Origin of the sequence: Pseudovibrio denitrificans JCM 12308 (genome assembly GCF_001310815.1) — a bacterium.
GTDB classification, from domain to species: Bacteria; Pseudomonadota; Alphaproteobacteria; order Rhizobiales; family Stappiaceae; genus Pseudovibrio; species Pseudovibrio denitrificans.
The window spans coordinates 288,358-346,028 of the sequence record NZ_BAZK01000002.1 but is presented as its reverse complement, the minus strand read 5'-3'; the positions used below and the strand labels follow the sequence as shown (position 1 = coordinate 346,028).

Annotated in this window: 52 protein-coding genes, 1 tRNA gene and 2 pseudogenes (2 of these 55 only partly in view); 33 read left to right on the top strand and 22 right to left on the bottom strand. The window is 51.0% G+C overall.

Annotated elements, in window-relative coordinates:
- Positions 1-2,694, top strand: the 3' portion of a protein-coding gene (locus tag JCM12308_RS03225) for a YobI family P-loop NTPase (protein WP_244271821.1). Its footprint begins 942 nt before the window's first position; the window shows 2,694 of its 3,636 coding nt (coding positions 943-3,636); the start codon falls outside the window, past its left edge; its stop codon occupies positions 2,692-2,694.
- A gap of 198 nt (positions 2,695-2,892) precedes the next feature.
- On the opposite strand, the gene JCM12308_RS03220 is transcribed toward JCM12308_RS03225, so the two are convergent.
- The gene (locus JCM12308_RS03220; RefSeq protein ID WP_054782825.1) at positions 2,893-3,315 is read right to left on the bottom strand and encodes a hypothetical protein; all 423 of its coding nucleotides are present in this window, start codon (positions 3,313-3,315) and stop codon (positions 2,893-2,895) included.
- A gap of 552 nt (positions 3,316-3,867) precedes the next feature.
- Between JCM12308_RS03220 and JCM12308_RS31285 the strand changes: the two genes are divergently transcribed.
- The 3 genes from JCM12308_RS31285 to JCM12308_RS03210 are packed head-to-tail and all read left to right on the top strand — an operon-like array spanning position 3,868 to position 7,432.
- A complete protein-coding gene (locus tag JCM12308_RS31285; RefSeq protein WP_244271820.1) occupies positions 3,868-4,866 on the top strand; it encodes an AAA family ATPase in 999 nt (332 codons plus the stop codon).
- A 20-nt stretch (positions 4,867-4,886) separates the two neighbouring features.
- The gene (locus tag JCM12308_RS31280; RefSeq protein ID WP_244271819.1) at positions 4,887-5,672 is read left to right on the top strand and encodes an ATP-dependent nuclease; all 786 of its coding nucleotides are present in this window, start codon (positions 4,887-4,889) and stop codon (positions 5,670-5,672) included.
- The gene (locus JCM12308_RS03210; protein WP_054782824.1) at positions 5,669-7,432 is read left to right on the top strand and encodes an ATP-dependent helicase; all 1,764 of its coding nucleotides are present in this window, start codon (positions 5,669-5,671) and stop codon (positions 7,430-7,432) included. Before JCM12308_RS31280 ends, JCM12308_RS03210 begins: the two co-directional genes overlap by 4 nt.
- Positions 7,433-7,638: 206 nt before the next feature.
- Here JCM12308_RS03210 and JCM12308_RS03205 read toward each other — a convergent pair whose 3' ends face one another.
- Together JCM12308_RS03205 and JCM12308_RS03200 are read right to left on the bottom strand one after the other, a co-directional pair.
- Complete coding sequence (locus JCM12308_RS03205; RefSeq protein WP_041768685.1) at positions 7,639-8,889, bottom strand: tyrosine-type recombinase/integrase; 1,251 nt, start codon at positions 8,887-8,889, stop codon at positions 7,639-7,641.
- A gap of 480 nt (positions 8,890-9,369) precedes the next feature.
- Entirely contained in the window at positions 9,370-9,864 is a 495-nt protein-coding gene (locus JCM12308_RS03200; protein ID WP_208978217.1) for a hypothetical protein, read from the bottom strand.
- A 458-nt stretch (positions 9,865-10,322) separates the two neighbouring features.
- Between JCM12308_RS03200 and JCM12308_RS03195 the strand changes: the two genes are divergently transcribed.
- Together JCM12308_RS03195 and JCM12308_RS03190 are read left to right on the top strand one after the other, a co-directional pair.
- Positions 10,323-10,661, top strand: a complete 339-nt coding sequence (locus tag JCM12308_RS03195) for a hypothetical protein (protein WP_054782823.1) — start codon at positions 10,323-10,325, stop codon at positions 10,659-10,661.
- Between the two features lie 111 nt (positions 10,662-10,772).
- Positions 10,773-13,157: an ATP-binding protein gene (locus JCM12308_RS03190; RefSeq protein ID WP_054782822.1), complete on the top strand. Its 2,385-nt coding sequence runs from the start codon at positions 10,773-10,775 to the stop codon at positions 13,155-13,157.
- A gap of 8 nt (positions 13,158-13,165) precedes the next feature.
- On the opposite strand, the gene JCM12308_RS03185 is transcribed toward JCM12308_RS03190, so the two are convergent.
- Positions 13,166-13,873, bottom strand: coding sequence for a response regulator (locus JCM12308_RS03185; protein ID WP_054782821.1), 708 nt, complete (start codon positions 13,871-13,873; stop codon positions 13,166-13,168).
- A gap of 147 nt (positions 13,874-14,020) precedes the next feature.
- Here JCM12308_RS03185 and JCM12308_RS28185 point away from each other — a divergent pair, with 147 nt between their 5' ends.
- From JCM12308_RS28185 to JCM12308_RS03160, 6 genes are all read left to right on the top strand, one after another.
- The gene (locus JCM12308_RS28185; RefSeq protein WP_164845250.1) at positions 14,021-14,719 is read left to right on the top strand and encodes a NapC/NirT family cytochrome c; all 699 of its coding nucleotides are present in this window, start codon (positions 14,021-14,023) and stop codon (positions 14,717-14,719) included.
- Positions 14,650-15,192 carry a hypothetical protein gene (locus JCM12308_RS28180; protein ID WP_506344895.1) on the top strand — a complete coding sequence of 181 codons (543 nt, stop codon included), beginning with the start codon at positions 14,650-14,652 and terminating at the stop codon, positions 15,190-15,192. The genes JCM12308_RS28185 and JCM12308_RS28180 overlap by 70 nt, the downstream gene beginning before the upstream one ends.
- A complete protein-coding gene (torD, locus tag JCM12308_RS03170; protein ID WP_208978216.1) occupies positions 15,155-15,868 on the top strand; it encodes a molecular chaperone TorD in 714 nt (237 codons plus the stop codon). The genes JCM12308_RS28180 and torD overlap by 38 nt, the downstream gene beginning before the upstream one ends.
- Positions 15,869-16,036: 168 nt before the next feature.
- Positions 16,037-18,472, top strand: a complete 2,436-nt coding sequence (gene torA, locus JCM12308_RS03165) for a trimethylamine-N-oxide reductase TorA (protein WP_054782818.1) — start codon at positions 16,037-16,039, stop codon at positions 18,470-18,472.
- Positions 18,473-18,678: 206 nt separating this feature from the next.
- Positions 18,679-19,233 carry an energy transducer TonB family protein gene (locus tag JCM12308_RS32935; RefSeq protein ID WP_128647317.1) on the top strand — a complete coding sequence of 185 codons (555 nt, stop codon included), beginning with the start codon at positions 18,679-18,681 and terminating at the stop codon, positions 19,231-19,233.
- A 111-nt stretch (positions 19,234-19,344) separates the two neighbouring features.
- Positions 19,345-19,623, top strand: coding sequence for a hypothetical protein (locus tag JCM12308_RS03160; protein ID WP_008547867.1), 279 nt, complete (start codon positions 19,345-19,347; stop codon positions 19,621-19,623).
- Positions 19,624-19,724: 101 nt separating this feature from the next.
- On the opposite strand, the gene JCM12308_RS03155 is transcribed toward JCM12308_RS03160, so the two are convergent.
- From JCM12308_RS03155 to JCM12308_RS03135, 5 genes are all read right to left on the bottom strand, one after another.
- Positions 19,725-21,059 carry a sodium-dependent transporter gene (locus JCM12308_RS03155; RefSeq protein ID WP_054782817.1) on the bottom strand — a complete coding sequence of 445 codons (1,335 nt, stop codon included), beginning with the start codon at positions 21,057-21,059 and terminating at the stop codon, positions 19,725-19,727.
- 725 nt (positions 21,060-21,784) lie between these two features.
- Positions 21,785-23,044: a sodium-dependent transporter gene (locus JCM12308_RS03150; RefSeq protein WP_244271826.1), complete on the bottom strand. Its 1,260-nt coding sequence runs from the start codon at positions 23,042-23,044 to the stop codon at positions 21,785-21,787.
- A gap of 342 nt (positions 23,045-23,386) precedes the next feature.
- Positions 23,387-23,764 carry a hypothetical protein gene (locus JCM12308_RS03145; RefSeq protein ID WP_014286351.1) on the bottom strand — a complete coding sequence of 126 codons (378 nt, stop codon included), beginning with the start codon at positions 23,762-23,764 and terminating at the stop codon, positions 23,387-23,389.
- A 147-nt stretch (positions 23,765-23,911) separates the two neighbouring features.
- Positions 23,912-24,880: an NAD(P)H-dependent flavin oxidoreductase gene (locus tag JCM12308_RS03140; protein WP_244271818.1), complete on the bottom strand. Its 969-nt coding sequence runs from the start codon at positions 24,878-24,880 to the stop codon at positions 23,912-23,914.
- A 67-nt stretch (positions 24,881-24,947) separates the two neighbouring features.
- Complete coding sequence (locus JCM12308_RS03135) at positions 24,948-25,460, bottom strand: winged helix-turn-helix transcriptional regulator (protein WP_014286353.1); 513 nt, start codon at positions 25,458-25,460, stop codon at positions 24,948-24,950.
- Positions 25,461-25,832: 372 nt separating this feature from the next.
- Here JCM12308_RS03135 and JCM12308_RS03125 point away from each other — a divergent pair, with 372 nt between their 5' ends.
- The 7 genes from JCM12308_RS03125 to JCM12308_RS03100 all read left to right on the top strand — a co-directional run bounded on the left by JCM12308_RS03125 (position 25,833) and on the right by JCM12308_RS03100 (position 33,398).
- Positions 25,833-26,960, top strand: coding sequence for a substrate-binding domain-containing protein (locus JCM12308_RS03125; protein ID WP_128647316.1), 1,128 nt, complete (start codon positions 25,833-25,835; stop codon positions 26,958-26,960).
- A gap of 11 nt (positions 26,961-26,971) precedes the next feature.
- Positions 26,972-27,340: an extracellular solute-binding protein gene (locus JCM12308_RS32100; RefSeq protein WP_208978215.1), complete on the top strand. Its 369-nt coding sequence runs from the start codon at positions 26,972-26,974 to the stop codon at positions 27,338-27,340.
- A 2-nt stretch (positions 27,341-27,342) separates the two neighbouring features.
- Positions 27,343-28,320, top strand: a complete 978-nt coding sequence (locus JCM12308_RS03120) for an ABC transporter substrate-binding protein (protein WP_208978214.1) — start codon at positions 27,343-27,345, stop codon at positions 28,318-28,320.
- Between the two features lie 91 nt (positions 28,321-28,411).
- Positions 28,412-29,743: a carbohydrate ABC transporter permease gene (locus JCM12308_RS03115; RefSeq protein WP_054782814.1), complete on the top strand. Its 1,332-nt coding sequence runs from the start codon at positions 28,412-28,414 to the stop codon at positions 29,741-29,743.
- A complete protein-coding gene (locus JCM12308_RS03110; RefSeq protein ID WP_054782813.1) occupies positions 29,740-30,969 on the top strand; it encodes a carbohydrate ABC transporter permease in 1,230 nt (409 codons plus the stop codon). Before JCM12308_RS03115 ends, JCM12308_RS03110 begins: the two co-directional genes overlap by 4 nt.
- Before the next feature lie 39 nt (positions 30,970-31,008).
- A complete protein-coding gene (locus JCM12308_RS03105; protein ID WP_054782812.1) occupies positions 31,009-32,295 on the top strand; it encodes an MGH1-like glycoside hydrolase domain-containing protein in 1,287 nt (428 codons plus the stop codon).
- Positions 32,296-32,309: 14 nt separating this feature from the next.
- Positions 32,310-33,398, top strand: a complete 1,089-nt coding sequence (locus JCM12308_RS03100) for an ABC transporter ATP-binding protein (RefSeq protein ID WP_054782811.1) — start codon at positions 32,310-32,312, stop codon at positions 33,396-33,398.
- Between the two features lie 81 nt (positions 33,399-33,479).
- On the opposite strand, the gene JCM12308_RS03095 is transcribed toward JCM12308_RS03100, so the two are convergent.
- Positions 33,480-34,160, bottom strand: a complete 681-nt coding sequence (locus tag JCM12308_RS03095) for an OmpW/AlkL family protein (RefSeq protein ID WP_054782890.1) — start codon at positions 34,158-34,160, stop codon at positions 33,480-33,482.
- Between the two features lie 466 nt (positions 34,161-34,626).
- Here JCM12308_RS03095 and JCM12308_RS03090 point away from each other — a divergent pair.
- The 3 genes and pseudogenes from JCM12308_RS03090 to JCM12308_RS03080 all read left to right on the top strand — a co-directional run bounded on the left by JCM12308_RS03090 (position 34,627) and on the right by JCM12308_RS03080 (position 37,653).
- Positions 34,627-35,768: pseudogene (locus tag JCM12308_RS03090) on the top strand (anhydro-N-acetylmuramic acid kinase).
- A 445-nt stretch (positions 35,769-36,213) separates the two neighbouring features.
- Positions 36,214-36,990: an NAD kinase gene (locus JCM12308_RS03085; RefSeq protein WP_014286364.1), complete on the top strand. Its 777-nt coding sequence runs from the start codon at positions 36,214-36,216 to the stop codon at positions 36,988-36,990.
- 147 nt (positions 36,991-37,137) lie between these two features.
- Complete coding sequence (locus JCM12308_RS03080; protein WP_008547517.1) at positions 37,138-37,653, top strand: Hpt domain-containing protein; 516 nt, start codon at positions 37,138-37,140, stop codon at positions 37,651-37,653.
- A 21-nt stretch (positions 37,654-37,674) separates the two neighbouring features.
- Here the strand turns inward: JCM12308_RS03080 and JCM12308_RS03075 are convergent, their stop codons facing one another.
- Both JCM12308_RS03075 and JCM12308_RS03070 read right to left on the bottom strand, forming a co-directional pair.
- Entirely contained in the window at positions 37,675-38,814 is a 1,140-nt protein-coding gene (locus tag JCM12308_RS03075) for a DUF2336 domain-containing protein (protein WP_054782809.1), read from the bottom strand.
- Between the two features lie 146 nt (positions 38,815-38,960).
- Positions 38,961-39,923: a transglycosylase SLT domain-containing protein gene (locus JCM12308_RS03070; RefSeq protein ID WP_054782808.1), complete on the bottom strand. Its 963-nt coding sequence runs from the start codon at positions 39,921-39,923 to the stop codon at positions 38,961-38,963.
- Between the two features lie 184 nt (positions 39,924-40,107).
- Here JCM12308_RS03070 and JCM12308_RS28875 point away from each other — a divergent pair, with 184 nt between their 5' ends.
- A complete protein-coding gene (locus JCM12308_RS28875; RefSeq protein WP_208978213.1) occupies positions 40,108-40,557 on the top strand; it encodes a hypothetical protein in 450 nt (149 codons plus the stop codon).
- A gap of 282 nt (positions 40,558-40,839) precedes the next feature.
- Here the strand turns inward: JCM12308_RS28875 and JCM12308_RS03060 are convergent, their stop codons facing one another.
- Positions 40,840-41,451 (bottom strand): flavin reductase family protein, encoded by a 612-nt coding sequence (locus tag JCM12308_RS03060; RefSeq protein ID WP_054782807.1) that lies wholly within the window; start codon positions 41,449-41,451, stop codon positions 40,840-40,842.
- Between the two features lie 16 nt (positions 41,452-41,467).
- On the bottom strand, positions 41,468-42,073 hold the full coding sequence (locus tag JCM12308_RS03055) for a nitroreductase family protein (protein WP_054782806.1): 606 nt from the start codon (positions 42,071-42,073) through the stop codon (positions 41,468-41,470).
- Between the two features lie 259 nt (positions 42,074-42,332).
- Between JCM12308_RS03055 and JCM12308_RS03050 the strand changes: the two genes are divergently transcribed.
- Positions 42,333-43,418 (top strand): RgsD C-terminal domain-containing protein, encoded by a 1,086-nt coding sequence (locus tag JCM12308_RS03050; RefSeq protein ID WP_008548002.1) that lies wholly within the window; start codon positions 42,333-42,335, stop codon positions 43,416-43,418.
- Between the two features lie 66 nt (positions 43,419-43,484).
- Here JCM12308_RS03050 and JCM12308_RS03045 read toward each other — a convergent pair whose 3' ends face one another.
- Together JCM12308_RS03045 and thrS are read right to left on the bottom strand one after the other, a co-directional pair.
- Positions 43,485-44,336 (bottom strand): lysophospholipid acyltransferase family protein, encoded by an 852-nt coding sequence (locus JCM12308_RS03045; protein ID WP_054782805.1) that lies wholly within the window; start codon positions 44,334-44,336, stop codon positions 43,485-43,487.
- 155 nt (positions 44,337-44,491) lie between these two features.
- A complete protein-coding gene (thrS, locus tag JCM12308_RS03040) occupies positions 44,492-46,438 on the bottom strand; it encodes a threonine--tRNA ligase (protein ID WP_054782804.1) in 1,947 nt (648 codons plus the stop codon).
- Positions 46,439-47,413: 975 nt separating this feature from the next.
- Between thrS and JCM12308_RS28870 the strand changes: the two genes are divergently transcribed.
- Positions 47,414-48,076 (top strand): glycosyltransferase, encoded by a 663-nt coding sequence (locus JCM12308_RS28870; RefSeq protein ID WP_373282323.1) that lies wholly within the window; start codon positions 47,414-47,416, stop codon positions 48,074-48,076.
- Here the strand turns inward: JCM12308_RS28870 and JCM12308_RS03030 are convergent.
- Both JCM12308_RS03030 and JCM12308_RS03025 read right to left on the bottom strand, forming a co-directional pair.
- Positions 48,073-48,501 carry an ASCH domain-containing protein gene (locus JCM12308_RS03030; RefSeq protein ID WP_054782803.1) on the bottom strand — a complete coding sequence of 143 codons (429 nt, stop codon included), beginning with the start codon at positions 48,499-48,501 and terminating at the stop codon, positions 48,073-48,075. The two genes, JCM12308_RS28870 and JCM12308_RS03030, sit on opposite strands and share 4 nt — an antisense overlap.
- A 44-nt stretch (positions 48,502-48,545) precedes the next feature.
- Positions 48,546-48,630, bottom strand: a tRNA-Tyr gene (locus JCM12308_RS03025).
- 299 nt (positions 48,631-48,929) lie between these two features.
- On the opposite strand from JCM12308_RS03025, the gene JCM12308_RS03020 reads away from it, so the two are divergent.
- Entirely contained in the window at positions 48,930-49,262 is a 333-nt protein-coding gene (locus JCM12308_RS03020) for a hypothetical protein (RefSeq protein WP_208978211.1), read from the top strand.
- A gap of 45 nt (positions 49,263-49,307) precedes the next feature.
- A complete protein-coding gene (locus JCM12308_RS03015; RefSeq protein ID WP_054782801.1) occupies positions 49,308-49,859 on the top strand; it encodes a hypothetical protein in 552 nt (183 codons plus the stop codon).
- Positions 49,860-49,873: 14 nt separating this feature from the next.
- Here JCM12308_RS03015 and yidD read toward each other — a convergent pair whose 3' ends face one another.
- Entirely contained in the window at positions 49,874-50,182 is a 309-nt protein-coding gene (gene yidD / locus JCM12308_RS27640) for a membrane protein insertion efficiency factor YidD (protein WP_208978210.1), read from the bottom strand.
- A gap of 56 nt (positions 50,183-50,238) precedes the next feature.
- The gene (locus JCM12308_RS03010) at positions 50,239-50,673 is read right to left on the bottom strand and encodes an iron-sulfur cluster assembly scaffold protein (RefSeq protein ID WP_014286379.1); all 435 of its coding nucleotides are present in this window, start codon (positions 50,671-50,673) and stop codon (positions 50,239-50,241) included.
- 416 nt (positions 50,674-51,089) lie between these two features.
- On the opposite strand from JCM12308_RS03010, the gene folE reads away from it, so the two are divergent.
- The 3 genes from folE to JCM12308_RS02995 all read left to right on the top strand — a co-directional run bounded on the left by folE (position 51,090) and on the right by JCM12308_RS02995 (position 53,340).
- A complete protein-coding gene (folE, locus tag JCM12308_RS03005; RefSeq protein ID WP_008547794.1) occupies positions 51,090-51,722 on the top strand; it encodes a GTP cyclohydrolase I FolE in 633 nt (210 codons plus the stop codon).
- A gap of 34 nt (positions 51,723-51,756) precedes the next feature.
- Complete coding sequence (hisI, locus tag JCM12308_RS03000; protein ID WP_054782800.1) at positions 51,757-52,227, top strand: phosphoribosyl-AMP cyclohydrolase; 471 nt, start codon at positions 51,757-51,759, stop codon at positions 52,225-52,227.
- A 99-nt stretch (positions 52,228-52,326) separates the two neighbouring features.
- On the top strand, positions 52,327-53,340 hold the full coding sequence (locus JCM12308_RS02995; RefSeq protein WP_008547784.1) for a patatin-like phospholipase family protein: 1,014 nt from the start codon (positions 52,327-52,329) through the stop codon (positions 53,338-53,340).
- Between the two features lie 96 nt (positions 53,341-53,436).
- Here the strand turns inward: JCM12308_RS02995 and JCM12308_RS02990 are convergent, their stop codons facing one another.
- Complete coding sequence (locus JCM12308_RS02990; RefSeq protein WP_008547558.1) at positions 53,437-53,868, bottom strand: CBS domain-containing protein; 432 nt, start codon at positions 53,866-53,868, stop codon at positions 53,437-53,439.
- A gap of 158 nt (positions 53,869-54,026) precedes the next feature.
- Entirely contained in the window at positions 54,027-54,803 is a 777-nt protein-coding gene (locus JCM12308_RS02985; protein WP_054782799.1) for a rhomboid family intramembrane serine protease, read from the bottom strand.
- Between the two features lie 468 nt (positions 54,804-55,271).
- Here JCM12308_RS02985 and JCM12308_RS02980 point away from each other — a divergent pair, with 468 nt between their 5' ends.
- From JCM12308_RS02980 to JCM12308_RS02970, 3 genes and pseudogenes are all read left to right on the top strand, one after another.
- Positions 55,272-55,961 (top strand): PAS domain-containing protein, encoded by a 690-nt coding sequence (locus tag JCM12308_RS02980; protein ID WP_008547925.1) that lies wholly within the window; start codon positions 55,272-55,274, stop codon positions 55,959-55,961.
- 105 nt (positions 55,962-56,066) lie between these two features.
- Positions 56,067-56,701, top strand: a pseudogene (locus tag JCM12308_RS02975) (PilZ domain-containing protein).
- Positions 56,702-57,070: 369 nt separating this feature from the next.
- A protein-coding gene (locus JCM12308_RS02970; RefSeq protein WP_054782798.1) for a transglutaminase-like cysteine peptidase crosses the window boundary here: on the top strand, positions 57,071-57,671 show its 5' portion. The gene runs 20 nt beyond the window's last position; 601 of the gene's 621 nt are visible here — the first part of the coding sequence; its start codon is at positions 57,071-57,073; its stop codon lies beyond the right edge, outside the window.

Here is a 57,671-nt window from a genome sequence, read left to right as displayed (position 1 = left end):
CCCGTCATACCAATCATCAATAGCTCTAATTCAATTGACAAAGTTATAGAGCAAGGAAAGCGCCTGTCTCTAGACGAACGGTTAGATAAGCAGTTTCTGCGTGAGGTGTCACGCTATCTTAATGATCTGCGACTGATCCAGAATATATTCAACGAATATGCAATATACGTCACCAATTTGGAGACGGATGACGAGAGCATTTTGGATGCAAATAAACTCCTTGCAATCCTCATCTACAAGAATGTGCTCCCGAGCGACTTTGAAGATCTACATCGAGGCAAAGGGAAGTTAGCTGAGATATTAAATAGACAACCCACGTATATCGCTAATGCAGAAACCCGTTACAAGGTCAAAATCTCGGAGTTGGAGCAGCAAATCAGCGATGCTGAGAAACAAGTGCCAGCCAACTTGGAAGAACTGCGCAAGATCTATGCGATGGCAATGATAGCTAAGTTTCCCGTAGGCGCTACTCACTTCTTCACAAATGGGGGGCAGAACATTCCTATAAGCGCTTTGCCTGATCATGACGAATTCGAGCAACTCTTAGTACGAGACCAGATTCTAACCTACGATAACAATCATGGTAGGCGACGCGCCAACATTAGTGGTATTCAGGGAGAGGTTGATGCGACATCCTATCATGGAAGAAAGAAGGCTATTGAGCGTAAGGCTGACGAATTCAAGAATACGACCGCGGAAAATATTGGCGAACTTCGCGCGAGAATTGCAGCCCTTCGCACCCAAAAATTCAACGAAATTATTCGATCCAATGCAGAAAATACTGAAGAGCTGTTTGATGCATTTGGTGAAAGCAGAGATCTTGTCAGATTTTTAGTTTTTGAGGGTTTTCTTGATGATACTTATTACCAGTATACGTCACTTTTCCATTCAGGCCGTTTCTCACCTAACGACAATAAATTTTTGATTCAAATTCGCAGCTTCAATATTCCAGAACCGGAGTTTCAGATTGATAACCCAAAGGAGGTAATTGCCGCAATGCGCGCTGACGACTTCCGGCAAAGCTTCGTACTAAACAAGAACCTTGTTGATTGCATGATCACCAACCAAGCTGACTATGGTTCTCAAATCGAAAAGCTGATTGATTTTATATCCTCAAACTTTTCCGAATGTGAAGCATTTTTCTCGGCCTATTATGCAACAGGAGAATGCGTCGCTGAACTCTTGACAATACTGATAACCAAGTGGCCAAGGTTTGTTTCAGTCGCGATCTCAAGCCAAGGAAATGTCATGCATGTTGCTCAAATGATTGCGCATCTGCCTGAAAAACACCTTGAATTGTTGCATCAAAAAGATCCTGGAATTTCCAAGTTCATTTCGGAAAACCTTTCTGGAATCTTGGCATTGAGAATCGACTTTGATCCTAACCGGTTGAGTTTCCTTCAATTCGAGACGAAAAATCTCAAGAGTATAGCGCCATACCCCGCGATTGCCCGATTACTGACTGATGAAGGGCTTTACATAATTTCTATTGAGAATTTGGAGTTTATCTGTCGAGATGTTTTGGGTTTGAGTGCTTTGGAAGATGTACGAACCAAGCACTACTCAACCATCTTGAAAACTGAAAACTCGGCTCTGATCGGCAAGATTCATCGCAACTTCGAACGCTATCTTAAAAGCGTCCTTCTTGAACTTGAAAGCAATATCGAAGAGGAAGTTTCGGTAATCATTGAGGTAGCAAATCACGACGAAATTGAAAGTAAACACCTGGAACAGTTTATTGAGAAGCAATCCCGAAAATTACCTTCACTCGATCAAATTCCCGCGCGCCTTCATTCCTCAGTTCTTCGGTTGCATAAAGTCGAAGCATCATGGGAAAACTGTTTAGCGTACATAGCTAATGAAAAATTCGAGGCGAATACTCTTACGGATTTTTTAGCTCACCACGATACTCTGTCCGCACTCTCAACAGTAACCATTGACGGTCAAGAGTCAGCCTTTCCATTGCGCCAATTCTTGTTCGACAACAATGAATTTGAGAGTTCCACTTATCGGGACTATGTCCGCACTCTTCCAAGACCGTTTAAACAATTTTCTGATAAAATTGATCAGGATAAAATTCGTATACTCATCGCAGAAGAAAAGGTTTCATTCTCAAGTGATAGTTTTTCTTTTTTATCCGAGTACAAGGATCTTCAGCTTCTATTTGTCGCAAAGAACATTGATGCTTACTTTGAAGAACCAGATCAGTATGCAATCGATGATGATTTTCGCGAGAAGCTTTTGACATCTAACATTCATGATGACCTCAAATTGAAGATCATCGATGAAATGGACTTAACTTTGTTATCTGACTTACCGTCTCGAGCGTCAATCATTGGACAGGTATTTCACAGTACAGGCGCAGATGTTAGTGCTTTGACTGCAGCTGCCGCACAAGCTGTCATCATAAACTCCAATCCTATCGATATCCAAATATCGCTGTTTAACAAATGTCAAAAAACACTGTCAGCTGATCAGATATGGAACACCATTCATCGATTGCCCAAGCCATTTTCTGAGATCAAGCCAGGTTGGCGGCAACCAACAGTCCCGAACACGCCAGAAAATCGGGAACTCGTAAATTGGCTAGAAACCCGGTCAATTATTTCATCTTCAAAGTTGACATTGTTCAAAACCGAAATTCGCATTTACAATTTTAGGAAATCAACACTAGACCTACTAGATCGGGTCTAAGTTGGATTAAGTTGTGATCTTCGGTGACTTAGGCATTTGCAACCGCAATTGCTTAGAGGCTAATTAATTTTGTTGGTTTGAGCGACCTCTTTGGTGGAGACCTCCTTGTGCAGCTCACACGTGGCAGGATTCTCAGTTGATTGGTCGCTTTGTGCTCAGCAACCTTGCATTATGTACAGTTCAAGAAATCACACAAATTTATTTGTTGTAGTAGTCTTGGATCTTTTTGATTTCCCGACCAGCAAAGGGCAAAAACTCGTTGATCAGCTGACGGTAGAGGATCTGCATTTCAGATACTGCAACGCGGTTTTCGATCTGCTCTGTGTAATGGGAAAAGCGCACTTTCTTTGCTTTTGCAGACACCTGGCGCAGGAGTTCAACGTTATAAGCGATCCACTGGCGGTGCAATAGAAATTGAAACAGTAGTTTGCGCCCCTCTTCGCTGGCGGCAACCTGCTCAAGGCTCTTGTCGCTCTTTTCCATCATCCGATAGAGTGTATCAATAGTCTCATCAGTCATCTCTTGGGTACGCTCAACCCAACCAGCAACCTGAACCTGTTGCTCTTTAACTGCATCATCGAGTAGTCTTTGGCGCCTCCGCTCTGCCCATTTCCAAATCATCACCAGATCCTCAAGCGTTGATATTCATTGCCCTCAAAGTGTCTGATTGGCGCAATCTTGAAAACTTCTTGGAATTGATGGTGATATTTGACGCATTGTTTTTCGAAGTCTACTCGTTGGATGGGCTATCCAATGGATATGGCTACTTAGAGATGTGTCGGCTAAGGGCCGGACATTGAGCTCATTCTATCGGGGATTGAGCCTGCTTAGTTAGAGCTCTCTTCGATTAGTTGATGTGTGAGAATATTAATTGCAATTAACTTCGTGTATGCAGCATGACACTCCTAATGCTGACTAGTTATTGATTTCTGCTCACAACATCATTTTAAGCCACCCAAAATCAGCAGTATCTACTCAGTTTCACTGCTATGGCACTCTGAAATCAATAAACTGAATTCTTCCATATTAGATCTTGAGATGAACATCATGCCACCTTTAAACTAGAGTGCAATAAGCTAGGCTCAACCAGAGACATGTAATTATTGCAACAACTTATAATTGTAATATATGTTTTAGTGAGTTAGAAAATTTAGTAATAAGGTCTCGCTGTCGATGAAGATCTCACGCATCGTTATAAAAAACTACCGTATTTTTCAAGTATTTGACGTGCATCTAAGTGAAACTCTCAGCTGTTTGATTGGTGAGAACAATGCTGGAAAAACGGCAGTTTTAAAAGGCTTGCAGCTCTGCTTGGACAGCTCGCTGCCCTCAATGTACAGATCATTGATCCGGGAAGATATAAATACAAATGTTGATTTATCTAACCCATCTCAAGTTTTAGTTGGAGTGGAGTTCTCAGACTTTGAGGGTAAAGTAAACGAAGAAGCTCTAGTTAGTACTTGGAAGATTTCGAACAACAAGGCTCGCTTATTTTATCGATTTAGACCAAAATCGAGCATACGCGAACAACTAGCTAATGAAGAAATCCAAACAGGCACACTTTCCATTGAGGACTATTCTTGGGAAATAAGAGGTGGCGGTGATCCCCGACTAGACCTAAAAGACATTGAGTGGGATGATGAAGGAGTTGGTGAAGCCATTCGCTTTAGCGACTTGCAGTCATTTTTAGTCGTTCATTTACCTGCACTAAGGGATGCAGAAAATGATCTTCGAAGTAACAGGCAATCGCCGCTTGTAAAATTGTTCGACGCCATTAATCTTGGCCAAGAAGAGCAAGATGCTCTCGTAGGAATTATGGACGCTGCAAACAATCAAATTGCAAACACAAATGCAATTTCTGATGTCGCGGCGTCTATAGACAAAAGCTTCAAAAGCGTTGCCGGTCCTGTTTTTGAGATGGATTCCAAGTTAGGGCTTTCTGGCGCGACATTTAGGGCAATATTAAGAAATATAAAAATAGTGCTTTCGGACACCGAACTGCAAGATTTTGAAGTCGGACGCAATGGCTTAGGAATGAACAATATCCTGTATATTGCAATTCTGATTGAGTATTTGCGTAAGCGCTTTCTGAAAGCCAATTCATCAGGTCAACTCATTCTGCTTGAAGAGCCTGAAGCTCATTTGCACCCACAACTCCAGGCATCATGCTGACGGCTCTGAAGGAGCACTGCGTGCAAACCATTCTTACAAGTCATAGTACTCAAATCGCCTCACAGGTCTCGTTAAAGTCGATAATTTCACTAACTAAACGAGAAGATGCTGCTGTATCCGCTGGGAATCTGGCTACAAATGCCAGTTTGGATGACGACGAAATAGCTGATTTAGAAAGATTTCTAGATGCTACAAAAAGTAACCTGCTTTTTGCACGCAAAGTGATGCTGGTGGAGGGGTCAGCCGAGTTATTTTTGATTCCAGCATTATTCGAGAAAGTTGAAGGAATAGATTTAGAGCGAGAAGGAATTTCACTGGTTGCAATACATGGGACGCATTTTGAAGTGTACAGCAAACTGTTTTGTGCCGGTGGGCTCGAAAAAAGATGCGCAATTGTTGCTGATGCTGATCTAGATCCTTTAGCATCGCAATTTCTTGACGCACGTGCTGGCAAACCTGAGCTCATAGGCCTAAAAAGCGACTATGTCGAAATTTTCTTGGGTGACACCACATTTGAAAGAGAACTCGTTTCGGTAGATACACTCCCAATGTTCATTGAAACCGTGAAGTATTTCGATGCTCCTCAGATTCTTGGGAAGCTGGAAGACGGCCTAAGACGACTAGAACACGAGAACCTTTCTGACGAAGATGAACAAACCCTACTTATTGAACTTGGTACCTCCGTACTTAATACTGCTAAGCGATTTGGGAAGGCTAGATTTGCACAGGTAGCTGCAAGGTATGCGGATAAGGCAACGGAAATACCTGACTACATTCAAGATGCTTATGACTGGCTTACAAGATGATTTCTCTTACTGAAGAACAAAAAGCGGCAGTCGAGCATGATAGAGATTTATTATTATCTGCGTGCCCAGGAAGTGGGAAAACTAGAGTAATACTAGCCAAACTTCTGAGCGTTGCAGAGGAAGTTCTTGATACTCCCTATCTTGTCGGCTGCATAACGTATACGAACGCTGCTGTGGACGAGATCGAAAGCCGCTTAAGAATTTACGGCAGCAATGCCTCTGCTGAAAAATGCGAAGTTTCAACTATACACTCTTTTTTGCTGCAGTTCATACTCAGACCTTACGCATGGCTTCTCCCTGAGATTCCAAGTAAATTCAAAGTTCTCACCAGAGAAGCAGAAGATTTTGAACAGATTGTAAACGCTGTCGAGGATGAGATTGGGCGCACTCCTAGTTTTCGTGCGCTGGAAGATTACAGTTCTTTGAGAATGTCTCTCAATGGTGAGCCGTGCGGTCAGGGATATGAACGTGGGCTGGTTACAACTGAGTCTGCCTACCTTTATTGGCGATACATCAGAAATCGCGGCTTTGTCGATTTCTCCATGATACTGTATTACTCATGGAAGATTCTGGAGAAATTTCCATTTGTTGGGTTGGGAGTTGCTTCAAAATTCAAGTGGTTATTAGTTGATGAATTCCAAGACACTTCAGATATACAAATAGAGATTTTTCGGCAGTTAAGACAGTACTTAACGACTCAGCTGTTTATGGTTGGAGATGATAATCAATCGATTTATAGTTTTGCTGGCGCACGCCCAGATTTAGCTAAGAAATTTGCGCAAGATATTGGAGCGACAATGGATCTGTCACTCAGTGCAAATTTTCGTTCAACTCCTACCGTTGTTGACGTTGCAGAGACGCTAATTCCAAACCAGCCACCTATGCATTCATCGGGCGAGCTTGAGGGTTTCAAAGGTGAAGTTGAATATGTTCATGTAAATTTCCCAGTCGATGCAATAACTGATCACTTCTTACCAGAACTAAAGCGGCACAATATACCAATTGGAAATGCAGCTGTATTGGCGCCTTGGTGGACGCATCTGTTCCCTGTGGCAAGACGTCTTCGGGAGTTTGATGTTCCTGTATTTGGTCCAGGCGCTCGACCTTATCGTAGAAGCCGGGTCTTTTCGACATTAGCAGAGCAACTCGGAGCATGCGTAGAAGCAAACCATTATTTGGGCCTACCTAATGTCGAGAGAGCGTTATTCCGATTGATTATGGATCTAACAGGCAATGCACGATTTGATCTGTTTAGCTACGATGGGCGGCAAATTGCCTTATCGTTAATTTACAACGCAAAAGAAATATCCACCAGACTGATTGGTGGAATCGATTGGCTAGAAGAAACTGCAAAAACTTCAGCCTATTTCCTTATCAGAGATGGTTGGTTACCGTCCGAAGCTCAGGAACTAATCACTCTTTCTGTTCAGGAAATGAAAGCCGATATGAAGCGAAGTAGCATTGACGTTGCAAATTTAGAAATTGCTGATTTAGGTTTGTTTGCTAATCCTGATAAGGCTCTAAAGTTAATTACATTACATAACTCAAAAGGTCGCGAATTTGATGCCGTCGCGATGATTAGCATGAACGAAGGTCATATTCCGCACTTCACTGCTCAAGATTTGGAAGAAATAGAAGAAGCAAAGCGTCTTTTTTATGTTGGTATGACGCGGGCAAAACAATATCTACTAATCTCTTCTGATCGCGCAGACCGCAGAAATCCTCCAACTCGTTTTATAACGCAGTCTCGATTGGTTTGATACAGCGTGTGAGTGATCGCGAACAATCTCACATCATACAAAATCTCGATGGAGTTGACTGGGATTGCAAGTTGAAACCTCATACTAAGGGAGCTGACCTGAGCCCCAAGTTCCCTCCAAGTTTTGTGAAGACCCATAGGTGGTATTCAAGCCTCATGCAGTGCTCGGAGAAATCCAAATCCTCTCCCAATACCAGTAGCGGAACTTCACTCCCCTCCTTCTAGCCCCGCCTCAATCCGCTCTCCAACCGTCTCTGACAGCACCCGGATGGGGTGTGCGTCATGGTTCACGTAGCGGTTGGTGATAGTCACGTTGCGGTGGCGCAAGAGGTGACTGATAAGGAAAGCATTGCTGCCTGCTTGGGCTGCGAAGGTGCCAACCGTGTGGCGTAGATCGTGGATACGTACATCAGGAATGCCTGCATGGTAACGTACGCGCTGCCATGCATTCTCCACCAGCTCCTTAGAGATATGCCGTGTTGGATCATTGATCCGGGCCAGCACATATGGAGAATCCTCAAGGTGAGGAATGTCAGCAAGGATGTCGAGAACATTCTCACTCACCGGGTGTGGTTTGCGTCCGTCGCCTTTCTTGGAAGGTAAAGCAATGGTGCCTTGGTCAAAGTCCACATGATCCCATTCAAGTGATGCAATCTCCATGAGCCGTGCTCCAGTGTAGAGCAACAACTTCAGGCAATAGAGCGCCATGGGGTTTACAGGCGTCCGACGCTTCTCAATGTCGTGGCGCAGATGCTTTCGATTTTCAGGCTTGGCTTTGATGATCCAGGGCAGCCCCTCCTTCTCGGCGATCTTCAGCGTCTTGCCTAAACGTTGTAACTCATCACCTGAAAGAAACCGATCTCGCTCATTCTCCTTGTAGCGCTTCACAAGCCGCACTGGATTGCTGTGTTCAGGCCTCAAGCCCCACACCTCAGCCAGATTGAAGGCTTTGGATATGATCGCCAGCACATGATTAGCCTGCCTTGGTGTACGCCTCATGGAGCGATGCAGCTTGGAAATGTCCTGACGAGTTACAGAAGCCAGTTTGGACTTGCCCAGAGGCTTGCGCACACAACGATCCAGAATGCGCCGGATCTCAATGAGCGACTTCGGCTTATTGTGCACCTCAACATGTTCACTCAGATACATGTCGAGCAGATCATTCACCGTGGGAGCATGCCGGATGACCTTGCGGTGCACCGTTGGATCTTCCCCGTTGCGTACTTTAGCAAGAACTTCGATAGCAAGCCCCCTCGCCTCATCGGGAGTGAGCCCACCATACTTGCCAAGCGTCATTCGACGCGACCGGCCTTCCAAGGTGCGATACTGAACAACAAACGACTTGTGCCCACTTGGCATCACCTGCAGGCCAAACCCAGAAAGCTTGCCGTCCCACACGAAGTACTTTTTCGCCTTGGGCTCAGCAGCATCCACAGTCCGCTTTGTAACGTTGGGCATCAGGTACACCTCTCCTGCTGACGGCCCATGACAAGAACCATCTCACATGCAAAAATGTCAGTTGAAAGTATTCCCCGTTTGCTGCTGTTTCTGACGGCCTGACAGCTTGTGACGACCTTCCGGGGTTTTCTCCAGAGCTTGTGCAAAACAGGCGTCTAAACCGTCATAGGTCAGCTTGCAAATGCCTACCATTCTGTGTCAGCATATTGTAAGCAAATGTACGAGTTTCGCAGCGAAATGCAAGGTAGGCAGGAGCAAATAATTTTCTACAACTCATTGATTCATAGCACTGAATCGCAGTAGGTCGTAAATCATCGCCATATGCAAAATGCAACTTGTAATCAGGGGGTCGCGGGTTCGATCCCTGCTGCCGGCACCACCTTCGCTCTTGATTTTACAAGAGAATTTCAAAGCCTCCCTCGGGAGGCTTTTTGCTTTTCTGGCCTAGCACGTTCTCAAACGCAAACAGTTTCCCTCACACTACCTCTCATCATCCAGATCAATCGGGTCACTGTCGAACGAGAGGCCGGGAACCAATGTCGCGTTGCCGTCTTTGTCCTTCTTCCCAGCCAGTGAAAGATAGAGAGTTCCAAGTGAACCAACCTCTCTGATCTCAAAAAGATAAGGATCCTCTGGAGTTCCCTTCCCAGTTGGGTGATCAATTTTGCCAGTGACGAGTCCAACGAGAGCAGCGCCCCAGGCCTTGAGGGTTTTGCGATTACCGGCCACTTCCTGCATCCAGTCTGCAATGGTTTCAGGCACATCGCCGCCATTCGTAATGAGCGACAGCCAATCGATGGCGGGTACTTCTCCCAGATCGCCGACTTGGCCACCAAAGCCAATCGCTGGAAAGAGAAGCGGGTTCCATTCGCTGAGTATTTCAGTAGGATCATCCACGGCCTTATCAGCATCTGTTCTCAGCGCGTGCAGGGCATCCTTCAGGCAGGTGTTGAGATCTTTATTGATTGTCTTCAATTGCTTACGCAGCTGCGCGACCGGATCTTTTAGCCAATCTTTGTTGAGCTTATATTCTTTTGGGCCTTCGCCTCCAGGATCAACAGACCGACAAGAAGTCCAAACTCCAAAGTCGCAGCATCCAGCTCATGTGCTCCTATTGTTTTTCTCACATCAACTTCCTCACAAAATCTGCATTAGACATCATGTGAGGAAAGACGGGAGCCTGACTGCTCCGTGAAGCAAAGTATCGGCAAGACGCCGGCCATGGTTAAAGAACTCAAAGTTAAGCCTCAGCAGAACCCCGGTAATAGGAATGGAAACTGCTAAAACTCTCTGAGAACTCTCAGGTTCCGCTTAGCTACAGACTTACCCAAACTTCAAGAGGCAACGCCAACAACTGCATTTTTTGGCTAGATAATAATTACAAGTATTGCCCGAGGCACAAACATACGCTCCCCCAAATGAGGAGGCCTGTAATGAGCTTAGAAAATCCAAATGCTGGTGAAGACGTCAATGCTCTTGAAGGGATCATGAGCACCTATCAGTCAGAGATTAGAGACAACACCATTTTGCAGGCTGAGTTTGCCAAGCTGAAAGACTATTTAGAACACAGCGGCGAGCATTCGCTGAAAGAGCGGTTGCAAGTCTTTGAACACATATTGGAAGAGCTTCAGGAGAACTCAGGCGATCACCTGCGCATGACGGAGGAAAGCCCGCAGCTAGACCATCACGAGATGGAAAGCAACCGTCATTTGGATGAACAGGAAACCCTGAGAGACGCTCTCAACCGCTTCGGTTCCCGTTACCTCAACTAAGCTCACAAAACATAGGCAATGCCGCGTACGACCCAGCACGTAGCACTGCGGTTTTGGATTGACCATCCCTGCCCTTCGTATCATGCCTAAAAGCAGGACGCGGAGGCCGCCATGCATGTGCTGCGAGATCTGATTTTAGAAAACGAAAACACCCTGATTGATCGCATCTTTTATTATGCAAAAAATCAGGGTTACACCCAATACACCGCAACACTTCGGGAAGCATGGCGTGTATCCGTAGAGGGTCTATCAAGATCCATTGTGAAAGCAATGGAAGCCTACGATACGCCTCCGGAAATAGATGTCAGCTCAGACTTTTCCAGTCACCCCTTTGCAGCATTTGGCGTGGAACAAGCCAGAAGCCACCGATCCAGAGGTGTAACATTGGGTTACTTCCTCGGCCTGACAAAATACTATCGCAGCGCCTATATGGATCTCATTGAATCGCAAAGCTTTTCAGAGACTGAGAAAGCTCGGTACCGATCTTATCTGCTACGCTATTTCGATTTCATGGAACTCGGTTTTTCGACGGAATGGAGTGGTGTTGCAGAAGAGAGGAAGCTGCATGAGGCCTACGAAGAAAACCGTCGCATCACCAATGAGAAAAACAAGTACCTCACCATTCTGGAGAGCCTGAGCGATCCTATTGTGCTGATGGATGAGAATGGAAAGGTCAACGACCTCAACTATGCAGCTCAAGCGGTGTTTTGCGGTCTGCAGAATACCAAGATCAAATACGTCAACGAAGCAACGCGCGATGTGCTGACCAATCAGTTGCAGCCTTACCTACCTCAGGAACTGGAAAGCTGTTTTACAGATGTCACGCTGGATACCGCCGTTGGTCCACGCGTCTTCGACATCCGTGCCCAGCACATCGTTGATTTCAGCCGCAAGTTTCCCGGCATGATCCTCATCCTCAACGATGTCACCGATCATAAAAAGGCAAAGGAAGAAGCCGAAGCCGCCAACAGTGCCAAGTCCACTTTCCTCGCATCCATGAGTCATGAAATCAGAACGCCATTGAATGGGGTTCTTGGACTGGCAGATCTCCTGAAGGACACAGGCCTTAAGCCAGAGCAGCATCGTTACCTGGACGGCATCATATCCTCAAGTGAGATGCTGCGTTCCATTCTCAACGATGTACTGGACTACTCTAAGGTGGAAGCAGGTTCTCTCGAGCTGGAGACGGTCGACTTCAAAATCAGGCAAGTCATCAAGCAGGTGGTGGATCTGACAAGACAACAGGCCGAAGACAAAGGCCTTGAGTTACTGATCGACGTCCACGCACATGTGCCTGAAATCCTGCGCGCCGATCCGACCAAAATCCGGCAGGTCCTTCTGAATTTCGTCAGCAATGCCATCAAGTTCACCTATGAAGGCTCCATCACCATCAGCGTGCATATCCCAATAAGCCAGATCAGGCGCGCGCGCTGTTTACAGATCATGGTGAAAGACACAGGCGTGGGGCTACCAACAGGTGATCACAGCTACCTGTTTGAACCGTTTGTACAGCAAAACGCGGCCACCAACAGGCTTTATGGCGGAACAGGCCTCGGTCTCGCCATCTCAAAACGCCTCGTGAATGCTATGGGTGGTGAGATCGGCTGCAAAGCAAACCAGACGCAAGGTGCAATCTTCCACTTCACAGTTCCGTTTTACGAAGCAGATCAGACCGTTAGCATCATCGAAGATAAGCAGGATACCTGGAAACCCAAGAAGTTGAAGATCCTTCTGGTGGAAGACAACAAGGTCAATCAGCTTGTGACAGAAGGTTTCTTAGAGAAGGCAGGCCACACCTGCTTCACCGTCGCGAGCGGTGAAGAGGCTCTGTCTCAACTGCATGAACATCGGTTCGATTTAGTGCTGATGGACAACCGCATGCCCGGCTTGAGTGGAACAGACACCATCGCCCGCATTCGCGCATCCCACTACCACCATATCTCCAGCATTCCTGTCATCGTTCAAAGCGCCTGTATCTTCCTGGCAGATATTGAAAAGAGCTTCACCGCTGGCGCCGATGGTTTCCTCGGCAAGCCCTACTCTCAGGAAGATCTGGAAGACGCCATTGCCTCCTGCCTTTCCGACAGAGCCATGTTCGCACGCAAATCCCGACAGAGCCTGCAGGAGCAACCAACAGAACTCATTGATACAACAGTGTTACGTGGTCATTTCGACATGTTGGGAGAAAACCGCGCAAAACGCATTGTCGATGCATATATGCAAACATCGCGCTACTTCATTCCAGAACTACGCAACCTCATCGCAACACAAAATCTGCCCAAGATCAGAGACAAAGCCCATAGCATGAAGGGAGCCTCCTACAATGTAGGCCTCACTCATGTCGCGAAGCTCTCCGAGCAGCTGGAACAGGCTGCTCAAAAGGAAGAAAAGCATAAAGTCATGGAGATTTTCAGCGCTCTGGAGGTCAGCTACACAGCCTCAAAGCACAAGTTGAATGAAACCTGGCTCAGCTGCCTTACAGAGGCGTCAAGCTAAACTCGACGTCAGTGCACACCCGTAAACACGTAACCAATCCCATGCACTGTCCTGATCAGGCTTGGGTCTTTGGGGTTCACTTCAATTTTGCGACGTAGCCGACCAATCAGCACATCGACCGTGCGGTCACTTGGGTCCCACTCCCGGTGGTTCAGGTGATCCAGTAGATTATCTCGGGTGAGCACACGGCCTTTATTCTCGACCAACGCGGAAAGAAGCTCAAACTCGCCGCGTGTCAGGCGCACCTCCCCCCCTTCCGGCGATTGCAGCCCACGTTTGTCCAGATCAAGAGACCAGCCCGCAAAACTCAACACACGCTCATCAGCAATAGCAGGCACCCGCGCGGCCTTCACCCGGCGCAGCAGATTTTTGGAACGAGCCAGCAACTCGCGCGGACTGAACGGCTTGATCACATAGTCGTCCGCTTCCATTTCAAGCGCAACAATACGGTCCACTTCATCTGTGCGGCCCGTCACCATGATGATCCCCACATCCGACTGCTTGCGCACCTCCTTCAGCAAGGTCAGACCATCATCATCTGGCAGCCGGATATCAAGCATGATCAGGTCAACATCACCGCCCGCAAACACCGAACGCATCTGCGCCCCGTCTTCTGCTTCAGAAACACGGTATCCTTCAGTCTCAAAATATCCGGAAAGAGCGACGCGGCTGGTTAGGTCATCATCAACGACCAGTATATGTGCCTTGTTTGTCATATGCTTGTTGTCGGCTTGTGTGTTTACATCATGTTTACACCATTCTACACCCCGTTCATATTTCCTCCAAACGCTATTTACAACCTTAGTCTAATTCTCTGAGCATTGAACGGACCGACTTGTCCGAGAGTGCAAAAGAGATAAAAGATGAAAATCTGGCGACTCCTGCGGACGAAAACCGCAATATTTCCAATAAGCTTATTACTCATCGGCGCATTTGCGGGTGGCATTGTGTTCTGGGGCGGCTTTCACACCGCAATGGATTACACCAACACGCTGGACTTCTGCGTCTCCTGTCACGAAATGCGCAGCACGGTCTATGAGGAGTACAAGAAGTCTCCGCACTTCTCGAACGCATCCGGCGTTCAGGCGGTCTGTTCAGATTGCCATGTACCCAAGGAAACTTATCCAAAGATCCTCCGCAAGATCAAAGCAGCCAAAGAGGTCTACTCCAAGCTCACCGGTAAGATCGACACCAAGGAGAAGTTTGAAGCACACCGCCTGACCATGGCCAAGAGTGTCTGGGCAGAGATGGAAGCCAACGACTCCCAGCAATGCCGCAACTGCCATAAGCAAGACTCTATGGATTTCGCAAAGCAGCATCCAAAAGCCTCTGAAACCATGCAGAAAGGCTTCAAGGATGGCGAGACCTGCATCTCATGCCACAAAGGCATCGCCCACAAACTGCCGGATATGTCTCAGGCTACAAAGCCATGTACGACGAGTTGCAGGCCCTCTCCGCAAACGAAGGCGCAACCTCCGATCATCTCTACGCCATTACCAGCAAGCCCTTCTTCGTTGAGCAGGCCAAAGCAGAAAGCAACGGCAAGAGCGATGGGCGCCTGATGGGTGGCACGGATGTGACTGTACTTGAGCGCAGTGGTGATCTCCTGAAGGTCCGCATTGCAGGTTGGCAGCAGGATGAAGTTGATCGCGTGATCTACGCTCTCAGAGGACAGCGCATCTTCTCCGCCACAGTCGGCAAAAAGGTCGTCGACAAGATCGAGCGCCTGAAGACGGAAGTCGATCCGGACACCGAACTGACCTGGCATCAGGTTCAGATCGACACCTGGGTTTCCAAGGAGAACCTGATCTCAGAGGGTGATCAGCTCTGGGCATACACCAAGGAAATGTACACCGCAGCCTGCTCCACATGTCATGGCCTGCGTGATCCCGAACATTTCCTCGCCAACCAGTGGATCGGCTCACTCAAAGCTATGAAGCGGTTCATCTCACTGGACAAAGAACAATACCGCATCCTGCAAAAGTACCTGCAGCTCAATGCCAAAGACACAGGTGGGAGTGAAGCTCATGGGTAAGCACGAAACCATCACCTTTTCCAACAGTGACAGATCTCTGGTCTACCGCTGGCTGGCAAGCTTCTTCACCAGCGAAGTGAAAATCGAAACTCTGGAGAGCTACAGCTCTCCGGAAGGCAAAGCCCTGCTTGATGTGTTTGCATTGGCACCAGAGCTCTCCTCTTTCACCAACCAGCTGTCTCAAATGGCGCAGCTTCCAAAAGAAGATTACCAGACACAGGTACTGGATCTGGCAACCGCCTACTCCCGCCTGTTTCTAGGCGCTGGTGGTGCACACTCTGCACCTCCCTACGAGTCTGCCTATTACAACGAAAAAGGCACGCTCTTCCAAAAGCCGACAGCGGATATGAACAAACTCCTGCAGGAACTTGGCATATCCATAGAAAGCTCTTTGAAAGAGCCAGCAGACCACCTGGGTGTACAGCTCAACGTGTTGGCGGAATACATCGACAGGGAAGCTCTGGCAGAAGCCAGTGGCGATCAGGCATCAGCTCATGCACTTCATGAAAATCAGATCTGGTTCCTGTCAAACCATCTGCTCAACTGGGTGCCGTCATTCTGCGAAGGCTGCAAACGCTTTGATCCTTCGGGCTTTTATGAGCAGCTAGCTGCTGCCCTCAACACCTGGCTCAGCATGGATCTGGCGCGTTTGAACGAAGCAGGCACGACCACCTGACTCTCACCATTTACAACCTGTTTACTCGATTTTACATCCCGTTCAATCAACGCGCGAACCACGTTTACACGCTGTGACTACGGTAACACTCAGAGAAAACAGGCTGTTTTCATCGGGCTACTTGCTCAACTCATCGATTTGTTCTGCCAAAATAAAGGGACAGCAGAGATGTCGAAAATCATTGCAAACTATACGTCTCGTCGTAGCTTCCTGAAGGGCGCTTCCACACTGGGCGCTCTGGGTGTACTGGCTCCATCCATCTTCTCACCACGCTTCGCACAAGCAGCAGTCAACGGAGAAGTTCTCTCCGGGTGTCACTGGGGTGCTTTCCGCGCAGTGGTCAAAGATGGTCGCTGGACAGAAGTAAAACCTTGGGAGCAGGATCCGCATCCTAGCCACCAGCTGGCAGGTGTTATGGACTCCGTCTACTCACCATCACGCATCAAGTATCCGATGGTTCGCCGCGCTTACCTTGAAAAAGGCCGTGGTGCAGATGTTGAAGATCGTGGCAGCAACGATTTTGTCCGCGTCAGCTGGGACAAAGCGTTGGATCTGGTGGCTCAGGAACTCAAATACGCCAAGGCAACACATGGCCCACGCAGCGTCTTCACCGGCACATACGGCTGGAAGAGCGCAGGTAAGATCCATAACAGCCGCAGCCTGCTGCGCCGCCTGATCAACCGCGGCCTGCAAATGCCAAACGTCACCCATACAGGCGACTACTCAACCGGCGCCTCTCAGGTGATCATGCCGCACGTCATAGGCACACTGGAAGTCTACGAACAGCAGACTGTCTGGCCTGTTGTTGTCGAGAATACAGAAGTGCTGGTCGTTTGGGGTGCAGACCCAATCAAAACCAACCAGATTGACTGGCTGATCGCAGATCACGACAGCTACACCTATCTTGAAGAGTTCAAGAAGACCGGCAAAAAAGTCATCTGCATCGACCCACTCAAATCCAAAACCGCAGAGTTCATGGATGCAGAATGGGTGCAGGTCAAACCACAGACCGATGTTGCATTGATGCTCGGCATGGCACACACGCTCTTTGTTGAAGAGCTGTATGACGTCGACTTCATGGACGAATACACCGCAGGTTTCGACAAATTCCTCCCATATCTGACTGGTGAGACAGATCAGACACCGAAATCTGCTGAATGGGCCTCAGAAATCTGCGGTGTCCCGGCTGATAAGATCAAAGAACTGGCACGTCTGTTCATGGGCAACCGCACCATGCTCACCAGCGGCTGGTCCCTGCAACGTCAGCACCACGGCGAACAGCCACACTGGATGCTGGTCACGCTGGCTTCCATGCTGGGTCAGATCGGCCTGCCAGGCGGTGGTTTCGGTCTTTCCTATCATTACTCCAACGGCGGCACCCCAACCTCCGATGGCCCTGCCCTTTCCGGCATGAACGACGGCGGTGCGATGGAAGGATCAGTGTCCATTCCAGTGGCTCGTGTTGTTGAGATGCTGGAACGTCCGGGCGAAGAGTATGACTTCAACGGCACCCGCTACACCTTCCCTGACATCAAGATCGCGTACTGGGCTGGCGGCAACCCGTTCCACCACCATCAGGATCGCAACCGCATGATCAAGGCCTGGCAGAAACTGGAAACAGTGATCGTTCAGGACTACCAGTGGACCGCTACAGCACGCTTTGCTGACATCGTTCTTCCGGCAGCTTCTGCTTATGAACGCAATGACATCGAAGCCATGGGCTCTTACTCCAACAAAGCAACTGTAGCTATGAAGAAGATCGTTGATCCTGTCTTCGAAGCCCGCAGTGAGTATGACATCTTCGTTGACTTGGCAGACCGCCTTGGCAACAAGGAAGCCTACACCGATGGTCGTGACGAAATGGACTGGATCCGTCACTACTACGAGCAAGCTCAAAAACAGGCTGCAAGCAAGAACCTGGAAATGCCTGCGTTCGAGAAGTTCTGGGAAGACGGCATCGTCGTCCATCCAGTTTCACAAGCAGCGAAGGAGTACGTCCGCTACGCAGACTTCCGCGAAGATCCTCTTCTAGAACCACTGGGTACACCGACCGGTAAGATCGAGATCTACTCCAAGAACATCGAGAAAATGGGCTACGACGATTGTCCTCCGCACCCAATGTGGATGGAACCACTCGAACGTCTCGATGGTCCGGACGCCAAGTTCCCGATCCACGTTAACACCGGCCATCCGAACGATCGTCTGCATTCACAGCTCAACGGCACAATCCTTCGCGAAGGATACGCTGTTGCAGACCGCGAACCATGCATGGTCAACCCGAAAGATGCAGAAGCTCGCGGTATCAAGTCTGGCGACGTGATCCGCATCTTCAATGACCGTGGCCAGACACTGGCAGGCGCGATCGTCAGCGAAGACATCATGCCAAACGTCATCCGCCTTTACGAAGGTGGCTGGTATGACCCGGTCGAAGGCGGCAAAATCGGTAGCCTCTGCGCATACGGTGACGTCAACACCCTCACCCCAGACCTTGGCACTTCCAAGCTGGCACAGGGCAACTGCGGCCACACTGTCATCGCAGACTTCGAAAAATTCGAAGGCGAACTGCCAGACGTCAAAGTCTTCACGGCTCCAACGAACGGATAAATCAGGTTCCGTCACAACACCGAAAAGGGCTGCCCCGCGCAGCCCTTTTTTGCTGCCGAAATTCGCGCAGCATTGTCTCAGCAAGAAACGTTCGCTAAGAATGGCCAGAGAGTTCGGCTGCTGACATTATCAGCCCATCTTCTGTGTTCTGAAGACCAGCCACTATTGCCTCCCGCTAAACTCTGCAATCAAAGCCGCATAATTGAGTGGAGGATACCTTGATATTTTGTTCATCTTATTTGGTCAGCAGAACCATTATTCTTTTTATAACAACCACTTTTCGATACTCTAAGACCTTACGACTTTACAGAATTCCAGTAGTCTATTGCTTAATCTCGATTAGTTTGGCTCTTGCATTATCAAGCCTATCCCCGAGCTATGCCGCTTCAACTGAAAATGAGATCGTAAAAGCAGAGCTATCAAAGAAGAAGTTACGCTCAATTACAAAAAAATATAAAAGCCAAGTACATCAGCTGCTTATTCCTCCCATGCAGCAAGCCCTACCTAAGAGCTTAATTCGAGCTAAAGTACAAGGCCGCGTACTTTTGGGTTTTTCCATCAATAGGAGCGGCCAAATCACTGAGACTAGAATCCTCAAATCTAGCGGTAATCCAATGTTGGATAGAGCTACACTCAGTGCACTTAAAGCAGCATCTCCACTCCCACCAATTCCGAAAGAATTGCCATCAAGCAGCATAAAGTTGAAACTGCCAGTGCGGTTCAAATTTAAGCTACGGGAACCTCATCTCAAAAAGAATTAAGTCAAGACTTAAGCCCGACTATCAGCTTTCAATAACTGTCATCCCACCGCATCAAAACCAGCTATAGCCAGTATGGTAGAACAGAAGCTGCAATAGTTCTGCGGGGAAGCGATGACAGAAAAACAGCAAAACACATCAGCCCATACTCAGGAAAAGATGGCCCGTCGCTATGATGACGGTCGGGAGCATAAGCACAACAAGGATCATCTAGAGTACGAGCGCGGTCGCAAGAGCCATCCGGCCACTCAGCATGGCGGCGATCCGGAAGGCCACAAACACCCGCATAAAAACCGCGCCGGAAAAGGCCATTCAGATAACGGCCACCACCGCACCAAGATGCATGACCACAAAGAACACACCAGAGAGCACCACAAGAAAGACATCCACTGATCTGGCACTCTGCAAGTGTCCACCATGTGTTCGCCTAGCCTCACAAAAACACCCCGGCCATTTCTGACCGGGGTGTTTTTAATTTCTAATGTGGGATGCGATTAGCTGCCGAGCAGACCGCTCAACATCACCCAGACAACCGCCAGCGGAGCAACGATCCGCATGATCCAGGTGAACGCTGCCATCCACTTGAAGTTCAAAGAACCATCATTGCTCAGCTCTTTGCCCATCTTCTCAAGCACAATCCAACCTGCAAACAGGGAAGTCAGAATACCACCGATTGGCAGAGTGTAGTTGTCGACCGCATAAACCATCAGATCAAAGAAGTTCATGCCGAACAGCTTGTACTCACCCCATACACCCAATGCGAGGGAACAAGGCACGCCGATCAGGAAGATCAGAATACCAACCACGATCGCAGACCACTTACGCTCAATGCCGTACTCTTCAGCAAAGTAAGCGACCGGAATAGCCAGCAGAGAGATAGAAGAGGTCAGCGCTGCAATCAACAGCATAGCGAAGAAGATGATCTGGAACACGTAGCCACCAATCATCTCACCAAACACGGCTGGCAGAGTGATGAAGGTCAGGCCTGGACCTGCACCTGGATCCATGCCGAAGGCAAACACAGCTGGTAGAACCAGCAGGCCACCCAGCACGCCAACAAGCGCCGCAAGGAACACCACCCAGCAGGATGCATTCGGAATATCCGCGTCTTTGTCCAAGTAAGAACCATAGGTGATCATTGCGCCCATACCCAGCGACAAGCTGAAGAACGCCTGACCAAGAGCTGCGCGAAGCATCTCACCATTCACCTGAGACCAGTCTGGTACGAGGAAGAACTCAATACCTTCCCATGCACCCGGCAAGGTCACACTGCGAACCACCAGAACCATCAGGAGAATGAACAGCAGAGGCATCAGAACCTTAACGGAGCGCTCAATACCCTGCGCCACACCTGCAATCACGATACCCATGGTCAGAACCATGAACACACCGTGATAGAAGATCGGTTCCCAAACCGCAGAAACCAGCCCGCCAAACTGCGCTTCCAGTAGCTCTGGCTGAGCAGATTCAATGGTGCCTGCAACACTCTTCACCAGATACGCAATCGTCCAGCCGCCAACGACGGAGTAGAACGACAGGATCATGAAACCCGTGACCACCCCGATCACACCTGTGGTGGACCAGAGGTTGCCACCCAGCGCACGGAACGCACCCACAGGGTTCTTCTTCGCTGAACGACCAATAGCGATTTCCGCCATGATCAGCGCAGCACCGATGGTCGCCATGATGATCAGATAAACCGCCAGAAAAGCGCCGCCGCCCTGGGTACCTGCCAGATATGGAAATTTCCAGATATTACCGAGACCGACTGCAGACCCTGCAGCAGCCATAATGAAGCCGAAGCGGCTTCCCCATTGCTCACGTTTCATTCTTATTGTTGCCAATCAACATGTGATGGTTTGTTTCAATCAAGCGCAAAAGCTTGAAATGAATTCGTTGTTCCAGCTCTTTTGATGAAATTTTTAGCCTTGTTGACCTGACAGATTGTCGCAGGCAAAACTACGTACCGAAAAAATAAGCGTTTTTTACGAGTGCAATTACTGGGTGAGATCAAAAACTGGCCACATGAACTCATATTTTCCTATTAATAAGCATATTACGCTCAAGGTAGGCATATTATTAGCACACTCATTCAATTATTGAATTAACCACGATATATGAGCGCAATTTCCTGTCCTCATATGCGGCCCACAGGTTTTTTCGTCGCATGCCCTGCTGCTGCGCTCCAAAACCACAATTCAGACACAAAAAGCACCGCCAAAACGGTGCTTCTTTTTCTCGTTGGGACGATCATCAGGCCTTATGCTTGAGGCCAGCGTCCCCTTACACTGCGATATCTGGCCTGCTTTTCCTCGTCCAGACACACCATCTCACGCGGCAATCTGGCATTCATGGAATGCACCCAGTAGCGCTTTAGCTGCCTCAACATAACCCAGTTCCTTATCAAGACCATCTCGGGTGAAGGGACCATGCCCAACAAGCACATCTTCCTCCCTCATCCGGCCCAGATTAAGTCAAACTACGCATGACCTCAGAACAGCATTAAAAAAGGCCACCAAAACTGGCGGCCTTTTCATTGCTTTTGAGCGAAGCTTTATACGCCGAAGATGGAATGAGCCATCACGTAGATGATTGCGATTGGCGCAAACACACGGCACATCCACTTCCATGCGATCAGATAGGCAAATGGACGCTCGCCTTCATTGGTCACTTCCGCAGCAAACTTGTCATAGCTCACCCAACCAGCAACCAGACAGGTCGCAATCGCGCCCAGTGGCAGGAAGTAGTTGTCAGTGAGATAGCCAAGGAAGTCGAAGAAGTTCAGCTCGAAGAACGTGACATCGCCCCAGACGCCCAGCGCCAGAGAGCTTGGAACGCCAAACAGGAAGATCACGATACCAACCCAGATGGTCGCCGCCTTACGGCCCACGTTGAACTCCTCGCAGATGAAAGCAACCACAACCTGCAGCAAGGAAATTGCTGAGGTGATCGCAGCCACAAACAGCAGCAGGAAGAAGCAAAGCTGAATGAAGGTACCAAATGGCAGTTCAGCAAAGATCGCTGGCAAGGTGATAAAGGTCAGGCCTGGGCCTGCAGCCGGATCCATGTTGAACGCAAACACAGCTGGCAGAATAAGGAAGCCAGCCAGGATCGCGACCAAGAGATCGAGACCAACAACCCAAACAGCTGCGTTTGGAATGCTCTCTTTGTTACCCAGATAAGAACCATAGGTGATCAAGGCACCCATACCCAGTGACAGCGTAAAGAACGCCTGTCCCAGAGCCGCAGCAACCATGTCCGGGTTCAGATGAGACCAGTCAGGAACGAGGAAGTACTCAACACCTGCCCAGGCCCCTTCAAGAGTCAGAGAACGAACCACCAGCAGTGCCAGCAGAATGAACAAAAGCGGCATCATGATCTTAGATGCCTTCTCGATGCCACCGGAAATACCGTTGATCACGATCAGCACACCAATTGCCATGAAGGCACCGTGATAAATGATTGGCTCAACTGCATCTGTCACCAATGCACCGAAGTGTCCCTCAAACTCCGCACCGGAATAACCAGCAAAGCCACCGGTTAACGTCTTAACCACGTAAGCGATGGTCCAGCCGCCGACAACGGAATAGAATGAGAGAATAAGAAACGCGGTCAAAACCGCCATGAGACCAAAAATCGACCAGCCTGCGCCGCCGACACGCTTGAAAGCGCTGAATGGGTTGGCTTGAGCCTGACGGCCCAGCGCAATCTCCGCGATCATCACACACAAACCAATCGCGATCAAAAACGCAATGTAGACCACGAGGAATGCCCCGCCGCCTTCTGCGCCAACCAAATACGGAAATTTCCAGATATTACCTAATCCAACCGCTGAACCTGCAGCAGCCAGAATGAAGCCGATACGACTTCCCCCAATGCTCTCGTTGCATGTGACCTAAGCCATTCTTTTTTGATTTTGCTTAAGTGTATTTTGAAATCAACTTTCACAAGTTGCCCGATTCTAGCAATATATCGCCAGAGATACACCCCATTTATGCAACAGAGTTTCTCATATATGACTATTGGGTGTCACGATGCCCATAAAAAAGTAATACTGATTACTACGCGGCATATGGTGAGATTAACTCAACAAGATAAGTAGTATTGATTACTTTAGCTCTACAGCAACCAATACTACCACTGATATATCTTATACTCAATTACACTGAGAACAAGAGTTCGGCCAAAGAGTCGTGTTACAAAGGGACTGAATATTGCTGACAATCGCATCAGCACCAGCTGCCTTTGCGCTCTGACAGGCACCATTTGCGTTGTTAACAGACAGCTTGCCATTGGCCACCACGGAGAGCGGGAAGCTCATATTGGTACGCTGATAAACCAGCGTGTTTTGACCACACTTGATCATTGGCATTGGGCCACCCGCACTGCTTCCATCCGCATAAAGCGCTGTACCGCGGTTACAATACTGGGTCATGGGAGGAGTGACTTGTGTGTCGCTGCCCTGAGCATAGCTTTCAGAGGCGACCATAAAAGTACCGGCCAGCAGAAGGCCGAGACACCAAAAAATACGCATTTTTCTTCCTTCTCGTTGGTCCCACCTCCTACGAAATCATGGCAGGACAATCATAAGGACGAAGCATGCGCACTTTTGTGAAGAAAAAGGCCACCGGGCACGAAACCCGGCAGCCTCCTATTCAAACCAGCATTATCGGCGCTTTGGTTACTCAGCCGCTTCCATGGCAGGCATCTTCGCAGCAACTGCTTTCTGCGCGGCGGCATACTCTTCAGAAAGACGGGCAACCAGATCACCAGCAGTGCCGATGGTCTTCACCGCACCGATACCCTGACCGCAACCCCAGATCTCTTTCCAGCTCTTCGGCTTACCGGACCCACTATTAAAGTTCATGGTCTTTAGATCGCCTTCAGGCAGATTGTTCGGGTCCATACCGGCATTCTCGATGGAAGGCTTCAGATAGTTGCCGTGAACGCCCGTAAACAGGTTGGAGTAGACAATGTCCTCTGCCCCACTCTCAACGATCATCTGCTTATAGCCCTGCTCCGCATTCGCTTCCTCAGTCGCAATAAATGCAGAACCTATGTAAGCCAGATCAGCCCCCATCACCTGAGAAGCAAGGATGGACTGGCCGGTGCTGATGCTACCAGACAGCAGCAAAGGACCATCAAACCACTCACGGATTTCCTGAATAAGCGCAAACGGAGAGGTCGTCCCTGCATGACCACCTGCACCTGCAGCAACAGCGATCAGGCCATCAGCCCCCTTCTCAATCGCTTTATGCGCATGTGTGTTGGTGATGATGTCATGCAGCACGATGCCACCATAAGAGTGGACCGCATCAAACACCTCTGGCCGTGCGCCAAGAGAGGTGATCACGATCGGCACCTTGTACTTTACGCAAAGCTCCACATCATGTTCCAGACGATCGTTGGAGCGATGCACAATCTGGTTCACTGCAAATGGCGCAGACGGCTTATCCGGATTGGCGGCATCATAGGCTGCCAGCTCTTCCGTAATCTGGATCAGCCACTCTTCCAGCTTTTCCTTTGGGCGCGCATTAAGAGCAGGGAAAGATCCAACGATCCCCGCCTTACACTGTGCAATCACAAGGTCAGGATTGCTGATGATGAACAATGGGCTGCCAACAACTGGCAGGCGAAGTTTACTCTTCAAAATATCTGGCAAAGCATTTCAAACACACTCCCTTACAAATCCGACAATCTGCCCGCCTCTAGAAGGCTCAGGCAGCATCCCCTCTCCGACGTTTCAACCGCTCCTGAATGTCCTGCATCATCTCGCCGCTCCGGTCATCAACCAGAGCCTGAACATCCCGGGCACCTAATTCTCTGTAATCCTGCGAGAGCACGCGCACCTCACGCACCGGCTCTCCGCTCTGCCTGTCCAGCAGCTCCAGCCGTGGTCCATCTTCACGGGCCTCCCAGCGTTCACTCCACTGATGCAGCGCAATCATGACCGGATAGAAATCCATTCCCTTCTCGGTCAGCAGATAAACCGTGCCGCGCTTGTCATGCTGGTCTTGCTCCTTGCGCAACATCCCGGCCTGAACAAGCCGCCTCAACCGGTCTGTCAGCACGCTGGTCGAGATCTGCAAGTGCCCCTGAAAGTCATCAAAGCGCTTAATGCCCTGAAACTGACATCGCAGAATAAGCAGGATCCAGGGATCCCCCATCTGCTCGATGGCCTGGGCAACTGCGCAGTCAACACCTGCAAAGCTTCGTCGCGCTCCACTCATTCCCGGCTCCGGCACCTTTTAGAATTTAACTTCGTTTAAAGAAGCTATTTCCAGTTGACCTAATGGGCAACCTAGCCCTTTGGCCTAGTCGCAATTGAAGGCTCTGAGTCCTTTTGCAAGACCGGTTTCTGAGCCTCACCCCCCCCTTCTCGCCACCTCAGAGCCATCGAAACCAAGTTGTCCCCAGCCCTTGCAGAACTTTTTTCAAGCTTAGTTTCGCTCACCGAAACCACCCGAAACCCTCTTTCGGAAAAACCTTGTGTTTCGGTTTCCAAAACCGATTTCGGAGTCTTCAAAACCGATTTTGTTGACTTCCAAAATCGGTTTTGTAAGCATCATTGATGAAATCAGATCATGCATGGGAGCGATCTGGTGACAAAGTATTTGGGTGGGAATTCTGTGAGCATCACTGACCAGAATGTGCAGCAGAGAAAATCTGTGACCATTGGAGACGTGGCACGCCATGTGGGCGTAGCAAAGGGCACCGTGTCCCGCGTCTTGAACAACTACACGGACATTTCCAAAAACACACGTGAGCGCGTGCTCAAAGCTGTCGAAGAGCTGGGCTACCGCCCCTCCTCTACAGCACGCAATCTCAAACGTGGCCGTGTCGATACATTCGGCATCGTCTTGCCACTCATGCCCGGCAAAGGCGCAGATCCGTTTCTTGCCGAGTTTCTGGATGGCATGACACGGGCGCTCAATGCAGTCGACAAAGATCTGTTGGTCACAACAGCAAGTTCCATGGATGATGCAGTGCTGGCAATCCGCCGCCTCATCTCCTCACAAAAGGTCGATGGCTTCGTTCTCACCAGAACAGCAACCAATGATCCGCGCGTCGATTATCTGCTGGATCGCGGCTTCCCGTTTGTCAGCCATGGTCGCACAGCCCGCGAGAGTGAACATCCCTGGTTCGACATCGACAACCACGCTGCCTTCTACGCTGCTGCGCAAAAAGTCATCGCACAGGGCCACCGCCGCATCTCACTGGTGATGTCCAACCCGCAGATGAACTTCAGCCGCCTGCGTATCGAAGGCTTCCAGCAAGGCCTGGAAGATGCTGGCCTAGCTTTTGAAGATCAGCTGATCGCCGAGGCAACTCTGGACGAACCGGGCGGCGAGCAGGCAGCCCTTCAGCTGCTCCGTCAGAACCGCCCGCCGACAGCTATCATCTGCATGACAGACGCTATCGCCATCGGCGTTACCAAAATCATCCGCCGTCATGGCCTGACCGTTGGCGAAGACATCACCGTCATCGGCTACGACGGCCTGCCTGTTTGTGAGCACTTCGATCCGCCGCTCACCAGCTTTGCCCAAGAGCCGGTTCTCGCAGGCAGTACGCTGGCAGAACTTCTCACAAAAGCAATCAGCGGTCAGCCAGCACGCGAGCTGCAGATACTGGCTGAAGCAAAACTCATTCAGCGTGGCTCTGATGGTCCGCCGCGCAAAACACCTGAGGAGCTGAAAGCTCACCTCAGCACATACTTCGCAACCGCATAATGGAGGAAATTATGTTCGGGAGGAACATTTTAAGGACAACAGCCCTCGTCGGCACGCTTGCATTTGCAATGAGCGCTGCACAGGCTGAAGCACTGCGCTTCTGGACCACAGAAGAACAGCCTGCACGTCTCGCCAAGCAGGAGGCAATGGCGAAGGCGTTTACCGAGAAAACTGGCATTGAAGTCAACGTTATTCCGGTAACAGAAAAAGACATGGGTACCCGTGCAACTGCAGCATATGCAGCAGGCGATCTGCCAGACGTCATCTATCATCCGCTGATCCACGTTCTGCCATGGGCAGAAGCTGGCATCATCGACACAGATGCAGCAACCGAAGTCATCGAAGACTGGAAGAAGGCACCTTCGCATCCGGCGCTCTGAACATGGCAGCCCTGCCAGATGGCTACGCAGCTGTTCCGGTTGATGGCTGGACCCAGATGATCGTCTACCGCAAGGATCTGTTTGACGCTGCCGGTCTGGAAGCACCAAACACCTACGCATCCATCCTTGCTGCCATCGAAAAGCTGCACAATCCGCCTGAGCAGTTCGGCTTTGTGGCTGCAACAAAGATCGACGAAAGCTTCATGAGCCAGCTTCTGGAACATGTGCTTCTGGCAAACGGCGCAACTCCGGTCGACAAAAACGGCTTCAAAGGCTTTGACGAGAAGAAACTTGCGGAAGCACTGACCTTCTATAAGGCATTGGCAAAGGCATCTCCTCCAGGCGACCTTTACTGGAAACAGTCACGCGAACTCTACTTCGCTGGCAAAGCAGCTATGATCATCTGGTCACCGTTCATTCTGGACGAGCTGGCTGGTCTGCGTGACAGCGCACCGCCAACCATCAACGACGACCCGACCTCCAAGGAACTGGCAGGTAAAACCGGCGTTGTAACCACTCTGTCCGGTCCATCCAACAAGGCCGGCGCAGCATGGGGCGACATCCGCTACTTCTCCATCACCAACGATGCTGACACAGAAGCTGCACAGCAGTTCGTGGAATACTCCATGAACGAAGGCTACATGGCGACCCTGTCCATCGCACCGGAAGGCAAGTTCCCTGTCCGCCGCGGCAATGCGGAAGACAAAGAAGCCTTCATCAAAGGCTGGGCAACCCTGCCAGTTGGTGTGGACCGCAAAGCACCGCTCACAGAGCTTTATCCAGCAGAAACAATCTCCCAGATTGTTGAAGGTTTGGACACGGCTAGCCGTTGGGGGGTGAAGGAAGGCCAGCTCAGTCTTGCATCCAAGATCCTGAACTCCATGGCAATCAACCGTTACACTCGCGAGTTCATTGATGACGAACTCACCGCGGAAGAAGCGGTCGCCCGGATCAATCAGGAACTTGCCAAGATCAAGTAAGGCCTGACGCCGCCGTGATCCCAGCCCGCAGGCCTCTGGTCTGCGGGCCCTTAAACCACCAAAACCACAGTGATATCAGGAGCACAGCGCAATGAGCGCCATAGCCGATCAGGCCGGAAAAACTGTTAGCACGGCAGGTGAAAGCGTAAGCCAGCCGCCCAAAGGCGCAGGCCCCATGCAAAAGCGGGAGGCCCGCCTCGCCTACACCATGCTGGCGCCCACGTTTCTGATCATCCTCGCAATTGTTCTTGGACCGTTGGTCGCCAACTTCTGGATCAGCTTCAAACCCGTGGAGCTGGGCGACTTGCGTGCCCCCAAAGTCCTTATCAACGAGCGCGTGAAAGGCAAACCCCAACTAGCAGGCGATCCGGCAACGCTGGAGTATCGTGTCCGCAATTCCTCCCAGAAAAACTCCATCGCAGACGCTGGTTTTACCGATATTCTCCCTCCCGGTTTCACTGCGCAAAAACTGCCGGATGCCTGCTCTCTGACTGGGACCAACCTGACCTGCAACATCGGCACGCTTGAAGGAAAAGCCCGCGAGAAACTTGTCATCGCAGGCACCGTTTCCAACGAATACCTTGCGCTGAAGAAGCCGGAGAAAGCCAGCAAGCCTGCAGTATTCGGCAAGGCTGACAGCGTGCTCACCAACAGCACCTTCACGCTGGACAACTTCCGCCGCGTGTTTGACAGCGATGAGTTCTGGAGCGTTCTGCGCGTCACGTTCTACTACACTATCTTCGGCACAGTGGGTGCACTCGTCCTTGGCCTGTTTGCAGCGCAGCTCCTCAACACATCCTTCAAGGGCAGAGGCATCCTGCGCGGGCTCTTCTTGTTCCCTTATGTGTCTCCGGTCATTGCCGTCGCCTTCACCTGGGTCGTGCTGCTGGATCCATTCTCCGGAACCTTGAACGCCCTGCTCACCAAGATGGGCGTCTTCGCAGAGCCGGTGAACTTCTTCGGCCAGCGCGCAGTCGACCTGCACCTGTTCGGAACCTCCTTCGAGTTCCCACTGGCGCTCTCAACAGTCATCGCCTTTGAAGCATGGCGGTATTTCCCGCTGTCCTTCCTGTTCATTCTGGCGCGCATGCAGTCCGTTTCAACGGACATTTATGAGGCCGCTGAAATGGACGGCGCGACCCCACTGCAGCAGTTCTGGTACATTTCCCTGCCACAGCTCATGGGCATCCTGTCAGTCCTCTTCCTGCTGCGCTTCATATGGACCTTCAACAAGTTCGACGACATCTTCCTGCTCACCGGCGGTAACGCCGGAACCCGCACCCTGACCGTGGATGTGTATGAGCAAGGCTTTGCCCTCTCCAATCTGGGCGCCGGTGCAGCTGTTGCCGTGGTCGTCTTTGTTGTTCTTGTCACCTTCGCCACCTTGTTCATCCGCTTCTCAACCAAGGAGGAAGGACTATGAGATTGCTGAACAGCTACGTTCTTTCTGCTGTAAGCGGAGCCGTCTGGGGCTTCCTCACCATGATCGTGATTGGTGTCACCCTGACACTCATCACCGGCGAGTTGGCTATCCCGCAAGTGGGTGCCGCCGCCCTCGCCGCTGCGCTAGGCGCGCTCTTCACCCATCTGTGGGAAGGTAAGACCGCCAGCATCGGACAGAAATACGCACCAGCTGCCATCATCCTTCTGACCCTGCTGGCAGCAACCTTCGGCGCACCTTTTGCTCTGCCGCTCTCGGTCGAGCCACTCTGGCAGCTCATCGCACTGGTGTCCTTTGTAGCCGTCACCTTCTGGGCAAACCGTCAGACTCTGGATGGCACCCCAAAAGGCAGCCTCACCCGTTATGAGAAGGAAGTCATTTTCCTGCGCGTGGCCAAAGGCTTTGGCTTTGTCGTCTTCACCGTCATGGTTGCCCTGCCGTTCTACGTCATGGTCATGACCAGCCTGAAGAGTCAGCAGCAACTACTCGGCAATCCGCTGGATCTGTCCATCGACCTGTCCGGTGGACTCTCTGGAATGTTCCGCTCTTACATTGAGCTGTTCACCCAGTTTAACTTCGGCACCTATCTAACAGTTTCTGCTATCGTTTCAGTGGCAACCGTCATCTTGACCCTGTTGTTCTCAGTTCCGGGCGCCTATGCAGTCTCCCGCCTGAACTTCCCGGGTCGCTCCTGGATGTCCCGCTCTGTGCTGCTCATCTACATGGTGCCAGCCATTGTTCTGGTCATTCCGCTCTATGCTGTCTTCTCTCAGCTGGGTCTGCGCAACTCACTGACGGGCCTGCTCATTGTCTATCCGGCAACCACCATTCCAGTCGCCCTGTATATGCTGCAGGGCTACTTCAAAGGTTTGCCTGCAGAGCTGGAAGAAGCGGGCCTCATGGATGGTCTCAGCCGTCTGGGCGTGATCTTAAAGATCACCCTGCCACTGTCCCTGCCAGCGCTGGCTTCCGTCTCTCTTTACGTCTTCATGATCGCGTGGAACGAGTTCCTCTTTGCCTTCATGTTCCTGGATGATCCGGACATCTTCACCCTTTCCCGCGGTGTTGTGTCCCTCAACTCTTCAGAAGTCCCACGTCAACATCTGATGGCCGGTGCGGTCATCGCAACAGTCCCTGTACTTTGCATCTTCCTGTGGTTCGAACGGTTCCTCGTTCAAGGCCTCACAGCAGGTAGCGTCAAAGGCTAAGTGGCACTGTCAAAAAGAAAAAACATCGGAGTATCTAACATGTCCGCACAACTCGATAATCAGGCCATTTCCATCCTTAAGGAAAATGATCTGGGCGGCTATACCATCCCGACCAAAGGTCTCTACCCTTACCAGTGGAACTGGGACAGTGCATTCGTCGCCCTCGGCTTTGCAACGTTCAACATGAACCGCGCATGGGAAGAGATTGAACTTCTCTTCGAAGGCCAGTGGGATGACGGCATGGTGCCGCACATCATCTTCCGCAAGGATGACCCAAGCTACTTCCCCGGCCCATCCGTCTGGGGCACCACAAACCCGAAGATCCCGACTTCCGGCCATTCCCAGCCACCAGTGGCAGCAACCGTCGTTCGCCGCTTGTTTGAGCAGGACACCTCCGCAGCTGGTAAAGAGAAAATCAAATCCCTCTTCCCAAAACTGCTGGCATGGCACCGCTGGTACCACACCTATCGTGATCCAGAAGGCCACGGCGTCATCGCCATCATGCACCCATGGGAATCTGGTCGTGACAACCTGCCGGACTGGGACAACGCAGCAAGCCACGTCGATATCTCTGATATTGGTGAGTACACTCGCAAAGACACATCCCACGTCAACCCGGAGATGCGTCCAAAGAAGATCGACTACGACCGCTATCTGGCAATCGTGAAGTTTGGTCGTGATAACAACTGGGATCCAAAGATCGTCGCAGAGCAATGTCCGTTTTTCGTCGCTGACCCAGGCAACACTTTCATCCTGCTGCGCGCAGACCGCGACCTGCTGGCTATGGCCGAAGCGCTGGGCGAGACCGAAGCAGCTGAAGAGCTGAAAGGTTGGATCGCCCTCACAGAAAAAGGCATCGCCAAACTCTGGAACGAAGAAAAGCAGGCTTTCGTCACGTACGATCTGCGCAATGATGTACTGGGCGATGGCATTTCCAGCGCGTCTTTCCTTGCTCCATATGCAGGCATTCGCGAAGAGAAGTACATCAACCCAACACGCGAGCATTTCGATCGGATCGCGGCAAAGGTCAACTACACCATGCCAAGCTATGACCCGGATCACCCGCTGTTTGAAAGCATGCGCTACTGGCGTGGTCCTGTCTGGGGCATCATCAATTACCTGATCGCAACCGGCTTTGCAGAACTGGGCGACACCGCCCGCGCGGAGCGCCTGCGCACCGACACAGTTGCGCTGATCGAAAAGAGCGATTTTGCAGAATACTTTGATCCAATCACCGGCGAAGGCGCTGGCGGCAACTCCTTCTCCTGGACATCCGCCATCTGGCTCACATGGGCCACACCAAGCCTGACCGCTAAAGCAGCCTGAGGAGGAACGGAATAATGGGAGCTATTCGCCTTGAGGGTGTCGAAAAATGGTTTGGTGATCTTCAGGTCATCAAAGGGATTGATCTTGAGATCAATCCCGGTGAGTTCGTCATCTTTGTTGGGCCCTCTGGCTGTGGCAAGTCCACACTTCTGCGCGTGATCTCCGGTCTGGAAGAAGCCAGCCGGGGCAGCGTGCACATTGATGGCAAGGACGTCACCGCCCTGCCACCGTCCGGGCGTGGGCTCTCCATGGTGTTCCAAAGCTACGCGCTTTACCCACACATGAGCGTGCGCGAAAACATGGGCTTTGCTCTGAAAACAGCAGGCGCTCCAAAAGCTGAAATTGAGGCCAAGGTCAACAAGGCCGCGGAAGTGCTTCAGCTGGAAGAGTATCTGGACCGCCGTCCGAAGGCGCTCTCTGGAGGTCAGCGCCAGCGCGTTGCCATTGGCCGGTCTATTGTCCGCGATCCAGCCGCCTTCCTGTTTGATGAGCCGCTCTCCAATCTGGATGCCGCCCTGCGCGTTGAAATGCGTTTCGAGATTGCAAAACTGCACCGCAATCTGGATGCCACCATGATCTACGTGACCCACGATCAGGTGGAAGCGATGACATTGGCGGACAAGATCGTGGTTCTGCAGTCTGGCCGTATCGAACAGGTCGGCTCTCCACGTGAGCTCTATGAGCGCCCAGACAACCTGTTTGTGGCACAGTTCATCGGTTCACCAAAGATGAACATCATGCCCGTTGAGTTCAGCAGCGATACTTTCACGCTTGCTGGTTTCTCCGAGCAGCCATCACCTTTCAGAGATAACGAAGGCACACCGGTCAAACTCGGCATCCGCCCGGAACACATCAGCGTTGTTCCACCAGCAGAAGCCGCCGTGACGGGAACGGTGGAGCATGTCGAATATCTGGGTGCAGATCTGTTCATCTATGTTGCCGCCAAAGGGCTCGGCACCATTCTGGTCAGACTGTCCGGTCTAAAGCACTACAGCGCAGGCGACACGGTCGGCCTCTCCTTCGACCCTGCCCTCACCCACTTCTTCGATGCAGATGGCAAAGCTGTGCGGGTGAACAGTGAAAAGGCAGCAGAACCTGCCTGAAACACTAGGCAATCCCGATAAACAAAAGGCTTGGGTGCTCAAACATCCAAGCCTTACTTTTTCTAAGCGGCCAAAACAGCCTTAGAAGCGATAGGTAACACCAGCACCAATCAGCCAAGGATTAAGCTCAGCAGTGCCTCGCAGCGTACCCGCGTCGGTCTTCACTTTGTAATCAGGCTCAAGGAACAGCTTCTTCACATCGAAGTTGACGCCCCAGTTGTCATCGATCATGTAATCAAAACCAACCTGAAGAGCCGCACCAAAGGTATTTTCAATATCAATATCTTTGAAATTGCCACGACTATCCTGATTATAGAAAATCGTGTAGTTGATACCTGCACCAACATATGGCTTGAAGCTGCCAAAGTTAGTGAAGTGATACTGCAAGGTCAGGGTTGGTGGCAGAACCCAAGTCTCGCCAATAGCAGCACCATCCAGCACACCATCACCATCGACGTTGGCCCATGTGGTGCCCAGAATAAGCTCGGCAGCAATATTATCAGTAAAGTAATAGGTAATATCCAGCTCAGGAACGACAGTGTCTGAATAAGTCAGATCTGAACCCGCTACGCCATTCACATGGCCGCTATTTTCAGTCACAACACCCAGAGCACGCACACGGATCTGCCAAGGGCTTTTTTCCGATGCAGCCGCAGCAGCGATATCTTCCTGTGGCACAGGCATATCCGCTGCCAGAGCCTGACCAGCAGACGCCATAAGCGCTGCGCTCGCCATCAGGCCCATCACCCTTTTCAAACTCATCTCCACCTCCAGTTGCATAAGTGAGTTTTACACTTATTCCAATTATTGAGAGTGGATCAGAGCAGCATTGAGATGCATCAAACTGACATTGATAATATAAATACTATTTATAATAGTAATTTTGACGGATAAATAATCCAAAAAAGTAGATTTGAAATAGATATTTCCGACATAAAGCCTAACATAATTCAATAGCACCAACAAGTGAGCGCAGTGAATAACCAGCCACAACCAATCACCATGATTGATGTGTAATGCGCACCGAGACTACCAAACCTCCCCATCGACAACCGCCTCCTTTCAACCAAAGCCTGCAACCTTGCGGTGTTCCAAGTTTGTCAGGAACACCGGAACCCGCTATGAAGTGAGGGCTTCGCAGGTGTTCCATCGCAAGGTCTGCCCCTTGCTGCAAAACACAAACTGCGAACTGATTTAAGTCTACCAGAATAGGGAAGTGGGGGAATAAATGGCGGCGCAATGGTGCATCGGTCTCATGACCGGAACAGTGATGGACGCAACGTCGACATCGCCATACTGAAAACCGATGGCAAAACCATCGAGGAGTTCGGCCCCTATACCTTGGCAAGTTATCCCCCCGAAACCAATCAGCTGATCGCCGAAGCCATGACCGCTGCTCAAGACTGGAATTTCGCAGCCGAAGAACCTGAAATTTTTTCACGGGCGGAAAAAGCTCTGAGTGAAGGTCAGGCCCACGCGATTTCGCATTTCCTTTCAAAAAACTCCATTTCAACGCAAAATATTGCGTTGATCGGTTTTCACGGTCAAACCGTCCTGCACCGCGCACCTAAAGACGGTCAGAAAGGCGCAACACGCCAACTCGGTGACGGGCAAATCATCGCCGATAGTCTTGGTATTCCAGTTATTTACGACTTCAGAACACAGGATATCGAAGCCGGTGGTCAAGGCGCCCCCCTCGCCGCCATCTACCATCAGGCCCTCCTGCGCAGCGCTGGTCTTTCGGACGATCCAACAGATACCGCCATCCTGAACCTCGGCGGTGTCGGCAACATCTCCTGGTGGGACGGGCACAACACCCTCATCGCCTTCGACACCGGCCCGGCCAATGCCCCCATAAATGACTGGATTAGTTCACACAATCACGGCGACATGGACCGCGACGGCCTCATCGCCGCCAGCGGACAAGTGGACGAGGCCCGCCTCCAGTCACTCCTCAAACACCCCTATCTCACAGAAGCCTTCCCCAAATCCCTCGACCGCAACAGCTTCACCAAAGACATGGCAACCGGCCTCTCTCTGGAAGACGGCGCAGCAACACTCACCGCCTTCTCAGCAAGCGCAGTCGGTAAAGGGTTGGACATGCTACCAAAACACCCTGCTCGCCTGGTAGCCTGTGGTGGAGGACGCAAGAACCCGCAGCTGCTGAAGGAAATCGAAGCGCGTGCAAACGTAAAAATCATGCAAGCAGAAGAGCTTGGCTGGCGAGGAGATGCCGTGGAAGCAGAATGCTTCGCCTTCCTCGCCGCCAGATGCGACCGCAAACTACCGATCAGTTTTCCGGGAACCACAGGCGTTCCAACCGCCATATCTGGCGGCACCAAAGTGTTACCGCACCAGACGACCAAGTGACCAGAACATAAAAAGGTGGGAGCCCCTGCCGCCGCGCAAAAGCTCCCACCGACCTCTTGCTTAAGGCTCAAAAGGTCTCTGCTACAAATAGCTATAAGAAAAGGTAAGCAATATATTCTGGTCGCAACATTGTAGATAATTGATATCTTGAGAGAATTTCAACCACCTGCAACACATTCAACATACTCGAAAGTTATTTTAACAAAAACCCCTCCGATCAACTGAAAAACAGACTGTTGCAAATCAGTACCTTGATGTTTATTCGAATACAAACAAGTAGTATTGCACAAATACACAACACAATACTTATAGTGTCTATGTATTTTTGACAGCGCAAATCACACCAGCAACGCCTAATCCCTTGGCAAACCGACGAGAAGCGACATAAAGGCAGTTTGAATTTTCGGAAAGTCATGCTACCTCCTTTTTAAGGGAGGAGCCGTCTTTGAAGAGAAGAACTATCAACCGCATCGCTTTTGTTTCCAGTGACACGCCAGAAGCACTTGCTGCACGCCAAGCTCTTGAAAAGATGTATGGATCTGCCTCACAAGATGAAGCAGACGTCATCGTCGCGCTTGGTGGCGACGGAGTTATGCTCTCTTGTCTACATAAGTTTATGAACACCGGCATGCCCATCTACGGCATGAATCGAGGTTCAGTCGGCTTCCTCATGAACGAGTACCGCACCGAAAATCTCGTCGAACGCCTTGAAAAAGCAGAGATAACACCTCTGCATCCACTGAACATCGAGGCGATCGACAAAGACGGCAACGAGTTCACCGCCCGCGCAATCAATGAAGTATCTTTCCTGCGCAAGTCACATCAGGCCGCCAAACTACGCATCTCCGTTGATGGACGTGTGCGCATGGAAGAGCTGGCCTGTGATGGCATCATTATTTCTACTCCCCAGGGCAGCACGGCTTATAACCTCTCCGCCCATGGACCGATCCTGCCAATTGACTCGCCGTTAATGGCACTTACGCCCATCAGCGCATTCCGCCCAAGACGCTGGCGCGGCGCCCTGCTCTCTACACAAAACACCGTGAAGATTGAGGTACTTGAGGCAGATAAGCGCCCGGTCAACGCGGCAGCTGATCACCGCGAGTTCCGCAATGTTATCAGCACCACCATCTATCAGGACGCAACCGCTGAAAGCTGCATCATGTTCGATCATGAACACAGCTGGGACGAACGTATCCTCTCAGAGATGTTTAAGTACTGAGCCACACCCGTTTATGGCAGTCCCATGCCAAATATGTTATTAGAGACAACTTCGGGTTGGGATTGCCCATAAAACCATTAGATATTATTACGAATTCGAAATATACTCGCGCCTACAGCAATGCAGGCTCAGGAATTGCGCAAGACAATGGCTTCTACAACTGGTTCAGATAAATCTTCTCAGGAACACATCCGCGTTCCCAACGACCTTTCCAAAAAAGTCCGGAAGATGTCGACCATTGAAGCAGCCAAGTTTGATCCGGTTAAAGCAGCTGAAGAAGCGATTGAAAAGCTTTCAGATAAGTTTGAAAGCTGGATGGGCTCGGAAGTCGACTGCCTGAAAGAAGCCAATCAGGCAGCACAAGACGCTGACTTTACTGAAGAAACCTACGACAGCCTGTTCCGCTGCGCTCATGACATCAAGGGGCAGGCCGAAACTCTGGGCTTCCCATTGGTCGGTCGCGTCGCAAACAACCTGACACTCCTGCTCGTCGCAGCCAAAGCGCAAGACACCTACCCGAAAGAGCTCATCGCCCAACACGTCAGTGCAATCAATGCAATGATTTCAGAAGACGCCCGCGATGATACCAACAAGCTCGGCGTAGCGCTTGTCTCACGTCTGGAAGAAGCCAGCGAACCACTCACTCAGCTCATCGATAGCTAATCGGGAAACGAACTGAGTGGCTTAAGCAACGTCACTCAGCATTTCAGCAACACGGGTCCGCGCACTTTCACGAGCAGCCTCGTTGGAAAGACGATGCAGCAGATCCTGAAGATCACCCAGATCCTCAACTCCCAGCTCATCTTCCAGTGCAATTAGATCCCCCGCTACGATACGGGACTTGGACCAGTGGTCAATCTGCATGTTCTCAACCCGCTGCCAGCTGGCAATACACTCCTGAAACAGTGCATGTGTCCGATCCGGCAAACCAGCTGCTGAAAGCACCCGGCGCAGAGCAGGACTGAACGGTGTCGCCAGAGCATCGAAAACCTGATCTTCATCATACTCAGACAAACGCGACAGAGAGTTGGTGAGCAAGTTAAAACAACCAGTTACAGCAGCACGCAGCAACAGAACACTCGTCATTTGCGCTGACACCACCAGATGCTCCACCAATCCCTGAAGCTCTTTATCAGAAGCACTCCAGGCTAGTGAAATTGTCGAACGATCCTGAGCATCAGCCACCAATTGCTCCGGCGCACGCATGTTCCGCGCTCCCAACACCTGCGGGTGATCACCAAGGCTTTCAGTATAACGACGCAGCATCATATGACGGATCTGCAGCGGAACATCATCACGAGACATCAAAGCATCTTTAACATCGCGGCTCTCACCAAACCGCGCAACGATACGCTCCATACTGCTGGAAGTCAGCTCAGCTTTCTCATTGCTCAACAAAGCCGCGCAGGCCTCTTCACAAGCAACCTCACAGATGGCAGCCGACAGGCCCACCGAGATATCAGGACGACTGGCCACAGCCACACAGCGCCTTGCAGACCCGGTCGCAACCAAATCAACCAGCTCCCCTTCCGGGATTTCCGTTGCACCAGAAAGCAAAGGCAGCGCAACCTCATCCTCATCCACCAGCAAAGCAGAAATGATGTGCGCAGGCACAACCTTCGCAGCGCCAAACGCTTCTGCAAGGGCGACCCGAACGGCAACATCACGATCATCAAGCAGGAAGGTCAAAGCCGCTTCCGCTTCACTGTGTTCAGAGCCTTCAAGGTCAGAGTACAAAAACGCACGTGCCAAAGCACCAGCCGCCTGTGCGCGACTACCACTTGGCGCATACTGCACCCAATTCAGGAAACTCTTGATAATCATGGTACTCGGAAACCTGTATCCACCAACTATGGGTAGAAATAATTAATCATAATTCTTAAGGCTTCGTTCACCGCACTCGCAGTTTCTCGCAAAACGTGCTTTTTGAGAGATCAGAGCACCAGGGCACACCTGTAAATCACAGGAGGCTAGACCTTCTTACTTAAGGACTTTCCGCTGGTTTGCGCTGGCGCGAGAAATTTCGTCAGGTCCAGAGGAGCCCCGGAAGGACGCGCAATAGGTTTAGGCGCAACAAACTGCTGACTGATGGATTCTTGCACTTCCACACCAGACCGCTTCGTCTCACTGACAGCTTTGGAGGCCGTCACAGCAGCTGCTTCATCAGTCCGGAACAAGGACTGGAAAGGTGCTTCATTTTTGTCGACAGTCGTCGCCCGCCACGCCGTCAGAATACGGCTTTCAACGCGGTGGCTATCAATGGGCTTGGTAATCGGCCCCTTGCGCAGCCCAACGGCAGGACGCTCTGCTCCGGCGATGGTCTCATTAAACTGACCGACCAACCGATCATGAACATCACTCACTGACCGAGGTTGCCCGTCTCTGCTGTAAAAGACTGCTTTGTTGGCGCGGGCCTGCAAAGGAAACAGATCAGCGGCTGGATGCTGAGGACTATCCTCCACCGCATTCAGCAGACGCAAACTGCCGTTCACACCAAGGAAGTGCGCCAGATACAACTCACCAGCCGACGGATCACGCCCAAGATTTGAAGAAAGACCGGACGCATTGTCTTTCGCCAACGCACCAGCAACCAGAGATGAAATCTCCGGATCATGACGAAGGTCCAACAACTGTTGCTTCAGGTGCTTGTTGTCTACCCGGTACTTGCCGCTACCATCCACGCGAATGTGCTGGGCATAGTCCCCGAGTCCTAGCTCCTCTCCATTTTTCTTGAGAGTTTCAAGCCAGGTCGACTCGATAAACTGAAAAAGGCCGGACGCAGAAGACGTCTTGGCTTTGGCATTGGGATCAAAGGAGGATTCACGAGCAGCAGCTTGCAGCAGGAAATCAAAGGACGTACCCGTTTTGGAACTGGCTTTTTGAAAAGCCAACTCAATACGCCCAGCTATGGAAGGATCGCCTGCAACCTTCACTAGAATCTACCCCCTATAATACCATTAGTTAATATCCCTTAATATTAGTTAACAAATAGTTAACTTTTAAATATGCCTTACTGAAATCACTGAGTTATTTGAGCTAAAATAGAGTTGTCGCATATCCTGATCGCTGCCATTTATGCTTTACAATTCAATTTCTGATTGGATTCGGAGAAAGCCAATGAACTGTCTGCTCAAAACCACGGCATCGGCAATCGCTCAAAGCAAAGACTTCACAGCACATGCTGAGCTGGCTTATGCCATACTGCCGGAAAAGCCAGCCAGAGAAGTCGACCCTTATGGCTCTCCTGACGCATTGGCGCAGCTCAGCAAACAGAACCATCTCTACTTCGTGCTCAACGATCCGTCAGAAAACACCATCCTGTCGACACTCAAACCATACATCGATGTAAAGCAGAATGGGGTGATCCCGACATTTGTCAAATCAGCAGCAGATATTGAGCGCCTGCACGCAATCCTGTCGGTTTATGAAGCGGAACACGGGCTTCAGGATGGTTCGCTCAAAATCATTCCAGAGCTTGGCAGATTCCCGTCCGCATTCACGGCCCTTGCAAACCTGAATGGCATAAGCCACGCCTCTCTGCACTTTGCTGGAATGAAGAAGTATTGAAGATCGCTCTGGCAGCAAAGCACTCACGGGATGAGCAAGGCCAGCTCCTCCCACCGTTCGAGCACGCTCGCACGCAATGCCTTTTCACTGCAAGAGCAGCCCACCTGCTCCCATTGGACACCGCAGTGCCATCTCATCTGCCAAGAGCCAAAATGCTGGAGTTGATTGATCTGGTCGCCTCGCAGGGCTTTGCTGGAAAAACAGCTAACTCGCCGGAAGAAGCAAGCCTGATACAACAAGTTTTCGTAGCCCAATAAAAAAGGGCGCCGAAGCGCCCTATTCTCAGACTTTTTCCGGAAGTGCCGGTCGATCCATCTGGAACACGGAATCAACCACCGAATAATCCATGTAACCCAACCGCGCCAGTGGCTTCATTTTCGCCACATTGAGCATGCCGTTTTCCAGCACACTCTCGTCGATATGCACACCAACAACCTGACCCAGTATAAGCCAGCTGTTGGTCTCATTTCCGTCAATATCGATCAGGCGCTGCACGTTGACCAGCTTACATTCCAACGCGGTTTTAGCTTCCAAAACACGCGGAGCTGCAACCAGTTTTGACGCCTCTGCAGTCAGGCCGGAAAGCTCGAACTCATCAACGTCAGAACCCACCATCGCAGAGGACTGGTTCATCGCATCTGCCAGATCCAGCGTTGCCTGGTTACAAACAAACTCACCCGTCTCTTCAATGTTGCGAATAGAATCCTTGTAGCCGCTGGAGCCAATGACCACCATTGGAGGTGTGTCACAGACAGCATTGAAGAAGCTGTAAGGTGCCAGATTTTTCACACCATCTTTGGAGACAGTTGAAACCCAACCAATCGGACGCGGCGCGACGATGGCCTTGAATGGATTGTGCGGCAACCCATGCGGCTTATTTGCTTCATAAAACATAGACTTATCTCAGTTCCTACGCATCAACACCGGATGGAGCGCTCTGAAAATATTCGGTCAATTGGGCTACATCAGGCCGTGGACGTTCATTTGGAACGACACTCGGGCTTCCAATATGAATGAAGCCTGCAAATCGCTCACCCTCACGAGCACCCAGATGTGCAGCAGCTTCATCATCAAAAGCATACCACTCTGTCAGCCACTGACCAGCAAATCCCATTGAGAAACAAGCATTAAGCAGAGACACACAAACGGCACCCACGGCCAGCTCCTGCTCCCAGGCCGGCACTTTATGCTCACGGTTTGGGGAAGAAAGAACGCCAATGACCAAAGGCGCACGCTTGAAACGCTCGAGCTCCATCGCCTTTGTGTTCTCTCCAAGCGGCCCCTGACGCTTCTCAGCAATTTCAGCAAGCTTCTCACCGATGGAGTCCGCCTGTGAATTGTCATAGATAACAAACCGCCAAGGAGAAATTTTCCCATGATCCGGCACACGACATGCCATCTCAAGCAGCTCGGAAATTTGTGCTTGATCAGGGCCAGGATGTACGAGTGTTGCAGCGAGATGAGAGCGACGAGTTTTCAGAAAACTCTTCAGTTCTGGAAGGTCTTTGATTTCCACGGTCTCGATTCTTTTCAGGATTTCAAGGATTAAAGCTACGCAATAGTCCTATACAGAATATCAACTGTGTCAATTAAAGGATGGTCTTGCCCCATTCTTGCCACATTGCCTACCAATCCCCAACCCACTGAGTAAAAATTTATAAAACACTTCCAAAACACAGTTTGTCACTGTAATCTGATTTCACTCGGGCTGGTGACGGTTTTGTATTTACTGTCGCACATGGGTAACACTTTCTGAAGTAGTAGCGAGAGCACACGTGAAGTTAGAGCGGATATCGACGTTCAACAAAGCGCTACAACGCGCAGCCGCCGCCACAGCATTTTGTGCTGGGTTGGCATTGCTTGGAAACGCCGCTCAGGCTGCAGGACCTATTCCTGTTTCCAAACCCGCTTTGCCGTTCTCTAAGGAAGTGCTGGACCTGGCTGCCAAGCCAGAAAAGACCATTGCACCTCCAATCAGCTATGATCCACTCAGCGGATATCAGGGCCAGTCTCTTGCGCCAACACTGGGCACGAGCTTCCTGCCATATGCACCACCAGCAGTCAGCGCTGAACAAGCACCAATTGGTGCGCAGCCTGTACTCTATCTGGTCGCCAAGCTGGCTGAGGGAACACCAAACCTCACTCGTGGTTTGAAGTGGCGCGTATACTCTTCAAAAGAAAATGCCGACGGCTCCCTGAACATGGTCGCATCCTCACAGGATCAGGATGCTGAGTTCCGTCTCGATCCAGGCACCTATCTGGTTCACACCTCTTTTGGCAAAGTCACAGCGACAACACGCTATGAACTCAAGAGCGGCGTGAAGACCGGCACCATCATTCTGAACGCAGGTGGTATTCGCTTGGATGCAGCCCTTGGCAACGATCAGAAGATGCCGCGTGAAGATGTGCGCTTCAATATCTATGACATGACCTATGACGCAACAGGCGACCGTGGTCTCATCGCATCAGGCATCAAGCCGGGCGAGCTAGTCCCCGTGAGCGCAGGCACCTACCACGTTGAAAGCCGCTACGGCGACATCAATGCTGTTGTGCGGGCTGACATTCACGTACAGGCTGGCAAGCTGACAGAAGCCACTCTCTACCATCAGGCAGGCAACATCACGTTGAAGCTGGTGAGCGCCAAGAACAAGACGTCTCTGGCCAACACCTCCTGGACCATCCTGTCACCAGGTGGCGACACCGTTGCAAGCGGCAACGGCGCATTCCTCGACCTGACACTCGCAGCTGGCACCTACACCGTCATGGCACGCAACAACGGCGAGATGTACCGCGATGAGTTCACCGTGAATCCAAGCGTGAACAACGTGGAAGTGGAAGTACTTGCAGAGAACCCGATGTAAGACAGACCACAGCAACGATGACCAAGGCGCCTGAAACGGCGCCTTTTTTATTGGCCTGCTTACTGACTAAGGCAGATAAAACGTCTCGGGCATTGAAGTATCAGCCTCTTGGCGCAAATCCAGAACAGCCGCCTGCAACTGCTCCATCATTTCCCGCTGGCTCTCACATGTCTCCAAAGCCTCATAGGGGATCGGATCTCCAATCCGCGCTAAGATTGTCTGCCCCAAAATGCTCTTGAACTCACGGATCAACAGGGACAAGCGCAAGCTCAGTGAAAAGCGGCTGACCAGATGGAACAACGGCGAGTTCTGTCCCTCAAAGTAAACCGGCAACACCGTCGCCCGGGCACTCCTGATAAGCTTTGCACTGAACGTCTTCCAAGGCAGCTCTTCTGCACGTCCGAATGGCCTAGCAGCAGTCGCCACACCGCCACCGGGAAAGATAACAATCGTCACCCCTTCCTGTAGCAGCCTCAACGCCTCTTGCCGTGTCTTCAGATTGGTCCGTAAAGCGTCTTCAGTTTCTTCAAAATCAACCGGCAGTGCAAAGGGCCGTACCTCTGGCACCTTGAGCAGCTCGTTATTGATGAGCACGCGGTAAGGACGGTTCAGTTGCTCGGCAAGTGAGAGGATCGCAATACCGTCAGCAATGCCATAAGGATGGTTCGCAATCAACACCAGCGGCTTACCATCCAAATCAGAAGGCGGCCAGCAATGACCGGTGCATTCAACACGAAGGTCAATCAGATCCAGCAGGTCCCGCCAGAGGGCCTGACCCGAGACAGAATAGCCACTGCGCCAGACCTCATAAAGATCCAGCAGTCTCCTGCGACCAGAGAGCCCTTCAATGCTTCGAATAAGCCATCGCTTCAAAAGTGGATGACCATCATTGGCATAGCTTAAATCCGCGTGGTTCACCGCTAACCTCACTTCACTCGCCCAGCTTTTCTGTGAGCTGGCTTCGTAAGCTTTCGCAAACTTACGTGAACATTAGGCGACAGTGAGGCCAAAAAAGAAAAAGGCTGGCAACGCAAACACGCTGCCAGCCTTTCAAATCAGTGTCCCTTTAAAGATCACGAAGCCTGTTCTTTAAGGTCAGGTGCTGTAGCCTCGTCACGCAGGCTTGCAACAGCCTCGTCCAGAGTCATAGCAGTCTGATTACGGGAACCGAGACGACGGATGCTCACAGTCTTCTCTTCCGCTTCACGCTTACCAACAGCAATGATCACTGGGATCTTGGCATGTGAGTGCTCGCGAACCTTGTAGTTGATCTTCTCATTACGAAGATCCAGCTCACCACGCAAACCAGCCTTTTTCAGCGCAGCATGCACTTCCTTCGCGTAGTCATCAGCGTCAGAAGTAATCGCCGCAACAACAAAGTGCTGAGGAGCCAGCCACAGTGGGAAGTGACCTGCAAAATTCTCGATAAGGATGCCAAGGAAGCGTTCCAGAGAACCACAGATCGCACGGTGGATCATCACCGGCTGCTTCTTCTCACCATCGCTGTCCACGTAGAACGCACCGAAACGCTCTGGCAGGTTGAAGTCCACCTGAGTGGTGCCACACTGCCATTCACGACCAATCGCGTCACGCAGAGTGTACTCGAACTTAGGACCGTAGAACGCGCCCTCACCTTCCAGAATGCCGGTCTTGATCTTACCGCCGGAGTTCGCTTCGATCTCCTTCAGCACTTCACCCATCACAGCTTCAGCGTGATCCCAGACTTCGTCAGAACCAACACGCTTTTCAGGACGTGTGGAGAGCTTCACAACGATCTCTTCAAACCCGAAGTCCTTGTAAACGGACATGATCAGGTCGTTGATCTTGTGACACTCTGCAGCCATCTGCTCTTCAGTACAGAACACATGCGCATCATCCTGCGTAAACGCACGAACACGCATCAGACCATGCAGCGCACCGGAAGGCTCATAGCGGGAAACCGCACCAAACTCAGCCATACGCAGTGGCAGATCACGATAGGACTTCAGGCCGTGCTTGAAGATCTGCACGTGACCAGGACAGTTCATCGGCTTGATCGCGAAGACGCGATGATCTTCAGTCTCAGTCGCGAACATGTTCTCGCGGTACCACTCCCAGTGACCGGAAGTTTCCCAAAGAGCCTTATCCAGAATCTGAGGCGCATTCACTTCCTGGTAGTCATCTTCCAGACGACGACGCATGTAGTTGGTCAGGTTCTGGAACAGCTGCCAGCCTTTGTGGTGCCAGAAGACAACGCCCGGACCTTCCTCCTGGAAGTGATAGAGATCCATCTCGCGGCCCAGCTTGCGGTGGTCGCGCTTCTCAGCTTCCTCAAGCATATGGAGGTAAGCCTTCAGATCTTTATCGCTAGACCATGCAGTGCCGTAGATGCGGGTCAGCATCTCGTTGTTTGCATCACCGCGCCAGTAGGCACCGGCAACCTTCATCAGCTTGAATGCCTGACCGATCTGCCCAGTGGACGCCATGTGCGGACCACGGCAAAGGTCAAGCCATTCACCCTGCTTATAGATCTTGACGGTTTCATCCTCAGGGATCGCATCAACAAGCTCAACCTTGTAGTCTTCCCCTTTGGCAGCAAAGTATTCTTTTGCTTCGTTGCGGCTCCAGATCTCTTTGGTGAACTTCGCATTTCGCTGAATGATCTGCTGCATCTTCTTTTCGATTTTCGGCAGGTCTTCAGTGGTAAATGGCGTATCGCGCTTGAAATCGTAGTAGAAGCCGTTCTCGATTACAGGACCGATTGTAACCTGCGTCTCAGGCCACAGTTCCTGCACAGCTTCCGCCATCACGTGCGCCGCGTCGTGGCGGATCAGCTCCAGCGCACGTGGGTCATCACGGGTTACGATTTCAATCGCAGCATTCGTTTCAATAGGATCAGAAAGATCGCGCAGTTCACCATCAATTGCGACGGCAACAGCTTTTTTCAAGAGAGATTTGGAAATGCTCCCTGCAACATCAGCGCCGGTGGAACCAGCGTCATATTCGCGAACGGAATTGTCAGGGAAAGTCAATTGAAGCATATCAATTCTCCAGCTCACTCCTGCAAACAAGGCAGGTAAGCGGTTTGGTGTTAATCATGGGTTGCCTGAATAACCAATTCTAAAGGACGCGTCCAGATGAATCTGGGGCAGATCAACTCTGTTTTCCGCGGGCACAGACACGTAATCGATAGGTTACACACCTTGAATTATTACGGGTTAGCAAGGGTTTAGCTGGCCTTACCCGCCCCACCTCCTCATACTGCAGGCCAGAACAGGATTCGCAAACTCCATCACAAGGAATGCATGACGCACACTCTACCAGCTGTCAGGAGCTGAGCATGACCACGCCAAAGCCAAAGCTCTACTTTGACTTGACCACGTTGAGGCAGAACAGATCCACCTCATTACAGGCCAACGGCGTCACCAGAACGCTCTACGAGACAGCAAAGCGGTTCTATAAAGACGACATCGAAGTCACCTTCATCTGTCATGACGCCCGCAAAAACGAATATGTGAGCGTGCAGGCCGATCCATTGTTCGCATCAGATGACCTGAACCCCGCATGTCTCCCTGATTTGCTGGGCGCTCCCGTTAAAGCATTCCGCTCTGAAAAATACAGAAACCGCAAACTCAAAGGCCTGTTCCACAAGCTCAGACACACACTGCGCGCACGTGCAAATAAAACCATCGGCGCTCATGATGGCGAAGCATTGCAGGAACCGCTGACAGACATCGACGCCCCCTTTCTGTCACTGGGAAACCTGGAAGAAGCACGGCGACTGACGGAATATGTGAAAAGCCGCGCACCCTATGTGCCCGTCTATGTCATGATCCACGACATCTCTCCGCTGCGGCTCAACGATCCGGAGGAGGATCTCGGCGCAAAGCTCTGGCTGGAGCATCTGAGACGAACAGTCACCACAAGGCCGCACGTAATCGCCAACTCCGAATATACGCGTACCGATCTCCTGAAGTTCCTCGCAGAGCAAAAGCTTCCCTCCCCGCAAAGCACCAGTGTTGTGCATCTGGCCCACGAGTTTCAGGAGGCAGAGCCTATCTACTCTGCGACAACGACCCGAGAACGGTTTCTTCCTGCTACTTGGAGACATTCGCTACCGAAAAAACGCAAAGCTGGTCTTCGACGCATACCTGCATATCGTGGAGCAAGACGAAAACGCGCAGTTACCTCAGCTCATATGTGCGGGAGCGATCCCCAACGGTGCATTTGCCAGCCTCAATAAAGACCAGAAATATACACCCATCGGCAAGTTCGTGACGATCGTGCAATCGCCCACAAACGCAGAGCTGACAGCACTTTATAAAGAAGCAATCGCACTGGTTTACCCAAGCTTGTTTGAAGGATATGGCCTGCCAGTCGGTGAAGCACTCTGGATGGGCACACCCGTACTGGCCTCAAACGCAACCTCAATTCCGGAAGTTGGCGGAGATCATTGCCAATACTTTGACCCGCACAACGCCGAAGAACTGGCCACTCTGATCCAGTCAACAATACAATCGAAAGAGGCTCTACGCGCCGAACTGCCAGCACGGGATGAACTCCGCCAATGGCAGAATGTACAACAGGATATCTGGAAGATTATTGAGAACAACAGCACCCCACCGGACAAACGCTCATCCGGCGCAGAAGGCAAGCAGCAAAAACTGGAAGAAACTTAATTCGGCTTAGGCTTCGCCTGATCGCGCTTGAAGATCTTCACCAGCTGGAAGTACTCACAAACGAGTTTCATATCAGGAGCATACACGCCGTTGCGTTCAAAGAACTCGCGATGACCTTCCTGCCAGAACTCAAGGCTCAGATCGCCTTCACCTTCCAGCACAGCCCAGACTTCATCAATCTCGTTAAACTGACGCACATCAACAGTCACCATCTCGATGACACAGGCTGCCTGACCTTTACCATCCAGAATAACGTACTGATCGCCCGGCTGCGGAAGGGGCTCTCCGTCTTTCTCATAGGAATGCAGATCACCACAGGTCGCTGTCTTTGTTCCATTCAGAACAAGCTCAAGCAAACTGTCAGCCAGCTCAGGGCTATCGCCAAATGCAAAACTAGGGAGATGATCGAATTCTTCAGAAGACATGCGCTTCCACCGTAACTGTTTGATTTCATGAAAAGAAAGAAAGGTGGTGGAGGAGGTTGGATTCGAACCAACGTAGGCATAGCCAGCGGATTTACAGTCCGCCCCCTTTAGCCACTCGGGCACTCCTCCGTCGCATTGGCCAAGTTGGCCGCGCCGTGTGAGGACGGGTTATCTTCATTTGAGGCCCTCTTGTCAACGCCCCTTTGAAATTTGAGTTGGGAAAACATCGGAAAAAACGTTTTTAGCCGGCAATCTGTGAACAACACCCCACTCCAGCAGCTTTAACTAGGGGTATTTACGTAATTGCCACCGCGAAAATTTCACGAATTCCCACGTCTGCAAGTAGCGCTTTGTTAAGCGAAGGACCGGGAACCACTGCTGGTTGCTGGACGCTTTTCTACATTAAGCCATTATCTTCAAACGAAATTATGAGTTTCTGTAGTGGAGTGCACATCCCGAAGATCATCAAAGGCGTCCAAATGAGCAGGTATTGGCTTCCAACTCATATCATCGTTCTGGGACTATCCATCTCAGCATGGTCCCTCCCTTCCCCTGCGCAGATGTTCAATGAACCATCTCTGGGAACCTCAGGAAGTGTTGAGGAAGAAGATAACAGCGCTCAGGAAGATCCTTCAATGATGTCCGGCATGCCTGATTATCCGATGAGCAATCAATCTATGATGCCTGCGCCACCTGTCACCACACAGAAGCCCGATAATGAGGCCACCCAGCAAGATCAGGAAGACGACGACAAACACTGATCTTCTTTGAATGGCCGGATAACAGAGTTGAAACAGGAGAATACAATGAAAACCCCAGCACTCCTGAGCGCCACTGCGATTTTCCTCTTTCAATCAGCCAGCGTGACAACAGCCCAAGTCCCCGGCGACGGTCCGCCGGTTCCCACAAGCAAAAGCCTTCAAAGCGAAATCCACACACTTGCTGAAACCGACAGCAACACGTCTGCTGCAAAAACCGCAGAACAATGGCTCGGCAAATCCCTGAATTTTGCATGGAGCATCACCAAGGATGGGGCGGAAGCCATCGAAGAAAAGTTCACCGCCTTCATTTGCAATGCAGAAGCTCTGGCCTGGAACACCACCTCGCAATTCGGCAAGAGCAAAGGCACCGCAACATACACAGTGCAGCAGATCACACCAGACATCACTCAAATCTCTTGGAAAGATAATCCGCAGGAATCCAATCTGGGATGGGTGTGGACGCTCGATGCAGCCAGCGGCAAGGCATATGGCGTAGTCGTCAACTCACAACCCTACGAAAACCTTGCAATTGAAGGAGAATTCGCCGTTCTTCCGGTGCCGACAGCAGAAGAAAAGACCGAGTTCAACTGCCCTTGATATTCAGAGCAGTCTCAGTCCTTCAGATCAAAACGTGTCTTGGGATCTATATGATCACCGTTCCAGTGACCATACCGCCATGGCAGGTACCATTTTGATGCTTTGGGTAAGCTGAGCGGAACCGGGTCATAGCCACTCGCCCCATAAGGATTGCAGCGGATAATCCGCGACAATCCAATCCAGCCGCCTCGCCAAAACCCAAACCGTGTCATGGCTTCAGCTGTGTAATGAGAGCAGGATGGTTGATAGCGACAGGCTCGCCCCAAAATCAGCGACAGGCTATGCTGATAAATCCAGATAAGCCCAATCCCTAGCCGCGCCATCAGGCTGGCAGGCCTCTCTTTTGGGAGCAGATCGGGCTTACACATAGCAAAATGCCTTAGGCAACAGCAGCTTCAACATCATCAAGCGCCTTCACCAGCGCTTCAAACGCAAGCATGGTGGACGCATGGCGTGCTTTGTAATCACGCACTGGCTCAAGGAAAGAAAGGTCAGCAAAACGACCGGTCGGCACAGGGCCGTTATCCTTCAGCATAGCGTGCAACTGCGCATAAGCCTCCCGCACTTCTGCAGGTGTTGCTCCAATAACATGCTGACCCAGAATGGATGCAGAAGCCTGCCCCAGAGCGCACGCTTTCACATCCTGCGCAAATGAGGTTATTAGACCATTGGCTACACAAACCTCAACACTCACCGTCGAACCACAGAGCCGCGAGTGTGCTTTTGCCTGAGCCTGCGGGTTATCAATATGCCCCAGCAGAGGAATATTCCCTGCAAACTCAAGGATCTTAGTATTGTAAATGTCGTCCAACATGCAAAACTCTGGCTACTCTTCTCACGCCCGCTTTATAACCTGAAGCGAGCTTGGATCACTCACTAATAAGGGAAGACCCTTTCCTAACCAAGACATCTATCTTATATAGGTGGTGCTGCCGAGACCTTGCTAGAGGTCAAAAGCGGAATATCGCAATCTAGCACACATTACCTAGAAGAAACCATAGGTGCCAATTTATTGGCGGTCTAAACGGGTTGTCGCAGATTATACCCTGCGCCATACTCACATCTCCTTAGGTAAGCCGTAGATTTGCGTATGACAATGGGAAGAGCCTGAACTGAAAACAGGCCGACGAAAATAGTTGCTGCGCAGGAACCTATGGCGGGTTCAGTGTTTTTTTAAGAGAAGTATGTCTTAAATTACACTCATCGCCTGCGTATTGTTGGAGACATAATATGGACGCTGTTTTGAGACCGGTTACAGAAACCGATCCCACGGCTACAGAAGACAACAAGCTCCCCAACCGCCCTAGCCGGGCTGAAGCTGAGGCTGCTGCGCGCGTACTTCTTCAATGGATCGGAGATGATCCGGAGCGCGAAGGTTTGCTGGATACACCAAAGCGCGTGGTCAAAGCCTACGAAGATCTTTTCTCCGGTTACAAGGAAGATCCTCGCGAGCATCTGGAACGCACCTTTGAAGAGGTCGGTGGATACAACGATATTGTGCTGCTGAAAGATATCACTTTCACATCTTTCTGTGAGCATCACGTCCTGCCATTCACAGGCAAGGCGCATATCGCTTATTATCCAAACCATGCTGTCGTGGGCCTTTCCAAGATCGCACGTGTTGTAGAAATCTACGCACGCCGCCTTCAGACACAGGAACATCTGACCGTTCAGATCGCAACTGCATTGGAAGAATATCTGGCTCCTCGTGGCGTCGCCGTCATGATCGAAGCAGAACACCAGTGCATGTCCATGCGTGGCATTCAAAAACAGGGTGTCTCCACCCTCACCAACCGGTTCTCCGGTGTTTTTGAAGACAATGCCTCTGAACAGGTACGCTTCATGACAATGGTCCGTTCGTAAGCTCGGACCATTCATCAGAAAATTCGAGCATTTCATGTCGACGAATATTAAAGCCGACGGCTTTGCGCCGCGCGCTGACAAAAACGCAATTGAGCTGGGCGATGAACTCTGCCCGAAATTTGACGAAAATGGTTTGATTGCTGCTGCAGTCACTGATTTCGACAGCGGTGAGCTGCTCATGGTGGGTTATATGAACTCCGAGAGCCTGCGCCGCACAATCGAAACCGGTGAAGCATGGTACTGGAGCCGCTCCCGCCAGGAGTACTGGAAGAAGGGTGGCACCTCTGGTCAGGTACAGGAAGTCGTTGAAATCCGTACTGATTGTGATCAGGACGCAATCTGGCTTCGCGTCAAAGTCCATGGCAACGGCGCCACATGCCACGTCGGCTATCGCTCCTGCTTCTTCCGGAAAGTGAACTCAAACGAAACCGGCGATGTCTGGCTGGAGAAGACAGAAGTCGCTCCGGTATATGACCCCCAAGAAGTTTACGGGAAAAAACAGTAGGTTTCGCTGCGCCCCGATTCAGTCTTTTTATAGGTTTAAATAGCATAGTTACCCCAAGGTAACGTTGACTATTCAACCAGTGTAAAGACAGTCGGGGAGATGGCAGTGCTGCAAAATCTACCTCTGTGGCCCAACAGCAAACAGCCTGTAGAAGAAGAGCCTGAAACACCCACCACCATTCCAGAGCCGGAGATCACCCCCGGCATTGGCCTGGCACTTGGCGGAGGTGCAGCCCGCGGCTGGGCTCATATCGGCGTTCTCAAAGCTCTTTCAGAAGCAGGCATCCAACTGGACTTCATCGCAGGCACCTCGATCGGCGCCGTCGTCGGCGGCTGCTATCTCTGCGGTAAGCTAGACCAGCTTGAGGAGTGGGTCGTCTCCCTCTCCCGCCGCCGCGTCTTCAGCATGGTCGATCTCTCCTTCGGCGGCTCAGGCCTCATCTCTGGGAAAAAAGTCCTCTCTCTGTTCGAAGACCACTTCGGCGGCATCATGATCGAAGATCTCGATCGCCCCTTCGCAGCAGTCGCAACCGAACTGGGCACTGGCCATGAGATCTGGCTGAAGAAAGGCCCGCTCACGCAAGCCATGCGCTGCTCCACTTCCCTTCCCGGTGTATTCGAACCCGTTGCATACGGTGGTCGCTGGCTGGTGGATGGTGCACTGGTCAACCCAATCCCCGTCTCCGTCTGCCGTGCCATGGGTGCAAGAGCAGTCATTGCAGTAAACCTGAACTCAGACACATTTGGCCGAGGCTCCACAGTGGTCCACGAGCTGCCCCCGATCCCGAAAGACATGATCCCGGAGATCGACAGCAAACTCAACAAAGACCCCGGCGGCACCATCAAGCGTGTCCTGAGACGTCAGATTTTTGGCGGAAAACAAAAGGGATTGCCCGGCATTTCCGGTGTTATGATGGACAGCTACAACATCATTCAGGACAGGATTGGCCGCTCACGTCTGGCGGGAGATCCACCAGATACCATCCTCACCCTGCGCCTGTCTCATCTCGGCTTGTTCGACTTCCACCGCGGAGAAGAAGCTATTCGCGTCGGTTATGAAACCACGTGCCGAGCCTTGCCGGAAATCCACCAGCTGGCAGAAATGCAGCCATAACACCGACCTACGCATCTCGCGAAGGATCCAGTGTAAACCACGAGTTTTGGAAGAAATGACTGCTGTGCCTGAACAGCACAGCAGTAAACCAGCAGATCAGACTGCCTGAATGTAATTACGCAGGTCGTCCGCCTCACGCTCCACCTGAGCGATGCGGAACTTCACGATATCACCGATAGAAACAAGACCGATGAGCTTGCCATCTTCCACAACAGGCATATGGCGGAAGCGGCCTTCGGTCATGCGGGCCATAACGCCGTTCACAGAGTCTGCTTCCGTACAAACAGCAACCTCTTTGGTCATGTACTCGCTGACGGGTTGAGCAAGAACGTCAGGACCTTCCATGGCGATCGCCTGAACAACATCACGTTCTGAAACGATACCGACAATCACGCCCGGCTCGTCACACAACACAATCGCACCAATGCGGCGCCCGCCAAGGCTCGCGCATATTTCGCTCAAACTACGTGTGCTCGTTTCCGTATAAACGTCCCGCCCTTTGCCGTTCAATATGGCAGCAACTGTCATGGCGACCTCCTCGTTTGTTTATGCCATCCTTCTTTCTCAGAGAAAAAAGAGGAAGAGAACAAATCTAACCCTACGGTATCATGGCACAAAAAAACAATACTTGCCTAGCCACCAACTTAGGTGCTGTTAACATATGTAGTTAGCTAACTATTAAGTGGTCAGGACCAACGCCGCTTAATTGGATCCAAGAGTGGAAAAAGGATCAATCCAGCGACAAATCCACCTACGTGAGCTTGCCACGCAATACTTACACCCTCACCTGCGATAGGTGCTGACCAGACTCCAAACAGGAAGTTGAGACCAAACCAGACAAGGATAAAGGTAAGCACACGGCGATCACTCAACGCTTCCAGCAAAGGTCGCGCAGGAACAGCATATGCATGGGTATCATGACGGCGGAAAGAACTCATCGGCCCGCCTGCTTCAAAGATAAACCGCAAAGAAGCAGCCATCTGACCGGAGACTGCAGCAGAAGCACCAATCACCGGCACCTGATCTCCCCAATTGGTTGCCAGATGCGCACCGGCACCAGCAATAGCACAAACCGCAGAAAGAAGCAGGAACCGCGTCGCGCCAAACCGGCGGGCAACCGCACTACCAAACACAGCCATCCAAAGCACGTTAAAGCCGATATGCTCAGCACTGCCATGCAGGAAACCATAGGTCAGGAAGCTCCAGACCGCAGAAGCCGTTTCACCCGGCCAGGAATATTGAGCCATAAAGCCGCTGACATAACGAACTGGCCAGAAGGCAAACAGAAGTAGCGTCTGCACTTCTTCATTCGGAGAAAGAATGTAAGCCCGAACCAGATGGATCCCTATGAGGATAAGGGAGAGACCAACAACCACAGTTGGCAGATTGAACATCGGCTCCCGTGCTGGGCGGTGAAAATACGGACCGTCCGGGCCCTGATGCTCTTCGTTGGATTGGTTCATTTCATTACAGACCCGAAAATTGCTGTCCCATTTTGAACTAGGGTAACTTGGCACAGTTCGCAAGGTTTGGCACAGAATGTAAGGACCAAATAAAAACAATAAACCGCCAGCACTCCCCCAAGCGCTGACGGTTTATCGGAGCTTCTCCCCGTTTGGCGTGTGATTTCCCGATTTTTCTGGCTACGTACAAAACGCAGCAAACCTAGGTTTTCCGCCGAAAATAGCTCAATTCTTATGGCCTCAAGGGTTCAGGTGAGGCAACTGCAACCAAGATTATATAAACTGCCGGACACCACAACTTAAACCCTTTGTTAAGGTTAATATTTTATTAAATTTTTATTATATTTGTAGTTTGGCATGCTCCCTGCTTATTCCCCACCATAGACCAGCGGATAGTTAAAGTTGTCCATAAAAAGGACACTGACCCCAATGGGAACACCCAATAAGCGGACTGGGGAAGGCAGGAATATGAAACACGGCGCATCACGGATACTCTTTGAATACTGGGACGAAATTCGGGCTGAACGTCCAGCACCAGAACGGGGCGACATTCAACCCTCCGCCATCAAAAGTGTTCTCGGTGATACCTTCATTCTGGAACTGGCAAAGCAAAACAACTTCCGGTTCCGCCTGGCAGGTACACGCCTATGCTCCCTGTTCTGCCGCGAGCTGAAAGGCCGTAGCTTCCTGGACGGTTGGGACGAGAAAGACCAGCAGGCCGTCACTGCCATGCTCTCCGCAATCACGCAGGACGGCGCAGCCGCTGTCATCAGCTTCACCGGCACCACAGAAATGGGCCAGTCCGTCGATCTGGAACTCCTGCTCTTGCCGATACGCGTTCAGGGCGAAGGCTGCACACGCATCCTCGGCTGCATGGCTCCTCTAAAGCGCCCGTTCTGGCTCGGCGTTCAGGCCATCTCCAAGCAAAAAGTAAACAGCTTGCGCTTGATCTGGCCGGATGAAGATGCACCGCTCTTCAGCGAAGAAAATGAATGTGTCCCACATTTCGGAACGCCAGCACACCGTGCTGTTGGCCCAATGGAACCAAGGGTAAGTCGTGGTAGCCGCTTGTCACGCCCTGCCGCACCAAAAGCCGTTGAAATTCCAAACAGCCGACAGGTAGGACATCTTAGAGTTGTTGATGGTGGCAAAATATAAACCTGTACGGCTCACCTGAGTTACCATTCTGTTAACCTTGTTTTCCTAGGGTGTGACCCAAGTTTCGTATTAGACAATAATCGCGTACTCGGGATTCCTAGGAAAATGGCAGGGCGCACAGCGACCAACAGAATTGCTGCACTCGCGGCAAAAGAACCTGACAGACGCCGTTTTTCCCGCGTTGAAATCAACGTGCTTGGCCGCTTCATGCTGGAAAACAGACGCGAGTACCCTTGTCAGGTGGTCAACATGTCCCCCGGCGGCGCCGCTTTCATCTCCCCTGTTATGGGCGAAATCGGCGAACGTGTTGTTGCCTATCTCGATCACATCGGTCGTGTTGAAGGCAAGATCGTCCGTGAAATCGACGGCGGCTTTGCCATGACAGTGAATGCCAGCGCGCGCAAACGCGACAAGCTGGCATCCGTCCTCACATGGCTGGCGAACAAAGACGAACTCAATCTGCCTGAAGATCGCAGGTTCGACCGCTTTGTTCCAAAGAACCCAATGACCAAGATCATCCTCCAGATGGCAGAGAGTACGCTTGTCGTATCGTGGACGTGTCCCTCTCTGGCGCCGCACTCAAAACAGATGTGCGCCCAGCCCTTGGAACACCGATTACGCTCGGCAAGATGCGTGCCCGCATTGTCCGTCATTTCGAAGAGGGCATCGCAGTCGAGTTTGCGTCAGTCCAGAACAAGGAGTTGTTGGAGCACCACATCTCCAACGCTGAAAAGCGCTAAGGCTCAACCGCAGCGATTCCTCGTTTTCAACGGTTAAGCATCAGCTTTTCGATAAATTTATAAAAAAATATTTGCGGTGAATTTTATATGCAAAAAGCACAGCTTTCCGCGATTATCTTTAAATTAACCGTACTTATGCCGACGAACTCTCGCAGCGTAGCCCTCAAAAACTAGAGATTTCTGCGGACTCTTTAACTCATTACAATTTGAATTAAATTTAGCTCTTATTTTCATCTGATTTAATTTAATTACGATGCAAACTTGAGTTAAATGCAGATCGAATTTGATTAAATACTGAGTTTAAAGGTTATAACCAAATAAAAGCGCCCGAATGAAAGTAGAGCCAGCCATGATTGGAGGGCGCTACTTGTGTTTGAGTATAAGCTGTTCGCGAAAAGTGTATTGGGTATCGCGTTGAGCGGATTTATGGGTCTGTCTCAGGCGAATGCCGAGCAGATTCCGGGTCGTTTCATGCCCGTCATCGGACAAGCAAATGCCCCTGTTGGTCATATCGAGTTCTGCCAGAACTACCCTCAGCAATGCCGCTATGGCACCAACACCCCTCTCGTTGTCCGCCTGACCAAAGAACGTTGGCAAGAGCTTCTGGACGTCAACGCCTCCATCAACACTCAGGTGCGCCCGCTTACAGATGAGCAGCTCTTTGGCGTGGCGGAGTACTGGACCTACCCGCAAGGCGCCGGTGATTGCGAAGAGTATGTTCTGGAAAAGCAACGGCAGTTGATTGCACTGGGATGGCCACCAAGCGCCCTGCTCATCACCGTTGTGAAAGACCTGAACAATGGTGGACATGCTGTCTTAAGCGTGCGCACGGATCAGGGAGATCTCATTCTCGACAATCAGATCTCATCCATTTTGCCTTGGTACTCAACCCCATACCGCTATGTAAAACGTCAGTCCGCTCGTCACGCCGCAGCATGGTCCGCCATTTCCGACAAGCGCGTCACCACCG

Coding starts and splice junctions, on each gene's coding strand:
- JCM12308_RS28185 (WP_164845250.1), top strand. CDS start 14,021: ATGAAAATCTGGCGACTCCTGCGGACGAAAACCGCAATATTTCCAATA.
- JCM12308_RS03190 (WP_054782822.1), top strand. CDS start 10,773: ATGCATGTGCTGCGAGATCTGATTTTAGAAAACGAAAACACCCTGATT.
- JCM12308_RS03105 (WP_054782812.1), top strand. CDS start 31,009: ATGTCCGCACAACTCGATAATCAGGCCATTTCCATCCTTAAGGAAAAT.
- hisI (WP_054782800.1), top strand. CDS start 51,757: ATGTCGACGAATATTAAAGCCGACGGCTTTGCGCCGCGCGCTGACAAA.
- JCM12308_RS02990 (WP_008547558.1), bottom strand. CDS start 53,868: ATGACAGTTGCTGCCATATTGAACGGCAAAGGGCGGGACGTTTATACG.
- JCM12308_RS03210 (WP_054782824.1), top strand. CDS start 5,669: ATGATTTCTCTTACTGAAGAACAAAAAGCGGCAGTCGAGCATGATAGA.
- JCM12308_RS02995 (WP_008547784.1), top strand. CDS start 52,327: ATGGCAGTGCTGCAAAATCTACCTCTGTGGCCCAACAGCAAACAGCCT.
- yidD (WP_208978210.1), bottom strand. CDS start 50,182: ATGGCGCGGCTAGGGATTGGGCTTATCTGGATTTATCAGCATAGCCTG.
- JCM12308_RS03110 (WP_054782813.1), top strand. CDS start 29,740: ATGAGATTGCTGAACAGCTACGTTCTTTCTGCTGTAAGCGGAGCCGTC.
- JCM12308_RS03205 (WP_041768685.1), bottom strand. CDS start 8,889: ATGCCCAACGTTACAAAGCGGACTGTGGATGCTGCTGAGCCCAAGGCG.
- JCM12308_RS03120 (WP_208978214.1), top strand. CDS start 27,343: ATGGCAGCCCTGCCAGATGGCTACGCAGCTGTTCCGGTTGATGGCTGG.
- JCM12308_RS03145 (WP_014286351.1), bottom strand. CDS start 23,764: ATGCGTATTTTTTGGTGTCTCGGCCTTCTGCTGGCCGGTACTTTTATG.
- JCM12308_RS03060 (WP_054782807.1), bottom strand. CDS start 41,451: ATGTTTTATGAAGCAAATAAGCCGCATGGGTTGCCGCACAATCCATTC.
- JCM12308_RS03115 (WP_054782814.1), top strand. CDS start 28,412: ATGAGCGCCATAGCCGATCAGGCCGGAAAAACTGTTAGCACGGCAGGT.
- JCM12308_RS28875 (WP_208978213.1), top strand. CDS start 40,108: ATGAACTGTCTGCTCAAAACCACGGCATCGGCAATCGCTCAAAGCAAA.
- JCM12308_RS03080 (WP_008547517.1), top strand. CDS start 37,138: ATGGCTTCTACAACTGGTTCAGATAAATCTTCTCAGGAACACATCCGC.
- torA (WP_054782818.1), top strand. CDS start 16,037: ATGTCGAAAATCATTGCAAACTATACGTCTCGTCGTAGCTTCCTGAAG.
- folE (WP_008547794.1), top strand. CDS start 51,090: ATGGACGCTGTTTTGAGACCGGTTACAGAAACCGATCCCACGGCTACA.
- JCM12308_RS02985 (WP_054782799.1), bottom strand. CDS start 54,803: ATGAACCAATCCAACGAAGAGCATCAGGGCCCGGACGGTCCGTATTTT.
- JCM12308_RS03095 (WP_054782890.1), bottom strand. CDS start 34,160: ATGAGTTTGAAAAGGGTGATGGGCCTGATGGCGAGCGCAGCGCTTATG.
- JCM12308_RS03220 (WP_054782825.1), bottom strand. CDS start 3,315: ATGATTTGGAAATGGGCAGAGCGGAGGCGCCAAAGACTACTCGATGAT.
- JCM12308_RS03195 (WP_054782823.1), top strand. CDS start 10,323: ATGAGCTTAGAAAATCCAAATGCTGGTGAAGACGTCAATGCTCTTGAA.
- JCM12308_RS03015 (WP_054782801.1), top strand. CDS start 49,308: ATGAAAACCCCAGCACTCCTGAGCGCCACTGCGATTTTCCTCTTTCAA.
- JCM12308_RS03155 (WP_054782817.1), bottom strand. CDS start 21,059: ATGAAACGTGAGCAATGGGGAAGCCGCTTCGGCTTCATTATGGCTGCT.
- JCM12308_RS31285 (WP_244271820.1), top strand. CDS start 3,868: ATGAAGATCTCACGCATCGTTATAAAAAACTACCGTATTTTTCAAGTA.
- JCM12308_RS03030 (WP_054782803.1), bottom strand. CDS start 48,501: ATGTCTTCTGAAGAATTCGATCATCTCCCTAGTTTTGCATTTGGCGAT.
- JCM12308_RS03075 (WP_054782809.1), bottom strand. CDS start 38,814: ATGATTATCAAGAGTTTCCTGAATTGGGTGCAGTATGCGCCAAGTGGT.
- JCM12308_RS03100 (WP_054782811.1), top strand. CDS start 32,310: ATGGGAGCTATTCGCCTTGAGGGTGTCGAAAAATGGTTTGGTGATCTT.
- thrS (WP_054782804.1), bottom strand. CDS start 46,438: ATGCTTCAATTGACTTTCCCTGACAATTCCGTTCGCGAATATGACGCT.
- JCM12308_RS03185 (WP_054782821.1), bottom strand. CDS start 13,873: ATGACAAACAAGGCACATATACTGGTCGTTGATGATGACCTAACCAGC.
- JCM12308_RS03160 (WP_008547867.1), top strand. CDS start 19,345: ATGACAGAAAAACAGCAAAACACATCAGCCCATACTCAGGAAAAGATG.
- JCM12308_RS03135 (WP_014286353.1), bottom strand. CDS start 25,460: ATGAGTGGAGCGCGACGAAGCTTTGCAGGTGTTGACTGCGCAGTTGCC.
- torD (WP_208978216.1), top strand. CDS start 15,155: ATGCCAAAGACACAGGTGGGAGTGAAGCTCATGGGTAAGCACGAAACC.
- JCM12308_RS03010 (WP_014286379.1), bottom strand. CDS start 50,673: ATGTTGGACGACATTTACAATACTAAGATCCTTGAGTTTGCAGGGAAT.
- JCM12308_RS02980 (WP_008547925.1), top strand. CDS start 55,272: ATGAAACACGGCGCATCACGGATACTCTTTGAATACTGGGACGAAATT.
- JCM12308_RS03020 (WP_208978211.1), top strand. CDS start 48,930: ATGAGTTTCTGTAGTGGAGTGCACATCCCGAAGATCATCAAAGGCGTC.
- JCM12308_RS32100 (WP_208978215.1), top strand. CDS start 26,972: ATGTTCGGGAGGAACATTTTAAGGACAACAGCCCTCGTCGGCACGCTT.